43 protein-coding genes and 5 tRNA genes (1 of these 48 running past the window's edge) are annotated in these 45952 nt (G+C 54.9%); 12 read left to right on the top strand and 36 right to left on the bottom strand.

Going from position 1 to position 45952, the window contains the following annotated elements; translation table 11 throughout:
• The 5 genes from ACOTX7_RS10050 to ACOTX7_RS10030 form a co-directional block, all read right to left on the bottom strand.
• Positions 1 to 776, bottom strand: a 776-nt coding sequence (locus ACOTX7_RS10050; protein ID WP_421626074.1) for an elongation factor Tu, incomplete at its 3' end; no start/stop codon positions are given.
• A gap of 118 nt (positions 777 to 894) precedes the next feature.
• Positions 895 to 970 (bottom strand) — tRNA-Thr (locus ACOTX7_RS10045).
• Between the two features lie 6 nt (positions 971 to 976).
• A tRNA-Gly gene (locus ACOTX7_RS10040) sits at positions 977 to 1051 on the bottom strand.
• A 116-nt stretch (positions 1052 to 1167) separates the two neighbouring features.
• Positions 1168 to 1252 (bottom strand) — tRNA-Tyr (locus ACOTX7_RS10035).
• An 8-nt stretch (positions 1253 to 1260) separates the two neighbouring features.
• Positions 1261 to 1336 (bottom strand) — tRNA-Thr (locus tag ACOTX7_RS10030).
• A 317-nt stretch (positions 1337 to 1653) separates the two neighbouring features.
• Between ACOTX7_RS10030 and coaA the strand changes: the two genes are divergently transcribed.
• Positions 1654 to 2604: a type I pantothenate kinase gene (coaA, locus tag ACOTX7_RS10025; protein WP_032673708.1), complete on the top strand. Its 951-nt coding sequence runs from the start codon at positions 1654 to 1656 to the stop codon at positions 2602 to 2604.
• Between the two features lie 41 nt (positions 2605 to 2645).
• On the opposite strand, the gene dppF is transcribed toward coaA, so the two are convergent.
• The 14 genes from dppF to ACOTX7_RS09955 all read right to left on the bottom strand — a co-directional run bounded on the left by dppF (position 2646) and on the right by ACOTX7_RS09955 (position 18906).
• Positions 2646 to 3659 carry a dipeptide ABC transporter ATP-binding subunit DppF gene (gene dppF, locus ACOTX7_RS10020; protein ID WP_221256769.1) on the bottom strand — a complete coding sequence of 338 codons (1014 nt, stop codon included), beginning with the start codon at positions 3657 to 3659 and terminating at the stop codon, positions 2646 to 2648.
• On the bottom strand, positions 3656 to 4639 hold the full coding sequence (dppD, locus tag ACOTX7_RS10015) for a dipeptide ABC transporter ATP-binding protein (protein ID WP_221256768.1): 984 nt from the start codon (positions 4637 to 4639) through the stop codon (positions 3656 to 3658). The genes dppF and dppD overlap by 4 nt, the downstream gene beginning before the upstream one ends.
• 10 nt (positions 4640 to 4649) lie before the next feature.
• Positions 4650 to 5552 carry a dipeptide ABC transporter permease DppC gene (gene dppC / locus ACOTX7_RS10010; protein WP_006810535.1) on the bottom strand — a complete coding sequence of 301 codons (903 nt, stop codon included), beginning with the start codon at positions 5550 to 5552 and terminating at the stop codon, positions 4650 to 4652.
• Between the two features lie 9 nt (positions 5553 to 5561).
• Complete coding sequence (gene dppB, locus ACOTX7_RS10005; protein WP_006810536.1) at positions 5562 to 6581, bottom strand: dipeptide ABC transporter permease DppB; 1020 nt, start codon at positions 6579 to 6581, stop codon at positions 5562 to 5564.
• A gap of 177 nt (positions 6582 to 6758) precedes the next feature.
• Positions 6759 to 8366 (bottom strand): dipeptide ABC transporter periplasmic-binding protein DppA, encoded by a 1608-nt coding sequence (gene dppA / locus ACOTX7_RS10000; RefSeq protein ID WP_006177809.1) that lies wholly within the window; start codon positions 8364 to 8366, stop codon positions 6759 to 6761.
• Positions 8367 to 8987: 621 nt separating this feature from the next.
• Positions 8988 to 9064 (bottom strand) — tRNA-Pro (locus ACOTX7_RS09995).
• Between the two features lie 91 nt (positions 9065 to 9155).
• Positions 9156 to 10850, bottom strand: coding sequence for a kdo(2)-lipid A phosphoethanolamine 7''-transferase (gene eptB / locus ACOTX7_RS09990; RefSeq protein ID WP_221256767.1), 1695 nt, complete (start codon positions 10848 to 10850; stop codon positions 9156 to 9158).
• Between the two features lie 253 nt (positions 10851 to 11103).
• The gene (lpfE, locus tag ACOTX7_RS09985) at positions 11104 to 11631 is read right to left on the bottom strand and encodes a long polar fimbrial protein LpfE (RefSeq protein WP_221813417.1); all 528 of its coding nucleotides are present in this window, start codon (positions 11629 to 11631) and stop codon (positions 11104 to 11106) included.
• A 5-nt stretch (positions 11632 to 11636) separates the two neighbouring features.
• The gene (gene lpfD, locus ACOTX7_RS09980) at positions 11637 to 12704 is read right to left on the bottom strand and encodes a long polar fimbrial protein LpfD (protein WP_047355030.1); all 1068 of its coding nucleotides are present in this window, start codon (positions 12702 to 12704) and stop codon (positions 11637 to 11639) included.
• A 17-nt stretch (positions 12705 to 12721) separates the two neighbouring features.
• Positions 12722 to 15250: an outer membrane usher protein LpfC gene (gene lpfC / locus ACOTX7_RS09975; protein ID WP_006812323.1), complete on the bottom strand. Its 2529-nt coding sequence runs from the start codon at positions 15248 to 15250 to the stop codon at positions 12722 to 12724.
• 22 nt (positions 15251 to 15272) lie between these two features.
• Positions 15273 to 15971 (bottom strand): long polar fimbrial biogenesis chaperone LpfB, encoded by a 699-nt coding sequence (lpfB, locus tag ACOTX7_RS09970; RefSeq protein WP_221813415.1) that lies wholly within the window; start codon positions 15969 to 15971, stop codon positions 15273 to 15275.
• Positions 15972 to 16055: 84 nt separating this feature from the next.
• Positions 16056 to 16580, bottom strand: a complete 525-nt coding sequence (gene lpfA / locus ACOTX7_RS09965; protein ID WP_205915152.1) for a long polar fimbrial major subunit LpfA — start codon at positions 16578 to 16580, stop codon at positions 16056 to 16058.
• 344 nt (positions 16581 to 16924) lie between these two features.
• Complete coding sequence (locus ACOTX7_RS09960) at positions 16925 to 18127, bottom strand: L-lactate MFS transporter (RefSeq protein ID WP_006812326.1); 1203 nt, start codon at positions 18125 to 18127, stop codon at positions 16925 to 16927.
• Between the two features lie 236 nt (positions 18128 to 18363).
• The gene (locus tag ACOTX7_RS09955; protein WP_221813413.1) at positions 18364 to 18906 is read right to left on the bottom strand and encodes a lipase; all 543 of its coding nucleotides are present in this window, start codon (positions 18904 to 18906) and stop codon (positions 18364 to 18366) included.
• Between the two features lie 160 nt (positions 18907 to 19066).
• Here ACOTX7_RS09955 and tag point away from each other — a divergent pair, with 160 nt between their 5' ends.
• Both tag and ACOTX7_RS09945 read left to right on the top strand, forming a co-directional pair.
• Positions 19067 to 19648, top strand: coding sequence for a DNA-3-methyladenine glycosylase I (gene tag, locus ACOTX7_RS09950; RefSeq protein WP_047355026.1), 582 nt, complete (start codon positions 19067 to 19069; stop codon positions 19646 to 19648).
• The gene (locus tag ACOTX7_RS09945; protein WP_221256766.1) at positions 19626 to 20072 is read left to right on the top strand and encodes an N-acetyltransferase; all 447 of its coding nucleotides are present in this window, start codon (positions 19626 to 19628) and stop codon (positions 20070 to 20072) included. The genes tag and ACOTX7_RS09945 overlap by 23 nt, the downstream gene beginning before the upstream one ends.
• On the opposite strand, the gene ACOTX7_RS09940 is transcribed toward ACOTX7_RS09945, so the two are convergent.
• A complete protein-coding gene (locus tag ACOTX7_RS09940) occupies positions 20035 to 22362 on the bottom strand; it encodes a molybdopterin guanine dinucleotide-containing S/N-oxide reductase (RefSeq protein ID WP_221813411.1) in 2328 nt (775 codons plus the stop codon). The genes ACOTX7_RS09945 and ACOTX7_RS09940 overlap by 38 nt on opposite strands.
• Before the next feature lie 163 nt (positions 22363 to 22525).
• Between ACOTX7_RS09940 and ACOTX7_RS09935 the strand changes: the two genes are divergently transcribed.
• The 6 genes from ACOTX7_RS09935 to ghrB all read left to right on the top strand — a co-directional run bounded on the left by ACOTX7_RS09935 (position 22526) and on the right by ghrB (position 28575).
• Entirely contained in the window at positions 22526 to 23188 is a 663-nt protein-coding gene (locus ACOTX7_RS09935; protein WP_032674158.1) for an OmpA family lipoprotein, read from the top strand.
• A gap of 179 nt (positions 23189 to 23367) precedes the next feature.
• Positions 23368 to 24384: a LacI family DNA-binding transcriptional regulator gene (locus ACOTX7_RS09930; protein WP_221256764.1), complete on the top strand. Its 1017-nt coding sequence runs from the start codon at positions 23368 to 23370 to the stop codon at positions 24382 to 24384.
• 102 nt (positions 24385 to 24486) lie between these two features.
• Entirely contained in the window at positions 24487 to 25236 is a 750-nt protein-coding gene (locus ACOTX7_RS09925) for a sugar phosphate isomerase/epimerase family protein (RefSeq protein ID WP_221256763.1), read from the top strand.
• Positions 25237 to 25239: 3 nt separating this feature from the next.
• The gene (locus ACOTX7_RS09920) at positions 25240 to 26178 is read left to right on the top strand and encodes a sugar kinase (RefSeq protein ID WP_221813410.1); all 939 of its coding nucleotides are present in this window, start codon (positions 25240 to 25242) and stop codon (positions 26176 to 26178) included.
• A 114-nt stretch (positions 26179 to 26292) separates the two neighbouring features.
• Complete coding sequence (locus ACOTX7_RS09915) at positions 26293 to 27573, top strand: MFS transporter (protein ID WP_001089079.1); 1281 nt, start codon at positions 26293 to 26295, stop codon at positions 27571 to 27573.
• 27 nt (positions 27574 to 27600) lie between these two features.
• On the top strand, positions 27601 to 28575 hold the full coding sequence (ghrB, locus tag ACOTX7_RS09910; protein ID WP_221256761.1) for a glyoxylate/hydroxypyruvate reductase GhrB: 975 nt from the start codon (positions 27601 to 27603) through the stop codon (positions 28573 to 28575).
• A gap of 58 nt (positions 28576 to 28633) precedes the next feature.
• Here the strand turns inward: ghrB and cspE are convergent, their stop codons facing one another.
• Positions 28634 to 28846, bottom strand: a complete 213-nt coding sequence (gene cspE, locus ACOTX7_RS09905; RefSeq protein WP_003860775.1) for a transcription antiterminator/RNA stability regulator CspE — start codon at positions 28844 to 28846, stop codon at positions 28634 to 28636.
• A gap of 240 nt (positions 28847 to 29086) precedes the next feature.
• Positions 29087 to 29797, bottom strand: coding sequence for a DUF3053 domain-containing protein (locus ACOTX7_RS09900; RefSeq protein WP_006812337.1), 711 nt, complete (start codon positions 29795 to 29797; stop codon positions 29087 to 29089).
• A 331-nt stretch (positions 29798 to 30128) separates the two neighbouring features.
• Here ACOTX7_RS09900 and ACOTX7_RS09895 point away from each other — a divergent pair, with 331 nt between their 5' ends.
• Positions 30129 to 30416: an HTH-type transcriptional regulator gene (locus ACOTX7_RS09895; protein WP_003860776.1), complete on the top strand. Its 288-nt coding sequence runs from the start codon at positions 30129 to 30131 to the stop codon at positions 30414 to 30416.
• A 38-nt stretch (positions 30417 to 30454) separates the two neighbouring features.
• Here ACOTX7_RS09895 and ACOTX7_RS09890 read toward each other — a convergent pair whose 3' ends face one another.
• From ACOTX7_RS09890 to ubiD, 3 genes are all read right to left on the bottom strand, one after another.
• Positions 30455 to 32074: an ABC-F family ATP-binding cassette domain-containing protein gene (locus ACOTX7_RS09890; protein WP_221256760.1), complete on the bottom strand. Its 1620-nt coding sequence runs from the start codon at positions 32072 to 32074 to the stop codon at positions 30455 to 30457.
• A 217-nt stretch (positions 32075 to 32291) separates the two neighbouring features.
• Complete coding sequence (gene fre / locus ACOTX7_RS09885) at positions 32292 to 32993, bottom strand: NAD(P)H-flavin reductase (RefSeq protein ID WP_006812340.1); 702 nt, start codon at positions 32991 to 32993, stop codon at positions 32292 to 32294.
• Between the two features lie 39 nt (positions 32994 to 33032).
• Complete coding sequence (ubiD, locus tag ACOTX7_RS09880; protein WP_221256759.1) at positions 33033 to 34529, bottom strand: 4-hydroxy-3-polyprenylbenzoate decarboxylase; 1497 nt, start codon at positions 34527 to 34529, stop codon at positions 33033 to 33035.
• A gap of 169 nt (positions 34530 to 34698) precedes the next feature.
• Here ubiD and rfaH point away from each other — a divergent pair, with 169 nt between their 5' ends.
• On the top strand, positions 34699 to 35190 hold the full coding sequence (gene rfaH, locus ACOTX7_RS09875; RefSeq protein ID WP_001149538.1) for a transcription/translation regulatory transformer protein RfaH: 492 nt from the start codon (positions 34699 to 34701) through the stop codon (positions 35188 to 35190).
• On the opposite strand, the gene tatD is transcribed toward rfaH, so the two are convergent.
• The 9 genes from tatD to udp all read right to left on the bottom strand — a co-directional run bounded on the left by tatD (position 35187) and on the right by udp (position 43088).
• Positions 35187 to 35969, bottom strand: coding sequence for a 3'-5' ssDNA/RNA exonuclease TatD (tatD, locus tag ACOTX7_RS09870; protein WP_221256758.1), 783 nt, complete (start codon positions 35967 to 35969; stop codon positions 35187 to 35189). The two genes, rfaH and tatD, sit on opposite strands and share 4 nt — an antisense overlap.
• 41 nt (positions 35970 to 36010) lie before the next feature.
• Complete coding sequence (gene tatC, locus ACOTX7_RS09865) at positions 36011 to 36781, bottom strand: Sec-independent protein translocase subunit TatC (RefSeq protein ID WP_006812344.1); 771 nt, start codon at positions 36779 to 36781, stop codon at positions 36011 to 36013.
• A 2-nt stretch (positions 36782 to 36783) separates the two neighbouring features.
• Positions 36784 to 37317, bottom strand: a complete 534-nt coding sequence (tatB, locus tag ACOTX7_RS09860) for a Sec-independent protein translocase protein TatB (RefSeq protein ID WP_221813406.1) — start codon at positions 37315 to 37317, stop codon at positions 36784 to 36786.
• A 3-nt stretch (positions 37318 to 37320) separates the two neighbouring features.
• On the bottom strand, positions 37321 to 37575 hold the full coding sequence (gene tatA, locus ACOTX7_RS09855; RefSeq protein WP_006812346.1) for a Sec-independent protein translocase subunit TatA: 255 nt from the start codon (positions 37573 to 37575) through the stop codon (positions 37321 to 37323).
• Positions 37576 to 37651: 76 nt separating this feature from the next.
• Positions 37652 to 39292 carry a ubiquinone biosynthesis regulatory protein kinase UbiB gene (gene ubiB / locus ACOTX7_RS09850; protein ID WP_047355017.1) on the bottom strand — a complete coding sequence of 547 codons (1641 nt, stop codon included), beginning with the start codon at positions 39290 to 39292 and terminating at the stop codon, positions 37652 to 37654.
• Positions 39289 to 39894, bottom strand: coding sequence for a ubiquinone biosynthesis protein UbiJ (ubiJ, locus tag ACOTX7_RS09845; protein ID WP_221256757.1), 606 nt, complete (start codon positions 39892 to 39894; stop codon positions 39289 to 39291). Before ubiJ ends, ubiB begins: the two co-directional genes overlap by 4 nt.
• Before the next feature lie 13 nt (positions 39895 to 39907).
• Positions 39908 to 40663, bottom strand: coding sequence for a bifunctional demethylmenaquinone methyltransferase/2-methoxy-6-polyprenyl-1,4-benzoquinol methylase UbiE (gene ubiE / locus ACOTX7_RS09840; protein WP_003860790.1), 756 nt, complete (start codon positions 40661 to 40663; stop codon positions 39908 to 39910).
• A gap of 66 nt (positions 40664 to 40729) precedes the next feature.
• On the bottom strand, positions 40730 to 42187 hold the full coding sequence (rmuC, locus tag ACOTX7_RS09835) for a DNA recombination protein RmuC (RefSeq protein WP_032674161.1): 1458 nt from the start codon (positions 42185 to 42187) through the stop codon (positions 40730 to 40732).
• Positions 42188 to 42326: 139 nt separating this feature from the next.
• Positions 42327 to 43088: a uridine phosphorylase gene (gene udp, locus ACOTX7_RS09830; RefSeq protein WP_112012606.1), complete on the bottom strand. Its 762-nt coding sequence runs from the start codon at positions 43086 to 43088 to the stop codon at positions 42327 to 42329.
• 255 nt (positions 43089 to 43343) lie between these two features.
• Between udp and ACOTX7_RS09825 the strand changes: the two genes are divergently transcribed.
• Positions 43344 to 44147 carry a dienelactone hydrolase family protein gene (locus ACOTX7_RS09825; protein ID WP_006812349.1) on the top strand — a complete coding sequence of 268 codons (804 nt, stop codon included), beginning with the start codon at positions 43344 to 43346 and terminating at the stop codon, positions 44145 to 44147.
• A 41-nt stretch (positions 44148 to 44188) separates the two neighbouring features.
• Here the strand turns inward: ACOTX7_RS09825 and ACOTX7_RS09820 are convergent, their stop codons facing one another.
• Together ACOTX7_RS09820 and ACOTX7_RS09815 are read right to left on the bottom strand one after the other, a co-directional pair.
• Positions 44189 to 45247 carry a glycoside hydrolase family 130 protein gene (locus ACOTX7_RS09820; protein WP_047355013.1) on the bottom strand — a complete coding sequence of 353 codons (1059 nt, stop codon included), beginning with the start codon at positions 45245 to 45247 and terminating at the stop codon, positions 44189 to 44191.
• Positions 45231 to 45952: the 3' end of an alpha-glucosidase gene (locus tag ACOTX7_RS09815; RefSeq protein WP_221813404.1), read on the bottom strand. 862 nt of this gene lie beyond the right edge of the window; only the last 722 of its 1584 coding nucleotides appear in the window; the start codon falls outside the window, past its right edge; it ends in the stop codon at positions 45231 to 45233. The genes ACOTX7_RS09820 and ACOTX7_RS09815 overlap by 17 nt, the downstream gene beginning before the upstream one ends.

Genomic DNA, 45952 nt, shown 5'->3' with positions numbered 1-45952 from the left:
ACGCCAGTACAGGTAGACTTCGCAGTCTCTTTGATACCAACGATTTCAACTTCTTCACCCACTTTGATGATACCGCGCTCTACACGACCGGTAACAACGGTACCACGACCGGAGATGGAGAATACGTCTTCGATTGGCAGCAGGAATGGCTTGTCAATCGCACGCTCTGGTTCTGGGATGTAAGAATCCAGGAAGCCAGCCAGTTCGATGATTTTCGCTTCCCACTCTGCGTCGCCTTCCAGCGCTTTCAGCGCGGAACCACGAACGATTGGGGTGTCGTCGCCTGGGAAATCGTACTGAGACAGCAGTTCACGAACTTCCATCTCTACCAGTTCCAGCAGCTCTTCGTCATCAACCATGTCGCATTTGTTCAGGAACACGATGATGTAAGGAACGCCTACCTGACGACCCAGCAGGATGTGCTCACGGGTCTGAGGCATTGGGCCGTCAGTCGCAGCAACAACCAGGATCGCGCCGTCCATCTGCGCAGCACCGGTGATCATGTTTTTAACATAGTCGGCGTGGCCTGGGCAGTCTACGTGTGCGTAGTGGCGAGTCGGGGTGTCATACTCAACGTGAGAGGTGTTGATGGTGATACCACGAGCTTTTTCTTCTGGTGCGTTATCGATCTGGTCGAAAGCACGAGCAGCACCGCCGTAGGTTTTAGCCAGTACGGTAGTGATTGCAGCGGTCAGCGTTGTTTTACCATGGTCAACGTGGCCGATAGTACCGACGTTAACGTGCGGTTTTGTACGTTCAAACTTTTCTTTAGACATCGATTGTCCCTCTAAGACACGGATAAATCGGTGATATCACCACATCAACCAGGCGAAAATGCCTGAACTGTTGAATACATTTACATTGAAACAGAGAGAAAGGGAGGGAGAAGTGAAGTGGTGCTGATACCCAGAGTCGAACTGGGGACCTCACCCTTACCAAGGGTGCGCTCTACCAACTGAGCCATATCAGCACGTATTGGAGCGGGCAGCGGGAATCGAACCCGCATCATCAGCTTGGAAGGCTGAGGTAATAGCCATTATACGATGCCCGCATCCTGAAACTCGGCTACCCAGTTCTTTCTGCAACAAAAAAAGAGATTTCTCTCTTTTCTGTTCGAGCTGGTCAATTTTTCCAACCAGCTCCGGCGGCGTTGACGCTGCCAGAAAGTGGTGGTGGGGGAAGGATTCGAACCTTCGAAGTCTGTGACGGCAGATTTACAGTCTGCTCCCTTTGGCCGCTCGGGAACCCCACCGGACTTGATGGTGCCGACTACCGGAATCGAACTGGTGACCTACTGATTACAAGTCAGTTGCTCTACCTACTGAGCTAAGTCGGCATCAAGTAGCGCGCATTCTATGGAGACCTGCGCAGTCATGCAACTAAAAAATTGCATAAAACGTTCTTTCGCTCACATTTTATTCGAAACCAGGGCTAACCGCTGTAAATTCATCCGCTCGCGATTAAAAATTCAACATGAACGCCTGATTTCGGCACGCTATAGCCCCAGGTGATGCCTGCCCGGTTAAGCATCGCTTTCCCATATTTTTTCTTATTATTCCTCTCATCTGGTGTTAACCTCCTGCCCATTGTCCAAAATTAACTATGTGATGAGCCCGCACCCGCCGTTTCGTGATGGTTCACAGAAGCATGCTTATGAGCAAAAAAGAGCAAACGTTAATGACGCCCTATCTTCAGTTTAACCGTAGCCAGTGGGCAGCCCTGCGTGACTCCGTCCCTATGACACTGACGGAAGGTGAAATCGCAAGGCTAAAAGGGATAAACGAAGATCTCTCCCTGGAAGAGGTGGCAGAAATCTATCTCCCCCTCTCTCGCTTGCTTAACTTCTATATCAGCTCCAATTTGCGTCGTCAGGCCGTACTGGAACAGTTCCTCGGCACGAACGGTCAACGTATTCCTTATATCATTAGTATTGCGGGTAGCGTGGCAGTGGGTAAAAGCACCACCGCGCGCGTACTACAGGCGCTGCTGAGCCGCTGGCCGGAACACCGCAGCGTGGAGTTGATCACCACCGACGGCTTCCTGCATCCCAACGAGGTGTTAAAAGAACGCGGCCTGATGAAAAAGAAGGGCTTCCCGCTCTCTTATGATATGCACCGCCTGGTAAAGTTTGTCTCTGATTTAAAATCAGGCGTGCCGCACGTTACCGCGCCGGTCTACTCGCATCTGATCTACGACCGCATCCCGGATGGCGACAAAACGGTTGTGCAGCCCGACATCCTGATTCTGGAAGGGTTAAACGTCCTGCAAAGCGGGATGGATTACCCTCACGACCCGCATCATGTGTTTGTCTCTGACTTTGTCGATTTCTCAATTTATGTCGATGCGCCGGAAGATCTGCTGCAACGCTGGTATATCAACCGCTTCCTGAAGTTCCGCGAAGGCGCGTTCACCGACCCGGATTCCTACTTCCACAACTACGCCCAGCTCTCTGAAGAAGAGGCTATTAACGTGGCGACCGGGCTGTGGAATGAGATCAACTACGTCAACCTCAAAGAGAACATCCTGCCGACGCGCGAACGCGCAAGCCTGATCCTCACCAAGAGTGAGAAACACGCCGTCGACCAGATTCGTTTACGGAAGTAGACCTCAGACGTAAAAAAACCGGCTTATCGCCGGTTTTTTCTTTATGCATGCGGCTTTTCGCCGTTTTCATCCTGATCGACTGCGAAGCAGGCCACCAGCTGTCCATTATAATCCTTCAGCTGTGGCTGCAACTGCGTACACGGGCCGAAGCGCCGACGGCAGCGGGCGTTGAACGCACATCCCGGCGGCGGGTTAAGCGGGCTTGGCAACTCGCCGGTCAGCTTAATGCGCTCACGACGGTCATCCGGGTTAAGCCGCGGCGTCGCAGACAGCAGCGCCTGCGTATACGGATGACGCGGGTTAGTAAAGATCTGATCTTTCGTCCCCTTCTCCACGCAGCGTCCCAGATACATCACCATCACCTCATCGGCAATGTGCTCGACCACGGACAGATCGTGGGAGATGAAAACGTACGACAGCCCAAGATCCTGCTGTAAATCCATCATCAGGTTGAGCACCTGCGCGCGAACGGACACATCGAGCGCTGAGACCGGCTCATCGGCAATCACCACGTCCGGGTCAAGCATCAGCCCACGGGCGATGGCAATACGCTGACGCTGACCGCCAGAGAACATATGCGGGTAGCGATCGTAATGCTCGGTTTTAAGCCCCACCTTCGCCATCATCGCCAGCGCTTTTTCACGACGCTGCTCTTTGCTCAGATTACTGTTAATCAGCAGCGGCTCTTCCAGAATTTGTCCGACTTTCTTCCGCGGATTCAGAGAGCCGTACGGATTCTGAAACACGATCTGGATTTTCTGACGACGCAGTTTCTGCGCCTGCGGATCGTGCTTGAGCAGATCCTGGCCCTGATAGTAAAGCTCGCCGCCGGTTGGCGTTTCAATCATCGTCAGCAGACGGCCCAGCGTGGATTTTCCACAGCCCGACTCCCCGACGACTGCCAGCGTTTTACCGCGTTCAAGGCTGAAGGAGACGCCGTCCAGTGCTTTCACCAGGCGCTCAGGGGCAAAGATCCCCTTCTTCACCGGGTAATGTTTTTTCAGGTCGATAGCCTGCAACAGCGGTTGTTGCGTGGTGGCCTGGTGCGTACTCATAGTGTTGGCCTCCCGGCATCATCGAGTGGGTAGTGGCATTTAGACTGACGACCGTCAGCAAGCTGGTTCAGCTCTGGCTCTTCTGCGCGGCACTTATCCGTGGCATACGGACAGCGCGGATTGAGCAGACAGCCCTGCGGACGGTCGTATTTACCCGGAACCACGCCCGGCAGTGATGCCAGACGCGCTTTGTCCTGAGCAAACTCCGGCAGTGCACGCAGCAACGCCTGCGTATATGGATGACGCGGTGCACGGAAGATATCGTGCGAGCTTCCGGTTTCCACCACCTGGCCCGCGTACATCACAATGATTTTGTGTGCCGCTTCCGCCACCAGCGCCAGGTCATGCGTAATCAGCACCAGCGCCATATTCTCTTTCTGCTGCAATTCCAGCAGCAGCTCGATGATTTGCGCCTGGATGGTCACGTCCAGCGCGGTTGTTGGTTCATCCGCAATCAGCAGTTTTGGTCGACAGGCAATCGCCATGGCGATCATCACGCGCTGGCTCATCCCGCCGGAAAGCTGATGCGGGTAAACTTCCAGACGCGACGCCGGATCGGGAATACCCACCTGCGTCAGCAGATCGATAGCACGCTGGCGACGGGTTTTCTTGTTACCGCCCTGATGCACCTTAATGGCTTCCATAATCTGGAAACCGACGGTGTAGCACGGGTTCAGGCTGGTCATAGGGTCCTGGAAGATCATCGCCACTTCCGCGCCCACCAGCTGGCGGCGCTGTTTTTCGGAAATGCGCTTCAGATCCTGGCCGTTAAACTCCAGATTTTCCGCCATCACGCGGCCCGGGTAGTCAATCAGCCCCATAATCGCCAGCGAACTCACTGACTTACCGGAGCCAGACTCGCCTACAATCCCGACCACTTCACCCTGATTTACGCTGTAGCTAATGCGGTCCACGGCGCGAAACTCAGTGCCAACGTCACCGAAGTGCACGGATAATTTATCTACATTTAATAACGCCATCTCGTGCCTCTTACTGCTTCAGTTTGGGATCAAGTGCATCACGCAGACCATCACCCATCAGGTTAAATGCCAGCACCGTCAGCAGAATCGCCAGACCCGGGAAGGTGACGACCCACCAGGCGCTTTGTGCGAACTGCAACACGTCGGAGAGCATGGTGCCCCACTCCGGTGTTGGCGGCTGCGCACCCATGCCAAGGAAGCCAAGAGCGGCCATATCGAGAATGGCGTTAGAGAAACCGAGCGACGCCTGAACAATCAGCGGCGCAAGGCAGTTTGGGAAGATATTGATAAACATCTGACGCATCGCACCGGCACCCGCCACGCGCGAGGCGGTAACGTAATCGCGGTTAACTTCCACCAGCACCGCCGCACGAGTCAGACGCACGTAGTGCGGTAGCGCAACAAACGTCAGCGCAAGCGCGGCGTTACCAATCGACGGGCCAAAGATCGCCACCAGCACCAGTGCCAGCAGCAGGCTTGGCAATGCCAGCATAATGTCGACAACGCGCATGATGATGTTATCAACGATGCCGCCGAAGTAGCCCGCCACGAGGCCGAGTACGATCCCCATGATCAGCGACAGAACGACAACGAGGCAGCCAACCAGCAGCGACAGGCGTGCGCCATACATCAGGCGCGACAGCACATCGCGGCCCACGTCATCGGTGCCCAGCAGATGCGTCAGGCTTCCGCCATCCTGCCATGCAGGAGGTGCCAGCAGCGCATCGCGGAACTGATCCGCCGGGTTATACGGCGCGAGAACGTTCGCAAACACCGCAATCAGGATCATGATGGAAACATACACCAGCCCGACGACCGCGCCTTTGTTGCGCTTGAAGTAGTGCCAGAACTCCTGCATCGGCGTCATTGGCACCGGTGCGGTAACCACTTTATTTTGAGTAACTTGTGACATGATGGCCCCTTACTTCTTATGACGAATACGCGGGTTCACCACGCCGTACAGCAAATCGACCAGCAGGTTGACGAGGATAATCATCGTCGCGACCAGCAGTACACCACCCTGCACCACCGGATAGTCACGGCGTTGCAGCGCATCAATCAGCCAGCGTCCAAGCCCCGGCCAGGAGAAGATGGTTTCGGTCAGGATCGCCCCCGCCAGCAGCGTACCTACCTGCAAACCGATAACGGTCACCACCGGCAGCATGGCGTTACGCAGGGCATGAATGATGATGACGCGCATACGGGTCAGGCCTTTGGCCCGGGCAGTACGAATATAATCTTCGCCCAGCACTTCCAGCATGGAAGAACGGGTCATACGCACGATCACCGCCAGAGGGATGGTGCCCAGCACCATTGCAGGCAGGATCATGTGCGCAACCGCATCAATGAAGTTACCCTCTTCGCCCCAGATCGCCGTATCAATCAGCATAAAGCCGGTTAACGGGTTGGTGTCGTCAAGGAAGACCATATCGCTGACGCGACCGGAAACCGGCGTCAGGTTCCATTGCACCGAGACCAGCATGATCAGCATCATGCCCCACCAGAAGATAGGCATGGAGTAGCCGGTCAGTGCCAGGCCAACGGCGGTGTGGTCGAAAATAGAGCCACGCTTAACGGCAGCCAGTACGCCAACGGGAATACCCACCGCAGTCGCGAAGATCATGGCGCAGATACCGAGTTCCAGCGTCGCTTTAAAACGCGGTACAAACTCGTCCCACACCGGAAGACGGCTTTTCAATGAAATCCCTAAATCGCCGTGTAACACGCCCCAGATATAGTGGAGGTACTGCTGCCACATCGGCTTATCAAGGCCGAGTTCAGCCAGCAGTTGCGCATGACGTTCAGGGGAGATACCACGCTCGCCCGCCATAATCATCACCGGGTCACCCGGGATCATATGGACGAAGGCAAAAGTGAGAAGGGTGATACCGATAAACGTCGGGATAACCAGTCCCAGACGTCGGAGGATGAACTGCAACATAACCCGGATTCTCTCTGATGACGCACGCCTTGTAGCGTGACGTCTGTATTGCTCACAAATCTTATTCCCTCCCCTTTCAGAGTGGGAATAAAGCACTGCTGCCGGGTGGCGCGACGCTTACCCGGCCTACATACCGTAGGCCAGTGCAAGCGCAGCGCCGCCTGGCGTTGCTTTTAATTATTCAACAGACACGTTTTCGAAGTGGTGTTTGCCCAGTGGATCAACCACGTAGCCCTTCACTTCTTTACGCACTGGCTCGTACACGGTGGAGTGAGCAACAATCAATGCCGGAGCCTGATCGTGCATAACTACCTGCGCTTGCTTGTACAGTTCGATACGTTTGTTGTGATCGTCGGTCGCACGCGCCGGCTGGATCAGGTCTTCAAACGGTTTGTAGCACCAGCGAGAGTAGTTGGAACCGTCTTTCGCTGCCGCACAGCTGAACAGGGTTGCGAAGAAGTTGTCCGGATCCCCGTTGTCGCCGGTCCAGCCCATCATGACAGCCTGGTGTTCACCCGCTTTGGCGCGCTTCAGGTACTCGCCCCACTCGTAGGTCACAATCTTGGCCTGTACGCCAATCTTCGCCCAGTCAGCCTGAACCATTTCCGCCATACGACGTGCGTTCGGGTTGTAAGGACGCTGTACCGGCATCGCCCACAGCTCAACGGTGAAGCCTTTATCCTGACCGGCTTCTTTCAGCAGCGCTTTCGCTTTCTCAGGATCGTAGGTGTAGTCCTTGATGTCGTCGTTATAGCCCCACATGGTTGGTGGGATCAGGTTCTTGGCCGCAACGCCTGCGCCCTGGTAAACGGCTTTGATGATCGCTTCTTTGTTCACCGCGTAGGTCAGCGCCTGACGCACTTTCACGTCATCGAACGGTTTCTTCTCAGTGTTGAAGGAGAGATAACCCACGTTCAGGCCCGCCTGCTCCAGCAGGTTGATATTTTTGTCCTGCTTCATGCGCGCGATGTCAGCCGGGTTTGGATACGGCATCACCTGACATTCGTTTTTCTGCAATTTTGCGTAACGCACGGAGGCGTCAGGCGTGATGGAGAAGACCAGGCGGTCAATCTGCGGCTTGGTGCCCCAGTAGCCCGGGAAGGCTTTATACAGAATACGGGAATCTTTCTGGTACTGAAGCAGCTGGAACGGGCCGGTACCGATTGGGTTCAGGTCCACTTTTTCCGGCGTGCCGGCTTTCAGCATGTTGTCCGCGTACTCTTTCGAGAGAATAGAGGCAAAGTCCATCGCCAGGTCAGCCAGGAATGGCGCTTCCGGACGCGTCAGCACGAACTGAACGGTTTTATCGTCCACTTTTTTCACTTCAGCGATCAGGTCTGGCAGACCCATCCCTTCGAAGTATTCATAGCTGCCGCCAGACACTTTATGGTACGGGTTCTGGGCATTTTTCTGACGGTCGAAGGAGAACACGACGTCGTCGGCATTAAAGTCGCGCGTAGGTTTAAATTCTTTGCTGTCCTGCCACTTCACGCCCTGGCGCAGGTGGAAAGTATAGGTTTTACCGTCTTCGCTGACGTCCCACTTCTCAGCCAGGCCAGGAATCACTTCCGTGGTGCCGGTTTTAAATTCAACCAGACGGTTATAGATCGGTACAGAGCTTGCATCGTAAGTCGTACCAGAGGTAAAGAGCTGTGGGTTAAAGCCTTCCGGAGAGCCTTCAGAACAGTAAACCAGGGTTTTTGCCTGTACGCTTGCTGCGACGGTCATGGCCACCAGGCTCAGACCAAGCTTCAGCATCCCTGACTTCTTCAAGGAAATACTCATTATTGTGCTCCAATGTGATGTTTTGCTTTGTTGTGTTACGCCGCCTGACCTTTATTTATTTTTTACCCGGTCCGGTCGGTGATGCCCGAAGGCGTTAAAAGGGATAGAGAATCCTTTCAGAAGAGCGTTTGAGTTGCAGCGCAGATCCTCCCTGAAATGCCCCTCGTGCCCTACAATCTGTCAACAGAATGTGAAAACGTCAATACAGGTGGCGGGGATTTACGTGGAGTGTGAGAAACCGCAAACAAAGATTAAAAAAACCCTGACAGTAAGTTTTCAGCAGAGAAATTTATGCTACTCGCCATGATGCAGCACAATTATCTTCATATTTCGCAACACTCAGTGATTAAGTTTTATTCAGAATGGGTAAACTTTCTTACAGAATGGTGATTATCTGAGCACTAAATACCGCGAACGTTAAAACGCACAGCGAAAAATGCTGAGGTTATCCATAAGCAACGCGAAAAAAGATCAAACTATATATAAAAAAATACAATGGATTATGTCACAAAACCGCAAGCAGGCAGGGGGAAGCAGGGCTAAGGGGTATTTTGAGGACTCGTGCGGGGTAACGCGTTAATGCAAAAAGGGCTAACCTTGCGGTTAGCCCTTTTCAGAATGTGGTCGGCGAGAGAGGATTCGAACCTCCGACCCACTGGTCCCAAACCAGTTGCGCTACCAAGCTGCGCTACTCGCCGAATGCGGAGCGCATCTTACTGCTGAGGTGCGCCCCCGTCAATCCCTTATTTTCAAAAAGCCATTCAACTGGCGATATTCTCGCCAGACCAGCTATTGCGCGGCTTTTGTGGTGTTATCAGGGAGTTTACACCAGTTGTTATTTTCGTTAATGCCACCGTTCGGTGAGGTATAGCCGAGACAGCCCATAATGGTGTCATACAGCTCAACGTGACGGCGCGGAACCTTGATCTCTGCCTGCTGCTTCAGATGGGCAAACATTTTGGCTTTGCCCGGGTTTTCAAGGTACTTATCCGACATCCACATGATCATCGGCACGCGGAACTGCTCCGGCGGGGCCAGCTTACGCGGCGTGCCGTGCAGATGCTCTTTCTCGTTGATGGACTCGCCGTGATCGGCCGCGTAGATCACAATCGCTTTCTTATCGCGAAGCTGGTCGATCACCCGGCTGAGGAAGGTATCCACATACAGAATCGAGTTATCATAGGCATTGATCAGCTCCTGCTTGCTACAGTTCTTGTTAATGCCGACACACTCAGGCGTCCATTTGGCGAAATCGCGCGTATAACGCTGATAGTAGCTGTAGTGTGACCCTTTGGTATGCAGAACAATAAGGTGCTTACCCTTCGGATGGTTTTTCAGCGACTGTTCCATCTCAGAGAGCAGCAGCATGTCATCAACGTTCTTTCCGCGGTTACGCGGCTCGGCGCCAATCTGCTCACGATAGGCGATGTTATCCGCCATGGTGTTGGTGTAGAACCACATCTCACTTTGCATGGCGAACAGATCGGAGCTAAATCCAAGCTGCTTCAGAACAGCAAACACGTTTTGCTCTTTTAGCGTGCGTTGTGGGTTATCACTCGCACCGCCCTCACGCACAAACATACAGCGCAACGAGAGCTTCGTGGCGGTATCGCAGGAGTAGCCGCGGTAAGCCACCAGATTTTTTTCCTGCGCCAGTTTTGGGGTGGTATCGCGGTCATAACCGAGAAGCCCCATATGATCCCAGCGCGTCGTTTCGCCGATAACAAAGACCACGTAAGTATCATCCAGCCCATCCGCCGGAGCCTGGTAGGTGAACTTTTTGGTCGGGTTAATCAGCGATTTTACATCGCTGGACTCGTCCGCCTGTGCCCAGGCATACAGCCCTAACGCGGACAGCCAGTTAGACGGCAGATACGAGTTAGCCACCACGCCGCCGTAGCTTGGCATATCCACACCCGTCGCTTTTTCGATACGTTTTTGCTGTTTTTCCATCAGGCGAATCGGCGCCCACACCAGCAGACCCGCCAGGAGAACGACGGCGACGTTGCGAATGCGCTGCCCACGAGTGCGCAGCTGGCGTAACAGGGTATAGCGGCAGGTATTACTCCAGATAAAGAAGAGCGGAACCAGGCAGGTCAAAATCGTCCACATGATAAACCCTTGTCCCACCACCTCTTTCGAGAGGTCGATGTCCGTGGTCATCACCGAAGCAACAATACCGTAGCCAATGACCACGTTCATGAACGTCATGTAATAGCTGGCGGCGGCGGAGATAATCACCACCAGCGAGGCCAGAATTTGCCATGTGCGACGGCCAAAGAGAGAAAGCAGGCGTAACAGGAAGAAAGTGGCCAGAATTGAGCCAAACACTTCAATCGCGGCGAAAATCCCGTTTCTTACGGTGAGGTGTTCAAAATAACCTTCCACTCTTCTGAACAGCACCGCGCCATTCAGAAACAAACCGATATAGACAGCCAGCATCAGACACAATCTTTGCTGGGTAAGAGATCTAATATATTTCATGCAAACAACCCTGGGGGAAGGGGTATAAAGACCCGCCGAATCTCGTTGAGAAAGCTGACAGAGTAAGTAGGTGCGAGAGAAACCGTTATCAGAAACGTCTACAAGCGCGATAAGTAGACCACAGTGGGGAAGAAAAGTGGCAGCAGAGAGTGTGATCGATGAAGATTTTTACAAAAAATCAGCGTCTGGAGAAGCAGCGCGCTGATGCAACCCCGCAAAATGGGCAAAGGGCCAGCGAACCGGCCCTCCTGGATTACTCATATTCGACGCTAAAATTCACTGTCGCATTTGCCGCGCCCACGGTGGCATCCGGTTTAACAGGCACATAGCTGGCGATGTAATTCAGCTTGTTCGTACCATCAAACCAGACGACATGCTCCACGGGTGTAGAATCGGTACTGGAGGGGGACTGCTGCACCCCGCCCGACGTTTTGATTTTTAACGCCACGCCCGTCGCCCCCCCGCTGTCCAGCGCAAAGAGTGAGGAGTTAGTCACATCTGGCGTACCGTCCATCTTGACGTAGGCCTTCGTGGCATACGCGCAGTCTTTTAAGCCGATACTAAAGCTTTTCTGATTCAACTCCTTACCCACTTTTATCGGGCGCTGAAGCACCACGGTATCCATATCGACGTCAATACTGTCCCTTTCCAGCTCACAGGTGGCCGCCTTAATGATAATAGAAAAGTGAATATCGCCTGCGGAACCGATATTCGTCGGTGCCGCCATCGCTGAGGTGGTAAGCAGCAAACACGCTGGCAAAAACCTATTAAGGGTATTCATCCGGCTTACTCCACATCGATACGCATGGTGGCGATCCCTTCGAACTCCCCGGCGGCCGGCAATTTGCCGGTGGTGCTAATAGGGTAAGCCGAAATGGTCGTCGAGGCGGTGCGGTGCGTATCATCATCCAGCGCAGATACGCTCAGTTCCTGATTAACACTGGTGTCATTTGGCACCAAAATCTTACCGTTCGCGCCCTCAATGACAGCGCCGATATCCGGATTGCCCATGTCAATGGCATTCGAATCATTGGCGTTTGGCATTCCCTCAATACGCAGGAAGATCTTAACGCCATCGGCAATATTGGTGCATTTAAACTGTAGCTCTTTGGTTAATTTCTTGCCGTTCTTTGCAATTTGCCCTTTGCGATCTTTAAAATCACTGGCCTTAAATTCGCCAAAGGGGATTTCCAGCGTGCTACCGCTGGAGAGTTCGCATCCCTGAGGCACAATTATATGGCCACTAAAAAATACGCTAGTCAATGGAACCGCACTGTAGACTCCCGCTGTAGTGGTTCCAAAAATATCCAATAGCCTTGTACTGGGTATAGTCATCTCACCAACGAAAGGATGATTAATATAAAGGGAGAGCTTTCCTCTACTTCCGGTCCCCCAGCCTCCATCCTTCCCATCCACATCGCAACCCACTCGGCTCATAGTCAGATTATCGATATTCTCAAATGGTACTGAGAAGTATTTCTCCACGTTACCTTCTATCCAGACATCGGCAGAAATCTGGATATTATCATTGATAATATAGTATTCCCTTTCTCCTTCGCTGTGACCTACGGGGAGAGGTGAGCTAGCCTTGAACAGGACGGTGGTGGGAGCCTTGCCAGGCGGGCATTCACATGTCGCTTTATACGACCCACCTAAATCCCATGACCAAAAGTCGCGGAATACCGTCCCTGAAGCATTCTTTGACGTATCGGTGATGGTTTTCTCCAGCACTGCTGAATAAGTGTGGGGAGTGTCTGGGGTACACGGTCCCCAATCCGCTGCCGCCAGCGCCTGTCCTGAAACCAGCGCAGTTCCGCCCAGCAGGCCCGCAAACATCATTATTTTTTTCAACATACTCGTATCCTTCCCTGTTACCGGCAGACGGCATTCGCCATCACCACGCCGGTATTCTCCTGTTGTTCCGGCAGCGTAAACGCCACGCGACATTGCTGTGCCTGGTCTTTACCCCAGTTAACCTGAAGTGCACCTTTCTCCGGCATCCCGCTGATATAAAGCTGTCCGTCTTCACCCACGATACTGCTGGACTCTTTTTTGGTATCCAGCAACGTGGCGGTCGCACCAAACGGCACCGCTTTGCCATTGGCCTGCGTCAGGGTCATTAGCACGCGATAGCCCACGCGGGTGTCGAAGCGTGCCCGGACGATGGCACCGCGCGTTGGCACCACATTGACGGAGGCGGTGTCCAGATCAACCTGATTGTTCAGGCTGTCGCTTCGCAGTGAGACTTCCGTTTCACGGTACGGTGTGAGGTACGGCACCACCGCGTTACCCATCCAGTCCACTTCCACGCCGCCGTTGTTGATGACGTGCGCACCGCGCGCGCCCGGCGCAGAGATAATGGCCATTGACTCGCCCAGCGGTTGAGAAAGCGTAATGCCTTCACTGTGGGCAATCACGCCGCCGCGCAGACCGTAGTTCACCTGCTGGCCGTCGCGGTTGTAGTTGTAACCCAGGCTGGCATTCCCGACGCCGCCCTGGTAATCCAGGTTCACGCTGCCGCTGTTACCCTCGCCGTTGCTGCCGTAGCCTTCCTGCACGCTATAGTTCAGGTTGCGGTCTTCCAGCGCGGCACCGCTGACGCCCAGTTGCTGGTTGGTACGGCCATGCTGATCGGTGGTGAGATGGTAGTTACTCCACATACGTCCCAGCGGAATCGACATGGAGAATGACAGCAGACGATCGCTCTCATCCCACTCCGGGCTTTTCGTCCAGGTGTAGGCGATGCTGTAGTTCACGCGCCCAATACGGCCGTTGTAGCCAGCGTTCAGCGAGCGTTGTTTACCTTCATCATTCCAGTAGTCCTGCTGCGTGACGTTAAAATAGACCGAGCCCCAGGTACCCAGTTGCTGCGTCACGTTGCCCTGAATCTGGCTACGCTTGTGGTACTGGCTATACGAGCTGTCCGCATCGCTGCGTACATCCGTCGCTTCCTGGAAGGTGTAGTAGCCGCTGGTCGAATATTTGTAACCCAGCAGACGGAAATCGGTACCGCTGTTGAAGCTCTTGGAGTAGAGGAAGCGGTAAGACTGACCTTCCGACTTTTCGTCATTTGCCAGATTGCTTTTCGCCTGAGTCACGTCGATGGAGACCGCACCGATGTAACCGAAGTTTTTACCTAAGCCACCCGCCAGCGAGTAATAGTCGTCGGAAAAGATCGACCCGCCGTAAACGGTAAAGCCGTACGGCAGACCGTACATGGCATCCAGCTGCCAGAACTTCGGCTCGGCGCTGTCATAGTTCCCGGCACGGTATTCCCCTGCGGAGAGGCTGTACTTCAGATGGCCTTCACGCTGGAGGATCGCCACCGCGGAGAACGGTTGAACGAACTTCTGCTCGCTGCCGTCCGCCTCTTTGATGGTAACCGTCAGGTCGCCGCTGTTTGAGGTGGGGTACAGGTCATTAATTTCAAACGCACCCGGCTGAACAAACGTGCGGTAAATAACGTAGTTGTTCTGCTCAACGGTCACTTCGGCGCTACTTTTGGCAATACCGCGGATCACCGGCGCAAACCCGCGCTGGCTGTCAGGCAGCATCTCTTCGTCGGAGGTTAGCTGTGCGCCGCGCATCTGAATGCTGTCAAAAATATCACCGGACGTTGAGGTGTCCCCCAGCGTCAACTGTGATTTCAACGGCACAATGGCACGGCTTAACGAGGTGCCGATGTTATCCCATCGGTTATCGCCATCGTTTCGCGTCCAGGTACTGTAGTTACGTAACCGCCACGCCCCCAGGTTCACGCCGCTGCGCAGGTTCAGGTAGTAGCTGTCGCTGCTATAGCTGGAATCGCTGTCATGTGCGTCATAGCTGGCATTGCTACCGGTGAAGTTATAATCCACCAGCAGGGCGTTCACCCCTTCGTCCCACTGCGATTCTGGCACCGTACCGCGCGCGGTCTGTCTCATCGCGGCCTGTGGGAAACTCATGATCAATGTCTGGTCCGCAAAATCGAAATGGCTGGCAGCCTGAGGAATAATGTCGTCAAAAGCAACGCAGGCTTCCGGCGGCGCCATTTTCAGCGCCGGAAAGCTCTCAATACGCACGCCCATATCCTCAAGCTGCACACGACTCAAGCACGGCACGAGGGACTCACCCATTTTTGTGCGCTGCGCCTCTGTCGCGGCCTTAAACTCCAGGGTGCGAGACTCCATTTTTTTATCGTTGACCACCACCGACACGCGGTATTTACCCGGTAGCTGTTCGGCTTTACTGGATTCATACATTGAAAGGTCAACGTGCTGCTCAATACCCGGCACATCCTCCAGAAAGCGCGGATTAAATTTTCCTGCATATACGGGGAGCGTACCCGCAATCATCAGCGCAAGCGCAGACAGCGGGAAACGCGGGGTCTTATTGACCAGAGGAAGATGCGTCCATGGCATAGTAATAAACCTTTAAAACGTGTTAATTAACGCGCTGTGTAAGCATGTCGCCAGCGGTACCGAAGTCATTAATAATGTTGTATTTAACTTCGCTTACCTTACCGGTGCCGGCTGGCAGTTCGATATTCAAAGAGCCTTTTGCCGGAACCATTCCCGTTTTTTCAATATTGCGACCGTTGGCGTAAAATTTATTAAACGTCAGGTTAAAGGCGGATGGGTTTTCCACTTTGATCTGGTTAGCCCCTGCGCTTGTAAACTTCAGTTTGCTCCAGCCGTCCATGCTATTGCCTTTCAGGCCCGCCGGGCGATAGAACAGTTTTAAGCGGGTACGCACGGCAATTTGCAGCACGTTTTTATCCTCTGCGTTTTCACTTTTGGCAGGAATCGCTTTCACGTTAACCCAGTAAACAGATTCACGATCCTGCGGTAACGCATTAGACGTATTCACAATACGTAAGACGTTATTTTTCGTCGGATTTAATTTAAATAACGGTGGGGTGATGATAAATGGCGTTTTTTTATTACCGTTAGCATCATCAATCCAGGACTGGATAAGAAATTCGTCCGTGGTGCTTTTATTGTTGACCGTCAGAGAAGCTTTCTTTCTGCTGCCGTCATAAATAACGCGTGTGCTGCTTAATGCCACGCCGCCTGCAAAACTGTTTTGAGCAATCAGCGCCAGCGCCAGTGCTGCGCAAGATATCAAACGTGAGCGGTTCATGATTCTCTCCCTGAGTCTCCGCTGGAAAAAATGGCAACGGGGTTTCCGTTGCCATTGTGATTGTCTGTACTAATGACAATTCGATTATTCGTAAGACAGGTTGAAGTCTACTTCTGCGTTACCGTAACCGGTGGTGACAGCCGCTTTGGTTGCAACATAGTTAGCGGTGTAGTACAGCACGGTCTGGCCAGCAGACAGCGTGGTGGTGGATTTACCGCTGTTCATATCAACCAGCTTGTTTGCGTTGTCGTAGATACCAATACCCACACCAGATGCCGCGCCAGCTTCAGTGCTAACAGAAACCAGTTTTGCGTCGTCTGCATCCGCTACGCCAGTGAAGTTGACGTTAACTTTGGTTTTGCTGGAGATATCGCAGTCTTCCAGTTTGATCTGGAATGGTTTGGAAACAGATTTGTCGCCAACCGCTTTGAAGACAGTTTTCTTAACCTGACCCAGCACAACTTCCTGGTTCTGAGAGTCAGTAGAAACGACGCATGGTGCGTCAACGATTTCACCGGTGAATTTAACGGTGCCGTCACCAGAATCAGCCGCGAAAGCGGAAGTGGAAACTACAGCGAGAGCAGACAGTGCAAAAACAACCTTTTTCATTAAAAACTCCATTTATGTCGAAAGATGACAGAATACATCCTTAGGAATAACCTGCATTCCGTGAGGGAATGGAGCATATAGAGAGAGGGTCAGATTTTAAAATTAGATTAAGTAAAACTACCTTTCAGCAGGACTTAAAGTAATAAAAATCATAAAGCTATGAGGTAGCGCACATCCACAAAAGTTATATTCGGAATAAATCAATATAATTAATATATTGTTTTTTCTAATTCATAAAGTATTGGAATGTTTTCCCTTATTTATCGGGCGGCTGGTAGATTATAATTTATTATGTCTTTATGCTAAAAAAAGCGCCCGATGGGCGCTTTTTTACAACAGATTTATCATGCATGTGCTTCGCTTAACACTTCACGCTGCGGCTGACGAATCGTGGTAGACAGCGCCAGCGAAATAATCAGCAGGGCAAATATCACACAGAAGGTCACATAGAAGCCGCCGAACAGCGAGGCAATCAGCGAACCGCAAATACTGCCGATGCCGAAGCCGAGATAAATCACGCCGTAGTTTTTCGCCAGGTTATTCAGGCCAAAGAACTCGCTCACCAGTGACGGGAAGACGGTAATGGTGCCGCCAAAGTTAAAGGCTACGCAGGCAATCGCCGCAAAGAATGTCGCCTCATTCAGCGGAGCGAACAGCAGCGCCGCCATCCCCACCAGCGAGATGACCTGCCCCAGCGTAATCACGCGGATCCGGGCGATTTTGTCAGACAGAATACCCAGCACCAGGCGACCCGAGAGGTTTGCGATGGAAATGACCGTTACCGCGTTCGCCGCCGTCGCCGCGTCCAGTTTCACCATGCCCTGCGCGATATCCTTCGCCACGCCGATGACATACAGACCGCTCATGCAGGCCGTCAGGAACATCACCGCCAGCATCCAGTACTGCGGTTTACGCATGGACTGTGCGAGAGTGAAATCATTCTCCACCACGCCGTTAACGGTTTTCACTTCCTGCTGAGGGGCATCTTTCATCAGCGTTGCGCCGAAGAGGATCATCACCAGCACAATCACGCCCCAGATCATAAAGGTTTTCTCAAGCCCCACCGAGGCCAGCAGATGCGCATCGATGAATTTGAACCCGAGGCTGCCCAGGCCATACGAACCAATGGCAAATGCGGAGATAAGTCCTTTACGCTCCGGGAACCACTTCACGCAGTTAGACAGCGTCAGCAGGTAGCCTGCGCCGTCCGCCAGCCCCACCAGCACTCCGGCGCTCAGCCACAGCATCATCAGGTTGTCAGAATGTGCCGTCAGGAAGAAACCCACGCCCAGCAGGATCCCGGAGGCCATGGTCACACGCTTCACGCCGAAGCGCTCCTGAAGTTTGCCCGCCACGGAAGAGGAAATGGCCAGCCCAAGACTCAACAAGCCGAAGGAGAACGCCACCTGGCTTATTGGCGCGCCGAGCTTATCAGACAGGGCGCTGTTAAACAGGCTCCAGGTATAGACCGAGCCCAGTGCGAACTGGGTAACGATGGTGCCAAATAGCGTAAGCCAACGCGTGCGGTTATAAGTTGATTCGTTCATGGCAGTGTCCTGCAAGATAAATTAAGGAAATTCGCTAAGGACACGATAAACAAAACCCCAATACGCCAGGGATAAAACGGCATGAAATGCAGGAGAAACGGAATGAAATGCCTGGAAGCGGGAATGAATGACCTTGCCGGGAAAGAAAACGCTGAAAGGTGAGTGAGTACTATCGCTGCAACCCTCACCGTTATTGTATTAAATATGTTACCGCAGCGTTTAAAAAAGTAACAACCCTAAAATTTGGCGCTTAAGCCCAGGGTATACAAATATTCTTCCTCCGACTGCTGGTTGTAGCTGATCTTCGCCCAGGGGTGTAAATCACCATACTGCGTATCGACACGCCACCCCAACGAGTTCACGCTGGCATGCCAGAGGGGATCGGTAAGCGACTGCGTGGTGGTGGTATCACCAAACGCATTCACCGGTGCGGGGGGCGTGCCATCTGTGCGCCACGCCATTACGGGTCCGGTTGTGAAATGTCCCGCCACGGGAAAATTCCAGCCAACGCTCAGAACGGTTTCCGCATCCGAACCGGAGGGATCGTTCAGGGCAAACCCCGCCGCATTCTGCGAGCGGTTTATACGCTCCGCGAGAATATCTTCATAACGCGGTTGGTGATCGGCGTCCCATGTATAGCGTTCCATCGTATTATTTTGTGCATCTGAAACGATATATTCCTGTTGCCACGCAAAAGCGGTGTTACAAAGAAGCAGGCAGGCTGAGACACCCACCAGGCCAGAAGCAGCATGGCGACCACTGATTTTTTTTAACATCATCAAAGCGACTCCAGAAAGAGCCGAATTCGGCGATATATGTCATTGTTCGAAGAGGTATTAGGGCGTATAGCCCTGTATTAACTATTGTCTCTTTAGCAGACACGTCAAGCCGGGCAGATTGAAATTTTTGCGTTTACCGTATCAGGAAGGGAGATGACCTATGCAACGTTGCGGCTGGGTAAGCCAGGATCAGCTTTATATCGATTATCACGACAAGGAATGGGGCGTACCGGAAACCGACGGTAAAAAACTGTTTGAAATGATTTGCCTCGAAGGCCAGCAGGCCGGACTGTCGTGGATCACCGTTCTGAAAAAGCGTGAGAACTACCGCAAAGCCTTCCACCAGTTCGATCCGGTCGCGGTTGCCGCCATGACCGATGACGATGTGGAAAGGCTGGTTCTTGATACCGGTATTATCCGCCATCGCGGTAAAATTCAGGCCATTATTGGTAACGCACGTGCTTATCTGGCGATGGCGCAAAACGGTGAACCGTTCTCAGCCTTTGTCTGGTCGTTTGTGGATAACGAGCCGAAGGTAACGCAGGCCGCCACGCTTGCAGAGATCCCAACCTCGACCCCCGCCTCAGATGCCCTGTCGAAAGCGCTGAAAAAACGCGGCTTCAAGTTTGTGGGCACCACCATCTGTTACTCCTTTATGCAGGCCTGCGGGCTGGTCAATGACCACATTACGGGCTGCTTCTGCCATCCGGAGGGCCACCATGATCCGCAAATGGCAAAGTGAGAACACCGCGCCGCTTTTGCGTCTGTGGCTGGAAAGCACCACCGAGGCGCATCCGTTTATCGACGCAAGCTACTGGCAAGCGAATGAAGCGGTAGTGCGGGATGATTACCTTCCCGCTGCCGAGACCTGGGTCTGGGAGGAAAACGGTACCCTGTGCGGTTTTATCAGCGTCATGCAGTTCCAGTTCGTGGGAGCCTTGTTTGTCGCCCCGGCGTTCATCGGAAAGGGGATCGGGCGTGCGCTGCTGAAGCACGTTCAGCAGCGCTACCCGTATTTAACCCTGGAGGTATATCAGAAAAACGTGCGGGCGGTGAATTTCTACCATGCCCAGGGTTTTCGCATTGAAGACAGCGCCTGGCAGGATGATACCCAACACCCGACGTGGATCATGAGCTGGCAGGCGGATCAAACGCCGTCAGCGTAAGCGCTGGCCCCTGATATTTTTCCACCCATGCCAGCGCCGTATTCCCCGCGCAGCCATTCCCCAGCTTCGAGCTGGGGAGATCTTTGGTCAGCACGTTTACGGCGCCGTTCTTACAAATACCGCCCTCCTCCAGCGCCAGATCCGGCCATGCGCCCTGATGAATGCAGAAAACGCCAGGGCGGATCCCGTCACTCACCACGGCACCTGCCAGCACCTGCCCGCGCGCGTTCCAGACCCGAACGAGATCGCCGTGGTTAATCCCCCGCGCTTTTGCGTCATCGCTGTTCAGCGCAATCGGCTCACGATCGGCCACCGCATACTGCTCACGCAGAGCCGAATAGTTAAGCTGGCTGTGCAGACGATGGGCTGGATGGGCAGACAGCAGCTGAAGCTGTCCCGGCTGCGCATTGCCATGCCATTCATCCGGCTCCAGCCATGCCGGATGCGGGGGACAGTCCGCGTAGCCATAGCTGGCGATGCGTTCGCTGTAGATCACAATCTTCCCGCTTTCTGTTTTTAACGGGTGATTCTCAGGGTCGCGACGAAAATCAGCGAAGCGCACAAACCGCGCGTTCTGCTCGCTTTCCGGCATTTCGAAGAGTTGGTTTGCCTCCCAGAATTCAGCAAATGGCGGCAGCGTCACGCCCTGCGCAGCCCCGCGCTGGCTGGCAACCTGGTAAAACGTTTCCAGCCATTGCAGATCCGTTTTGCCCTCGGTGAAACGCTCGCGCCCGCCCGCTTCCCACATTTCACTCAGGTCGGCAAAGACGTCAAAATCATCCCGCGCTTCATCCCGGGGAGCCACGACGCGCTTCATCGGCACCATATGCTGGTTGCTGTAATCCCCGGTCATGGTGAGATCGTTACGCTCGAACGAGGTCGTGGCGGGCAACACGATATCGGCATGTTTGGCTGACGCGGTCCAGAAGCACTCCGAGATCACCACCAGCTCCGGTTTCTGCCAGGCACGGATCAGGCGGTTGGTATCCTGGTGATGGGTGAAGTTGGCCCCACCCGCCCACCAGACAAACTTTATATCCGGGAAATGGCGATCCTGGCCGTTATGCTGATAAAACCCGCCAGGGTTCTCCAGCGCTTCAACAATGCGTGCTACCGGAATTTTATCCACAGCGTCCACGCCACCCTGCACCGAGCCCTGCATGGAAGCCAGCACCGCGGCTTTACGCGTCGGGTTGCCGCCGTTAGCAAAGTGATAGGAAAGGCCAAAACCGCCGCCGGGGGTGCCAATCTGCCCGAGCATCGCGGCGAGCGTCACCAGCATCCAGTGTTTTTGCTCGCCAAACTGCTGGCGCTGCATCCCCCAGCCTGACATGAGCATCGTGACATGACTATGGAATAACGCCGCCAGTTCGCGGATTTTATCGGCATCAACACCGCAAATCGCCTCGGCCCACTCTGCGGTTTTCGCAATACCATCGGTTTGCCCCGTCAGATAGTCGGCAAATTTATCGAAGCCCGTGGTGCAACGCGCCAGAAATTCCGCGTCGTGCCAGCCGTTCTCCACCAGGGTGTGGGCGACGCCCAGCATCATCGCCACGTCGGTGCCCATATGCGGCGCGATCCACTCGGCGCTGTCACCGAAGAAATCCAGCGTTTCAGAACGCATCGGGTCGATACAGATGATGCGCTTGCCGCTTTTACGCAGCGCATCGAAGTAGGACACGCCCTGCTCGTCGGAGGCATTCCAGGCAATTTTCAACGTATTGAGCGGGTTGGCGCTCCACAGCACCACCACCTCCGTATGCTCCAGCACCAGCGGCCAGCTGGTCTGCTGCTGATAGACCTCATTTCCGCCTACGACATACGGCATGATCGCCTGCGCCGCACCGGTCGAGTAATCACCCAGATGGCCGGTATAGCCCCCGGCCAGGCTCATGTAGCGTTGCAGCAGGGTTGCGGCCTTATGCAGCACGCCGTTCGAGCGCCAGCCATAGGAGCCGGCAAAAATGGACGACGGGCCATAGCTGTCGCGAATGCGTTTATGCTGCGTATGGATCAACGCCAGCGCGTCATCCCAGCTCACGCGAACGAACTCATCCTGTCCGCGAATGCCCTGCGGTTTATCCGGTGACGCCAGAAAGCCTTTACGCACCATCGGCCAGCGTACACGGGTTTTGCTGTGTACCTGATCGCGAACGACGGTCTGTAAAGAGTTGTGATGGCGCGAAGGCAAAGCTCCGCGAGACGACAGCACAGTGTCGCCATCGGTTTCGACCAGCATCGGCCCCCAGTGGGCGGCGGTCAGAATGGTTTTTGTTGAGGTGCTCAAAGCGTGCGCTCCTGGTTGCGTGCAGGTGTTACGGCCTTCATTGGGGCAGTTTATGGTTTGTGACAAATTTCAGAGTTATCTATGGAATTTTCTCCGTATCCGGACGTCATAATCCACTGCCACGCCCGTCGTGGCAAAGAATAAAAAGGATTAAGGAAATAAGATGAAAAAACGCGTACTCGTTATTGCTGCTCTGGTGAGCGGCGCACTGGCTGTTTCAGGCTGCACAACCAACCCTTACACCGGCGAACGCGAAGCGGGTAAATCCGGCATTGGCGCGGGTATTGGTTCCCTGGTTGGCGCAGGCGTTGGCGCACTCTCCTCCTCCAAGAAAGATCGCGGCAAAGGCGCGCTGATTGGCGCAGCGGCAGGCGCAGCCCTAGGCGGCGGCGTGGGTTATTACATGGACGTGCAGGAAGCGAAACTGCGTGACAAAATGAAAGGTACAGGCGTGAGCGTGACGCGCAGCGGTGACAACATCATCCTGAACATGCCAAACAATGTGACCTTTGACAGCAGCAGCGCGACGCTGAAACCCGCGGGCGCGAACACCCTGACCGGCGTGGCCATGGTGCTGAAAGAGTACAACAAAACTGCCGTGAACGTGATTGGCTACACCGACAGCACCGGCAGCCACGATCTGAACATGCGTCTGTCGCAGCAGCGCGCAGATTCCGTAGCCAGCTCGCTGATCACCCAGGGCGTAGAAGCAAACCGCATCCGCACCAGCGGCATGGGTCCGGCTAACCCGATCGCCAGCAACAGCACGGCGGAAGGCAAAGCGCAGAACCGCCGCGTTGAGATTACGTTGAGTCCTGTGCAGTAGGTAAAAGCAAAACGGCAACCCCGTTGCCGTTTTTAGTTTTTGCGCCCTCTCCCGTGGGAGAGGGTTGGGGTGAGGACATCAGACCGCAACCTCCGGTAAGCGCAGCGCCACCCGGCAAATAGCTTGATTCGCCAGATTTTCCCGCTAAGGTATTCTCACTAAATTCAGAGAAATCAGCGATGAGCAAACCAACCCGGGCCACCATCAGCGATGTGGCGAAAGCCGCCAAAACCGGTAAAACCAGCATTTCACGCTACCTCAACGGCGAGAAACACCTGCTTTCCGATGCGCTGCTGGCGCGAATCGAACAGGCCATTGCCGATCTCGACTACCGTCCCAGCCTGATGGCGCGCGGCCTGAAGCGTGGTCGTACCCGCCTGATTGGCCTTATCATCGCCGATATTACCAACCCTTACTCCGTCAACGTCCTCAGCGGCATCGAAGCGGCGTGCCGTGAGAAAGGCTTTACCCCTCTGGTCTGTAACACCAATAACGAAGTTGATCAGGAGCTGCACTACCTCGATCTGCTGCGCAGTTATCAGGTCGAAGGGATTGTGGTGAATGCCGTCGGGATGCGCGAAGAAGGGCTAAATCGTCTGCAACAATCGTCTCTGCCGATGGTGCTTATTGATCGTAAAATCCCGGAATTTGCCTGCGATGTGGTCGGGCTGGATAACACCCAGGCGGCCACTACCGCCACCGAGCACCTGATTGAACAGGGTTTCGAAGCCATTCTGTTCCTGAGCGAACCGCTGGGTATGGTTAACACCCGCCGCGACCGCCTGGCTGCATTTCGTGCCACGCTGGCGCGTTATCCCGGCGTGATCGCCGAGAATGCTGAAATCCCCCTCCATGAAGCCGAACAGCTGGATAATACCCTGCGCCAGTTCCACACCCGCCATCGGGGTATGCGCAAAGCGGTGATCTCCGCGAACGGGGCGCTGACGCTTCAGGTTGCCCGCTCGCTGAAACGCATTGGCCTGCACTGGGGCAGCGACATCGGCTTACTCGGTTTTGATGAACTGGAGTGGGCAGCACTTGCGGGCGTAGGCATTACCACCCTCAAACAACCGACCTGGCAGATCGGCTATGCTGCTGTTGAACAAGTGGTTCGCCGGATTGAAGGCACCCGCGACGCCGTACGCGAGCAGGTTTTTTCCGGCGAGCTTATCGTTCGCGGCTCTACCGCCCGTTAATTCCCCCTTCGTGACAGCGATCATAAATTCAACATCCCAAACTTTTCATTGGAACCGGTTCCAACTAGCGTAATACCATCGATTACGCCCTGGAGTCAGGAAATGAGCAGGAAAATAATGGTGGTCACCGCCGCGTATGGCGCGGATCAGGTGCGACAGGCAGGCGGTCAACGGGCGATGCTTCCCGTTATTGCTGGCGCAGGCGCTGATGGCGTTGAAATCCGCCGCGAGCTTTTCAACAGCGACGAGTTGATGGCGCTGCCAGCGCTCGGCGAATCCATTGAACTGCTGGGTTTACTGGCCTGCTACTCTGCCCCGGCTCCCCTGTTTATGCCCGACGGTGCCCTCAACCCGGATCTCCCGCGCTACCTTAGCGAAGCCAGCGCCCTGAACGCGCTGTGGCTTAAAGTCTCGCTGGGTCATTTCAGCGACAAACAGCCGCCTGAAGCCCTGCGCGCACTGCTGGATGAAAGCGGTATGACGCTGGTGGTGGAAAACGACCAGACCGACTGCGGTCAGCTCGCTCCGATGCAGCGCTTTAAAGCCGCCTGCCGGGTAATGGCGCTGCCGGTCACGCTGACGTTCGATATGGGTAACTGGCTGTGGGTCGGCGACTCCCCGGAAGAGGCCGCACGTCAGCTGGCTCCCGCCATAAGCTATATTCATGTGAAAGCAGCGGTCCCGCATAAGGCGCAGTTCCGCGCCGTCGCGCCGGATCAGGCCGATTCTCGCTGGCGGGATCTGCTTAATCAACTCCCTGCCGATGCGCCACGCGGGATCGAATTTCCGCTTGAAGGGACGGACTTAACCGCCGTCACCCGCCATTACGTCAACCTGCTGCGCGAGGAGTAAAACATGCACAAGACGCTGGATGTCATCACCATCGGCGAGGCCATGGCGATGTTTGTCGCCACCGAAACGGGCGAGCTGAGCACCGTGGAGCACTTCATTAAACGTGTGGCAGGCGCCGAGCTGAATGTCGCGACCGGCCTTGCGCGGCTGGGGCTGAATGTCGGCTGGGTAAGCCGCGTGGGAAATGACAGCTTTGGTCATTTCGTTCTCGACTCGTTAAAAAAAGAGGGCATTGATGCCGAAGGCGTCACGCTCGACGGACGCTTCCCGACGGGCTTTCAGCTGAAATCTAAAGTTGAAAATGGAACCGATCCCATCGTGGAATATTTCCGCAAAGGCTCAGCGGCAAGCCATCTCTCCGTGGATGATTATCACGCCGCGTACTTCTCCTCCGCACGCCACCTGCACCTGAGCGGCGTGGCGGCGGCGCTCTCGGCCAGCTCGTACGATTTACTGGATCACGCCGCTTCGGCAATGAAAGCGCAGGGCAAAACGATCTCTTTCGATCCCAACCTGCGTCCGGTGCTGTGGAAAAGCGAAGCGGAGATGATTGAGAAACTCAACCGACTGGCGTTCCAGGCGGACTGGGTTCTGCCGGGCGTGAAAGAGGGAATGATCCTCACTGGCGAAAGTACGCCGGAGGGCATTGCTGATTTTTACCTCAACAGAGGGGTAAAAGCCGTGGTGCTGAAAACCGGTGCCGACGGCGCATGGTTTAAAACTGCCGACGGCGAGCAAGGCGCCGTCGCTGCGGTAAAAGTCGACAACGTGGTCGATACCGTAGGCGCGGGCGATGGGTTTGCCGTCGGGGTCATTAGCGCCCTGCTGGAGGGCAAACCGCTGTCACAGGCCGTGGCGCGAGGCAACAAAATTGGTTCGCTGGCAATTCAGGTGCAGGGCGACAGCGAAGGCCTGCCAACCCGCGCGCAGCTTAACGACTAAATCCCCTCACCCCGGCCCTCTCCCCAAAGGGGAGAGGGTGCAAGTCATCCCCTCGCCCCTTTGGGGAGAGGGTTAGGGTGAGGGGTTAACAACCTCAACAACAGAGGCAAGCCTATGAACAGTTCGACCAATGCAGTAAAACGCTGGTGGTACATCATGCCAATCGTGTTTATCACGTACAGCCTGGCGTACCTGGATCGTGCCAACTTTAGTTTTGCATCCGCCGCAGGGATCAACGAAGACCTGGGGATCACCAAAGGGGTTTCCTCCCTGCTGGGCGCCCTCTTCTTCCTGGGTTATTTCTTCTTCCAGATCCCCGGCGCGATTTACGCCGAACGCCGCAGCGTGCGAAAACTCATTTTCATCTGCCTGATCTTATGGGGTGCCTGTGCGTCGCTCACTGGCGTGGTGAATAACATCCCTGCTCTGGCGGCCATTCGCTTTATTCTCGGCGTGGTTGAGGCGGCCGTCATGCCAGCAATGCTGATTTACATCAGCAACTGGTTTACTAAATCTGAGCGTTCACGCGCCAATACTTTCCTGATACTTGGTAACCCGGTCACCGTGCTGTGGATGTCGGTGGTTTCCGGCTATCTGATCCAGTCCTTCGGCTGGCGCGAGATGTTCATCATTGAAGGGGTTCCCGCGATTATCTGGGCTTTCTGCTGGTGGGTGCTGGTGAAAGATAAGCCAGCCCAGGCAAAATGGCTTTCTGAGGACGAAAAAGCCGCACTCCAGGCGCAGCTGGATAAAGAGCAGCAGGGGCTTAAAGCGGTGCGTAACTACGGCGAAGCCTTCCGCTCCCGGAACGTCATCCTGCTGTGCGCACAGTATTTTACCTGGAGTATTGGCGTGTACGGCTTTGTGCTGTGGCTGCCGTCGATCATCCGCAGCGGCGGTGAAAACCTTGGCATGGTGGAAGTAGGCTGGCTGTCATCGGTGCCTTACCTGGCTGCGACCATCGCAATGATTATTGTCTCCTGGGCATCGGACAAGCTGCAAAACCGTAAGCTGTTCGTCTGGCCACTGCTGCTGATCGCTGCTTTTGCCTTCATTGGCTCCTGGGCCGTGGGCGCGAATCACTTCTGGGCCTCCTATACGCTGCTGGTGATTGCGGGTGCGGCTATGTATGCCCCGTATGGTCCGTTCTTTGCCATCATCCCGGAAATGCTGCCGCGTAACGTCGCAGGGGGCGCAATGGCGCTGATCAACAGTATGGGTGCGCTGGGTTCGTTCTTTGGCTCGTGGTTTGTGGGCTATCTGAACGGCGCCACCGGCAGCCCGTCGGCCTCTTACATCTTTATGGGGGTGGCGCTTTTTGCCTCGGTATGGCTTACTCTGATCGTTAAGCCTGCTAATAATCAACAGCTACCCGTCGGCGCACGCCACGCCTGAATCCTTTTAAAATCAACGGAGATTAGCATGAAGCCGTCCGTCATTTTGTACAAAGCACTGCCTGATGATCTGCAAAAACGCCTGGAGGAACACTTTACCGTTACCCGGGTAAAGAACCTCAGCCCGGAAACCGTGGCACAGCACGCCGACGCGTTTGCCAGCGCCGAGGGCCTGCTGGGTTCAAGCGAAAAGGTGGATGCGGCGCTGCTGGAGAAAATGCCGAAGCTTCGTGCCACCTCAACCGTTTCTGTGGGATACGACAATTTCGACGTGGATGCGCTTAACGCGCGCAACATCCTGCTGATGCACACGCCACATGCCCTGACGGAGACCGTCGCCGACACGCTAATGGCGCTGGTGCTCAGCACCGCCCGCCGCGTGGTGGATGTGGCCGAGCGCGTGAAAGCGGGCGAATGGACGAAAAGCATTGGTCCGGACTGGTTCGGCGTGGACGTTCATGGCAAAACGCTGGGCATCGTAGGGATGGGCCGTATCGGGCTGGCGCTGGCACAGCGCGCGCATTTTGGCTTCAACATGCCGATCCTGTACAACGCGCGCCGCCACCACAGTGAAGCTGAAGAACGTTTTAACGCCCGCTACTGCGAGCTTGATACGCTGTTGCAGGAAGCCGACTTTGTCTGCCTGATCCTGCCGCTGACGGATGAAACGCGTCATCTGATCGGCAAAGCGGCGTTTGAAAAGATGAAGAAATCGGCCATTTTCATCAATGCGGGTCGCGGCCCGGTGGTCGATGAGAAGGCGCTGATTGAGGCACTGCAAAACGGTGAGATCCACGCCGCCGGTCTGGACGTGTTTGAACAGGAGCCGCTGCCGGTGGACTCTCCGCTGCTGACCATGCCGAACGTCGTCGCCCTGCCCCACATCGGCTCTGCGACTCACGAAACACGCTACAACATGGCGGCGACTGCGGTAGATAACCTGATTGCCGCGCTCGGCGGTAAAGTGGATAAGAACTGCGTTAACCCGCAGATACAACATTAGAAACGAAAAAACCCGCCAGAAGGCGGGTTTTTGAATTTTGTGCTACTGGGTTGGAAGCTTACAGGCTTACAACGTTACCAGCTGCTGGGCCTTTAGCGCCGCTTTCGATGGTGAAGGAAACTTTCTGACCTTCATCCAGAGATTTGTAGCCATCGTTCTGGATAGCAGAGAAGTGTACGAACACGTCTTTAGAGCCATCGTCAGGAGTGATGAAGCCGAAACCTTTATCAGCGTTGAACCATTTTACCAGACCAGTCATTTTAGCAGACATAGAAATTACCTTATTAAAAATATATTGTGCCTTCCGGCTTGATGGATTGCGTTACAGATTTTTAAGCGATGAAGGAAGGGTCACTACGAAGGGTATCTATGGATAACAATCTGGACTGCTTTACTAAACTGCTTTAGGTCTGTGTAACAAACCGACGAACATAGTTATACCGATATGGTAGATGAATGACAAGCGTTATTTTCATCAAGCATAAAAAACCCCGCCGAAGCGGGGGGTTTCTTATTCCGTTGCAGCGACCGCTGCGCTCCAGGCCTGGCTAAAGGCCTGATGCTGGGATGCGAGCGGCCCAATCAGCGCGTTGTACTGGCTCGCCTGCTGGGAGGTCGGGAACTGGATACCATTAGAGACGAAGCTCACCTGCGTACCTTGTTCACTAATAAAGTCGCCCACCTGAACCAGCTGCTGAGTAAACACCTGCGCCGCCGGGATCAGCGGTTGCAAAGCGTTTGACGGTTTGGTCACCACTTTCTCATACACCTGGTCATAGACCGGTTTGAGATCCTCGCCCTGTTTCAACGCGGAACGCGAAGCATCAGCCTGCATTTTTGCATTTTGTAGCTGCTGGCTCAGTACCCCAAGCGCGCCATTTGACTGGCGAAGCGGTTCACGCTGGGTCAGATAATCCTGTGGAACGCGGATGGCATTCACGCTATCCACGACCGGGCGAATACCGGAATCCATCGCCTGGCTGACCTGCTGTGAATAGCCATACAGAATGGCGTAATCCGACACGAATGGACCAAACTGTTTTTTCTGATCCGCAGTCAGCGTTGGTAAACGCTCGCCGCTACGCATCACTGTATTCTGTAGAAAATCGATAAACGCTTTGCGCTGATCGCCTTCTTTATCGAAACACCCACTCAGGCTAACCACCATCAACAACGCCGCAATAGGCGCAAACCAGCGAGAGCAGGACTTTCCTGTCGCCATTTTATTACTCCTTTCACCCAAAAAAGCGCACACCGGCACACGCGTGCCCAACGCTGACAAGAATAGTCCAGGTCAGCCTTGCAAGATAGAGTTTTCATGCAAAACGGGTATTCCCGTTTTTGTACTGACTATTTACAAAAAAATACCTGTGCATCTCTACATATGATTAATCAGGTAATTAGCATAACTATCCATATAGCTGAAACGCGTAAAGCGATCGTTATCGCACAATTAATCACAGCCGTGACGATCCTGTGTTTGGTTTAGGGACTATTCTTAACAGGCTCTCTGATGTTCATGATCCCGATGTGTGATTTATGAGGAGTTCTCAATGGAATTAAAAGATCCTGAGTTTGAGCTGCTGAGCAGCCTGGAACAAATTATTTTTAAAGATGTACCGCCGACAGTAACCCTGAATCAAAAGTCCAATCCTTTTAGTGAATTTGAGCGTTTACGTAAAGGATCGGGCCTGAAAACAGATGAATTCGCAAGAGCGATGGGTGTCAGCGTAGCGATGGTACTGGAGTGGGAGTCAAAACGTGAAAAACCTACCCCAGCCGAGCTAAAGCTGATGCGCCTGATCCAGGCAAACCCTGACCTTCGCAAGCAGTTAGCCTGATAAAGTTTGTTTGCCCCCGCCCTTGCGGGGGCTTGTGTTTACAGGCTTTCACATCGCCATCCCGACTCTTCCCATATCAATTCATGCGTCAGCTTTAACCCTGCCAGAAAGGCTTCATCGTGCGTCACCACCAGCAGCGCGCCGGGGAAATCGGCTAAGGCCGCTTCAATGGCCTGAACAGAGGCCAGATCAAGATGGTTGGTCGGCTCATCCAGAAGCAACAGCTGCGTTGCCGCTTCACGCCACAATACGCAGGCCAGCGCGGCCTTCAGCCGCTCCCCGCCACTCAGTTCGGCCAGGGGAAGGGTTACTTTCTCCGCACCCAGATGGAGCTGCGCTAAACGGGTACGCAGTGCCCCCTCTTCGAGCGGGGTATTGCAAAGGCTAAGGTGCGTCATCACCGACTGCGACAGATCCAGCCGGGAAAGATGCTGATCGAGATAAGCACGCCTGACGGAAACCTTACAACTTCCCGTAACTGGCGCGGTTTCGCCCAAAATCACCTTCAACAGCGTGGATTTCCCACAGCCGTTCGGCCCGCGTAGCGCCACGCGCATCGGGCCATCCATTCGCCAGTTTATCGGGGGGACAGGCACGTGCGGAAGCACCAGTTCTTCCAGTACCAGCACCTGTTTCCCTTCCGGGATTTGACTGCCCGGCAGGGTAAACATCACCGCGTTATCCTCTTCAACCCGCTCGCGTGCCTGGTTAACCGCAGCGTTCAGAGCATGATTTTGATCGCTATGCTGCTTTTTCCAGGAACCAATACGCTCTTTCGCCGCCCCTTTATATTTGACCCGTTCAAACGAGGCGATGTTAAGGCTGTCGACGGTGCGAAGCGTTTTGGCTGAACGCCGCTGGCTGTCGTCATGCTCTTTATGCATACGGGCGCGGGTACGCTTGCGCTCGGTGGCAGCATGCTCCAGCGCGGCGCGGGCAGCCTGTTGCTCAGCATCACGCTGGGTTCGATAGTCAGCATAATTCCCGCCGTAGCTGTGCAAGCCCAACGCGCTCAGTTCAAGGATACGCGGTACCTGGGCTAGCAACTCACGGTCGTGAGAGGCCACCAGCACCCCGCCCTGATACCGGGAAAGCTGCTCGTAGAACCACATGCGGCCTTGCCTGTCGAGGTGGTTGGTCGGCTCGTCCAGCAGCAGGTAATCAGCATCCGCGGTGAATGCGCCGCACAGCAAGGCACGAATACGCTCGCCGCCGCTCAGCTCTGCCGCAAGCTTATTCGGGTCAAATGGGGGAAGTTTTGCAGCGATAAAAGCATGGCTCAGCCGTTCAGCCAGATCCCAGTAACCGTCGAGCGTGTCGAGATCGTCGGGTTCATAATGACCGCTGTCGATGCGCGTGCGCGCCGCAAAGATCGCGTCGTATCCGAGCAGTTCGGCGAGAGTGGTATCCGCAGAAATATCCTGCTGCTGCGCCACGTAGACGTGTTTACCAAAGCGCTCAATATGACCGCTGGCGGGTTCATCAACCCCAGCCAGCAGCCGCAGCAGGCGTGTTTTACCGCTGCCGTTGCGGCCAACCAGCGCGCACACTGACGCATCCAGAGAAAGATTCAGTGGACCGAAAAGGATATCGCCCGTCGCAAACTGACAGGTGACCTGATGCAAAATAAAAGAGGGGGACTGCGCAAAATGAGCCATAAGCACTCCTGAATGAAATCAAAACATCCCCTGCCGACGCGGTGCGTTGAGCAAGGATCGAAATTCATCAGTCGTGTTTGTTCATTTTTGGGGGGCGCTCCTGAGGGCAAAATTTAACGGGAACAAGGATAACGGCAATGCGCCGTCCATTTCAAGGTTAAATTTTCACCAGCGCTAATGCCCGAGCGTAAAAAACCCGCCGAAGCGGGTCTCTCGATCAGATAAACGCAAACGCATCGCCGAACAGACGATCTTCCCGCGCGTCACGCTCGTTGCAGAACAGGTCGCGGGCAATTTTCGCCATTTCGAAGCGACCGGCGATGTAGATATCGTGCCCGGCCAGCGTCCCGTGATCCTGCAATACCGCAGTCAGCACCGTACCGCTACGCCCGCGCCAGCCCTCTTCCGGCTGCTCGACAACCGGCTCAATGCGCAGGTTAGGATGATTTACGCTCAGCGCTTCCAGCTCAGACAGATCGTAAAGGTGCTTCTCTTCGCGGCCACCCCAGTAGATGGTGATATCGCGATTTGGGTTGCGCGCCAGCGCAGTCAGCAAAATAGAGCGGACATAAGAGAAGCCCGTGCCACCGGCAATCAGGATCAGCGGACGGTCTTCATCTTCACGCAGCCAGGCCTCGCCATGAGGAATATCGACCACAATTTCACGCTCTTTCAGGATGCGGTCCATCACGGCCATCGCGTACAGGTTAAGCTCAGACGCACCAATATGCAGCTCAATAAATTCCTGCTCTGCTGGCGTTGAGGCCATAGAGAAAGGACGCTTATCACGCTCGTCCATCACGACCATCAGGTACTGACCGGCACGGAATGAAAATGCCGCTTCAGGAACCAAACGGACGCGATATACGGTGTCGGTAATAGCATCTACCGACGTCACTTTACAGCTTAAGGTTGTCATTCGCTCTCTCTGTCGGGAAGTCTATAGGGCTAAACGGTCTTATTCTGCCTTACCGTTATTCATTATGGCCAGCTCGTCCCAGATCGCGTCAATTCGCGCGGTCACGGCAGGATCTTTCTTGATCGGGCGACCCCATTCACGGTCGGTTTCGCCAGGCCATTTGTTCGTGGCATCCAGTCCCATTTTTGAGCCAAGGCCGGAAACCGGCGAGGCAAAGTCCAGATAATCAATCGGTGTGTTTTCCACTATAACCGTATCACGCGCCGGATCCATACGCGTGGTAATGGCCCAGATGACGTCGTTCCAGTCGCGGGCATTGACGTCATCATCGCAGACAATCACAAACTTGGTATACATAAACTGGCGCAGGAAAGACCATACGCCCATCATCACGCGTTTAGCATGACCGGCATACTGCTTCTTCATCGTAACCACCGCCAGGCGATACGAACACCCTTCCGGCGGCAGATAAAAATCAACAATTTCCGGGAACTGCTTTTGCAGGATCGGCACAAACACTTCGTTTAGCGCCACGCCCAGCACCGCCGGTTCATCCGGTGGACGGCCAGTATAGGTGGAGTGATAAATCGCATCTTCACGCTGGGTAATGTGCGTGACGGTGAACACCGGGAAGTTGTCCACTTCGTTGTAATAGCCGGTGTGGTCGCCGTATGGCCCTTCAGGTGCCAGCTCGCCCTGTTCGAGGTAACCTTCCAGCACAATCTCCGCGCTGGCTGGCACTTCCAGGTCATTGGAGATGCACTTCACCACTTCGGTTTTGGTGCCGCGCAGCAGCCCAGCGAAGGCATATTCAGACAGCGTATCAGGAACGGGCGTAACCGCCCCAAGAATGGTGGCCGGATCGGCACCCAGCGCGACCGAAACCGGGAAACGTTCGCCCGGATGGGCCTCGCACCACTCCTGGAAATCCAGCGCCCCACCGCGATGGGACAACCAGCGCATGATGAGCTTGTTTTTGCCAATCAGCTGCTGTCGATAAATGCCGAGGTTTTGACGCTCTTTATGCGGCCCACGCGTAACGGTGAGGCCCCAGGTGATCAGCGGCGCAGCATCTTCAGGCCAGCACTGCATGATGGGAATTTTGGTCAGATCAACCGCATCGCCTTCCAGCACTTTTTGCTGGCATGGCGCACCGCGCAGGCGTTTGGTAGGCATGTTCAACACCTGCTTAAACTGCGGCAGCTTGTCGAACAGATCACGGAACCCTTTTGGCGGCTCCGGCTCTTTCAGAAAGGCCAGCAGTTTGCCCACTTCACGCAACGCCGTGACATCTTCCTGCCCCATTCCCAGCGCCACGCGGCGAGGTGTGCCAAACAGGTTGCACAGCACCGGCATGGTGTAGCCTATTGGGTTTTCAAACAGCAACGCCGGACCGCCCGCGCGCAGGGTACGGTCAGCAATTTCTGTCATTTCCAGATACGGATCAACAGGAAGCGTAATGCGTTTGAGTTCGCCCTGCTTTTCCAGCAGCGCCAGGAAGTCGCGTAGATCGTGGTATTTCATGCAGTTAATCATGGCCTCTCTGTAAGCGCTTCATTATACGGCGTAAGACCGCGTGATGCTGTAATTTTGTTAAATTAGCGTGAACTTCCACGACTTACTCTCTTTTTCGCCATTATAATCACCTTAGCGATCCCGCCAGGGTTTTGGTATGCTTGCGCCCCGAACAATGGGAAGAGTGATTATGCAGGCCTGGTATTTACTGTATTGCAAACGCGGGCAACTTCAGCGCGCGCAGGAACATCTTGAACGTCAGTCTGTTAACTGCCTGACACCGGTGATCACGCTTGAAAAAATGCAGCGTGGCAGACGCACGACCGTCAGTGAGCCTCTGTTCCCGAATTACCTGTTCGTCGAGTTCGACCCTGAAGTGATCCACACCACGACGATCAGCGCCACCCGCGGCGTCAGCCATTTTGTGCGTTTTGGCGCCCATCCGGCAAGAGTACCGTCATCGGTTATTCATCAGCTTTCTGTTTACCAGCAGCCTGACGATATTACCGATCCGGAAACCCCTTATGCTGGCGACAGCGTGGTGATCACCGAAGGCGCCTTTGAAGGTTTACAGGCTATCTTCGCTGAGCCGGACGGTGAAGCGCGCTCCATGCTGCTGCTCAACCTGTTGAATAAAGAGGTGTTGCAGAGCGTTAAAAACACCGATTTCCGCAAAGTTTAGAACTGCACGCCGAACAGACGACGCACGTTATCATCGGTTTGTGCTGCCAGCCACTGCGCATCCTCTCCGCGCCAGTGCGCCACGCTTTCAGCAATGTGTCCCAGGTAGGCCGGTTCATTACGTCGTGATGGCGGTTTGGGCTGCATATCCCGGGGCAACAGGTACGGCGCATCCGTTTCAAGCAGCAAGCGATCGGCCGGGATAACGGGCAACAGCGCGCGAAGTTCCAGCCCACGACGTTCATCACACACCCAGCCGGTAATACCCAGATAAAGCCCGCGGTCCAGGCAATCCAGCGCCTCCTGACGGGAGCCTGTAAAGCAGTGCAACACCGCTCCCGGCAATTTCTCCAGCCAGGGTTCCAGCAGCGCCAGAAAACGTTCATGGGCATCGCGACAGTGCATAAATACCGGCATCTCCCGCTCTGCTGCCAGCGCGAGCTGGGCGGTAAACGCCTTTTCCTGCTCTTCAGGCGTCGAGAAGTTACGGTTGAAATCAAGCCCGCATTCGCCAATGGCAACCACTTCAGGCGTATCCGCCAGGTGATAAAGCGTCTCAGCGCTGACCTGCGTCCACTGGCTGCTGTCATGAGGATGCACGCCTGCGGTAGACCAGCAGTGCTGATAGCGTTGCGCCAGCTGCTGTGCCTGCGCACTCTCGTGCAGACTGGTCCCCGTCAGTAACAGCCCGTTCACACCGGCGGCAAAGGCGCGCGCCACCACCTCATCGCGGTCTTTCGCAAACTGGCTGCTGGTCAGGTTAAGCCCGATATCAAACATACGTTTCCCCATATGACAACCGCCCTGACGGGCGGCTGGTTTTATTCTTTCGTGGTCTCTTCAGACGGCTCGTCTTCTTCGTCCCGGGTACGCCCCTTTCCGACGTAGAAACGTGCGAAGAACACGCCGACTTCAAACAGACAGTACATGGGTATCGCCAGTAAGGTTTGCGAGAAGACGTCCGGTGGCGTTAATAGCATCCCTACGACAAATGCCCCCACCAGGATATACGGGCGCTTCTTACGCAGATCTTCAGGCGTAGTCACGCCGACCCAGCAGAGCAGGACAATCGCTACGGGCACCTCAAAGGCGACACCAAAGGCCATAAACAGCGCCATGACAAAACTGAGGTAGCTGGCGATATCTGTCGACACCTGTACCCCTTCCGGCGCGGTATGCGTCAGGAAGCCAAAGGCCAGCGGAAAGACAACGAAGTAGGCAAACGCCATGCCGATATAAAACAGCAACGAACTGGACACCAGCAGTGGAATAACCAGCTTGCGTTCATGCCTGTACAGGGCAGGCGCCACAAATGCCCAGACCTGATACAAAATGACCGGCGCAGAGGCAATCAACGACACCCAGAAGGTCAGCTTAATAGGGGTAAAGAATGGCGAGGCAACGTCCGTTGCAATCATCGTCGCGCCCAGCGGCATCTGTTTAATCAGCGGTGCAGAAACCACCTGATAAATATCGTTGGCAAAATAGACCAGACATAAAAAAATGAGGAAAACCGCAATGATGCAGTTTAACAGGCGCTTACGCAGCTCAATGAGGTGCGTAATGAGCGGTTGAGTATCATCTACTGCCATGTTTACGCTTTATCACTCGACGAGGGGGATGATTCGGAAACGGGCGCGGCGGGTTTTACCTCAGCCGTTTTGACCACGGGCTCTTCCGGCGGCACCTGTTTTTTCATTTCAGGCTCCTGCGGCGTTTGCTCAGGTGAAGCAGCCTGATGCTCTGCGCTGGAAGGCGTCACACCCTCGCGCTGCTCTTCGCTGCCCTTCACCACCGGATTATGGATGGTGTTAGCTTCATCGCTCGCTTTCTCAGTGCTGTAGGAACGCTTCATGGATTCAGCCGCTTCGCGCAGCTCGTCCATTGAGGCCTTCAGTTCCGGCGTCAGGTTGTCCATGCTCGCCTTTTCAACCTTTTTCAGGCTGTCCTGAAATTCCTGAAGCTTTAGCTCCTGCGCCAGCTCGTTCTGCACGGTAGTTGCCAGCGAGCGAAGCGCACGCACCCAGCCTACGACGGTTTTCACCGCAACGGGTAAACGCTGCGGCCCCAACACGATAAGACCAATCACAAAGACCAGCAGTAACTCACTAAAACCAATGTCGAACACGAATTACACCTGCTCTTTATCGTGACGTTTAGCCTCTTCCTTTTTGGCTTCGTCCTGCTTATCGGCGATGGATTTAGCGGTAAAATCAGCATCCTGACTGGCTTTTTCCTGCTTATTCTCATCATCGCTCATGGCTTTCTTGAAGCCTTTGATTGACGCGCCCAGGTCGGAACCGATTGATCCGAGTTTTTTCGTGCCAAACAGCAGCACAACGATGACGGCAATGATCACTAACTGCCAGATACTGATACCACCCATGCGTGTTCCCCAGTGATAGATGATTAATTAGTCAGATCGCATTATACGTATGCAATCCCTCGATAGCGACGCTAATTCAGCGCGTTTTTCGCCAGCCAGCAAGCCAGACAACCACACCAGCAGCCATAATCCAGGCTGGCATCATTTCCCAGTCCGGACGATTGATCAACAGCAACGTGCCGCTTATCAGCAGCGTCGCGCCAATTCCGAAGAGATAGCGGGACTGCCCCTGACGCACGCGACTGGATTGAAGCTCGTGCGCGATTTTATCCATGCTGTGCTGAAGGTTCTTGCTCTGACGCAAACTGTCGTAAACCAGTTCAGGAATTTCAGGCATTTTTTCAATCCAGAACGGGCCTTTCTCTTTAAGCGAGCGAACCAGCGCAGGAATGCCGACCTGATCCTTAATCCAGGATTCAAGGAACGGTTTCGCGGTTTTCCACAAGTCTAACTGAGGATAGAGCTGGCGGCCTACGCCCTCAACGTAAAGTAGTGTTTTCTGAAGTAAAACTAATTGTGGCTGCACTTCCATATTGAAACGGCGTGCGGTGTTGAACAGGTTGAGCAGAACGTGTCCGAAAGAGATCTCCGAGAGCGGCTTTTCAAAAATCGGCTCACAGACGGTGCGGATCGCAAATTCAAACTCTTCCACGTTGGTATCGGGTGGAACCCAGCCTGAATCTACGTGCAGTTCGGCCACCTTACGGTAGTCGCGGTTGAAGAACGCGATAAAGTTTTCAGCGAGATAACGCTTATCTTCTTTATTCAGCGAGCCGACTATTCCGCAGTCGATGCCGATGTACTTCGGATCTTCCGGGTGCTCATAGCTGACGAAAATATTGCCCGGGTGCATATCAGCATGGAAGAAGCTGTCGCGGAAAACCTGCGTGAAGAAGACCTGCACGCCGCGCTCGGCCAGCAGCTTCATGTTGGTGCCCTGTTTTTCCAGCGCCACCACGTCCGAGACCGGAATACCGTAGATACGTTCCATCACCATCATGTTCTGACTGCAATAGTCAGAATAGACTTCAGGAACATACAGCATCGGGCTGTCTTCAAAGTTACGACGCAGCTGAATGGCGTTCGCCGATTCACGCAGCAGGTTAAGCTCGTCAATCAGCGTTTTTTCATACTCCCGCACCACTTCCAGCGGACGCAGACGGCGGCCATCCGGCAACAGACGCGGCACCCAGCGAGCCAGGCGATAGATCAGCTTCATGTCCGCTCTGATAACCGGCAGGATATCCGGGCGAATCACCTTAATGACCACCTCTTTGCCATTCTCTTTCAGGCGCGCGGTGTGTACCTGCGCAATTGAAGCAGAGGCCAGAGGCTGAATGTCGAAATCATCAAACCAGGTCTCGATGGGGATATTGCCCATCGCTTCTTCGATTTGTTTCTTTGCTCTCTCGCCATCAAACGGGGCGACGCGGTCCTGCAACAGGGCGAGCTGATCGGCAATTTGCGGCGGGAAAAGATCGCGACGTGTTGAGAGCATCTGCCCAAACTTGATCCAGACCGGGCCTAGCTCCTGCAACGCAAGACGCAGCCGTGCGCCCAGTTCCTGATCCTTATGGCGATTCGGCATCCAGAACAGCGTGCGCCGCCAAAGCCGAAGCGGCAGGGTGATACGCATTCTGGGGATAAGCTCGTCTAGCCCGTAGCTCAAAAAGGTGCGAACGATAAAATAGAGGCGCCGAATTTCACCAGGCGTCATTTGCCCTCCAGTTTTTCCAGCCGTTTGGTTAACGCATCAACTGCGCGCTCAACTGCCGCGGTCTCTTCTGCAAACCAGGCGACTTCTAAAGGCCCCGGTGCCATACGCCACTCTTCGGTCAGCACCTCGGCAGCATAGCGCTGTTGACGAAGCAGACCTTTACGCAGGAAAGCGGAACCTGTGCGCAGCGTTTTGCTTATACCTTCAGCCGCGATATCGCCGATATACGGCGCCAGCAGTTCCGCCGGGTCGAATTCAGCCAGATCGCTGAGTGCAACGAAATTCTGAACCACCTGAATATCGCCTTCGACCTCCAGTTCACCGCTGCGAATAAGTGCCGTCATCTGCTGACGGTCACGCAGTTTTGGCAAAACGCTCATGTGCGTAATTACCGAGCAGTCAGCCTCGCCTTCCCACTCCCCCAGAACGTCAAGCTGGCGTTCGCTGAAGACCAGCACAAGCGGCGTCGAGAACTCCTTTAAAACGATACGCAGTACCTTTCCGTTAAGCCGCTGACGTGCGGTTTTCAGCGCAGGTGCGCGATACAGAAAGGCATTCAGTACATTCTCGATGCCTGCGGTGACTAAGGGTTTAATGGGCACGGGAAACCTCCACTCAGAACTTGTAACCACGATGCAGCGCGACGACACCCGCCGTCATATTGAAGTATTCCACGTTTTCAAACTCCGCATCCTGCATCATTGCTTTCAGCGTGTCCTGATCCGGGTGCATTCGGATAGATTCGGCCAGATAACGGTAACTTTCTGCATCGTTCGCCACCAGCTCGCCAATGCGCGGCAGGACGTGGAAGGAATAGGCATCGTAAGCTTTGCTCAGCGGGTCGATAATCGGTTTAGAGAACTCGAGCACCAGCAGGCGTCCACCGGGCTTCAGCACACGGTACATCGAGCGCAGCGCTTTATCTTTATCGGTCACGTTACGCAGACCGAAAGAGATGGTGATGCAGTCGAACGTATTGTCCGGGAACGGCAGCGCTTCGGCGTTCGCCTGAACATATTCAACATTGCCTACCACGCCGATGTTACGCAGCTTTTCGCGCCCCATTTTCAGCATGGAGTCGTTGATATCCGCCAGCACCACACGACCGGTTTCGCCCACCAGACGGGAGAATTTTGCGGTCAGATCGCCTGTTCCCCCGGCTAAATCCAGCACCGTTTGTCCACGGCGCACGCCGCTGCAATCAATGGTGAAGCGCTTCCACAAGCGATGAATGCCGAATGACATCAAATCATTCATCACATCGTACTTCGCCGCCACGGAATGAAATACGTGGGCCACCATGTCAGCTTTCTGCGCTTTGGCGACAGTTTGAAAGCCAAAGTGCGTTGTGTCTTGTGAATCGTCAACCATCTCAGAGCCTGCTAATCAGTCAAATGTTCGTGAAGTGTAACAGATTGGGCGCATTTGCCCTACGTTTCAACTACCGTGAAAGAAACGCGCTGGCTGGGATTCAGGGGATAAACTCGCCGCTAAATCGTTGTCTTCATTGCGGGTCTTTTGTTCAGCGTCGCCTTCGCGAAGACGAAACTCTTCATCCTGAGCGGTAGCCTGCTCCACCAGTTCCGGATTAATCTCGCGTTTCACTTCCACCCCAAGGCTGCGAAACGCCTCCGCCTGCGCCAGCAAATTGCCGCGCCCGGAGGAGAGTTTTTTCATCGCCTGGCGGTAGTTATCCTGCGCGCGATCCAGGCTTTGCCCCACCGAGGACATATCGTCCACAAACAGCCGCATTTTGTCGTACAGCTTGCTGGCGCGATCGGCAATCTGCTGCGCGTTACGGCTTTGGTGCTCATAGCGCCACAGGTTGGCAATGGTACGTAACGCCACCAGCAGCGTGGTGGGGCTGACCAGCATAATGTTATTTTTCAGCGCTTCGGTGATCAGTTCAGGCTGTCTGTCGAGCGCCAGCAGGAAGGCTGGCTCGACCGGAATGAACATCAGCACATAATCCAGCGATCGCAGCCCCGGCAGTTGCTGATAATCTTTCCTGCCCAGCAGACGGATATGGTTACGCACGGAGGCGATGTGCTCCTGCAACGCGGATTCGCGGGTGTAGTCATCCTCCGCGTTGAAGTAGCGCTCATAGGCCACCAGCGTCATTTTGGCGTCGATGACCACATCTTTGCCCTGCGGCAGACGAACAATGACATCCGGCTGCATCCGCGAGCGCGCATCGTTCTCAATGCTGACCTGCGTTTCGTACTCGTATCCTTCGCGCAGGCCAGAGGCCTCCAGCACGCGCGTCATGACCACTTCGCCCCAGTTTCCCTGCGCTTTGTTATCACCTTTGAGCGCGCGCGTCAGGTTAACCGCCTCCTGCGCCATCTGGGCATTCAGCTGCTGGAGGTTACGAATTTCATGCGCCAGCGTGTGGCGTTCCCGGGCTTCCTGACCAAAGCTGTCCTGCACCTGACGGCGAAAGCCGTCCAGCTGTTCTCGCAGCGGCGTGAGCAGGCTGTTCAGGCTCTGGCGATTCTGTTCGTCAACGCGGCGGTTGCTGTGCTCAAAAATGCGGTTGGCGAGGTTCTCAAACTGCTCGCTAAGGCGCTGCTCGCTGTTGATCATCTGGCGGATTTTGTCTTCCGCATGCAGTTGGGTGGATTCAAGGCGGGTGGTCACTTCGCGGAGATCGGCCTCCAGCGAGGTATTGATATCACGCAGGTTGCGCAGCTCGTTATTAAGCAGTTCGCACTCGTCGCGCCAGTGGTCGCTCAGCGCAAGCTGCTGTTTCGTCGCGCTGAGTTCGGCGACGATCTCTTCGCGCTCTGCCAGCTGTTCGGCTTTCTGCTGGGCGTGCTGGTAACTGGCAATGAGCCAGCCCATTCCCACGCTCACCAGCGCAATTACCATATAAATCAGGACTGAGATATCCACAATGCCCCCTGCATCCACGTCTGACCCGCACAAAATAGAATTGTGCTGTATAAACGTCCAGTTTGAAAGGGTTTTCCTGCGAGGCGCTACGCAAAAAATAAAGGCCGAACGTGTCGGCCTTTTATCTCAGAGAGGAGGACTAGATCAGACGACGAGCCGCTTCCACCACGATTTTCACCGCATGGCTTTCGGTCTGCTTCATGGTTTCGGCGTTCGGGATCTCCTGCTGGGTACGGTTGACGATAACGCCCGCCACCATACCGGCACGCAGACCCTGGCTTGCGCACATGGTCAGCAGCGTTGCAGATTCCATCTCGTAGTTCATCACGCCCATGGACTGCCACTCTTCCATAGAGCCTTTGAAGCGGCTCACCACGCGACCAGAGAAGGTGTCGTAACGCTCCTGGCCCGGGTAGAAGGTGTCGGAAGAGGCGGTTACGCCCACGTGAGTGGTTGCGCCTACGGATTTCGCCGCTTCAACCAGCGCGGTGGTGCATGCAAAATCAGCCACTGCCGGGAATTCCATCGGTGCAAAGTGCAGGCTTGCCCCGTCCAGACGCACGGATGCGGTGGTAACCAGCACGTCGCCGACGTTGATGTGCGGCTGAATGGCGCCGGTGGTGCCGATACGCAGGAAAGTACGAATGCCCAGCTGCGCCAGCTCTTCAACGGCAATAGAGGTAGACGGACCACCGATACCGGTAGAGCACACAATCACCGCTTTGCCATCCAGCTCTGCGCGCCAGGTGGTGAATTCACGATGGGCAGCCAGCTTGACCGGCTTATCCATCAGCGCGGCGATCTTTTCCACACGCTCCGGATCGCCAGGGACGATAGCGAGCGTAGCCCCTTGTAAATCGTTTTTAGTGAGGCCGAGATGAAAAACATCAGACTTAGACATAGGTGACTCCTCTGTGGGTCGGTTTGTCAGAAGAAGTAAAACGGTACTTTACAGAAGCGGTAAGCATAATTTCGTGACACACCTCACCATGAATGAAAATGATTGCATTAAATTTCCATCAAAAAGTGATTCACATCACATTAACAAGTTATATCGACAGGTGCTGCACAAAAGATAGACCGTTTAAGGCACTGTGGGTTGTTAACCTGGTGTCTATATTTACCTTTGCGCTAACTCATTGGTACGGAGAATGCCATGACTGAAAAAACCGGATTTGCACCTGCTGCGGCTCCGCATGCTTCAACCATCGTCTCAACCTCAGAAGAGGCCATTACCGCAGGCGAGACCTCCATTCCCTCGCAGGGGGAAAATATGCCTGCTTATCACGCGCGGCCAAAGTCGGCAGACGGCCCGCTGCCCATCGTGATTGTGGTTCAGGAGATTTTCGGCGTTCACGAACATATTCGCGATATCTGCCGCCGTCTGGCGCTGGAAGGGTATCTGGCCGTTGCGCCAGAACTCTATTTTCGTCAGGGCGATCCCAATGACTACAGCGATATCCCAACGCTGTTCAGTAACCTGGTGAGCAAAGTCCCGGATGCGCAGGTGCTGGCCGATCTCGACCACGTTGCCAGCTGGGCGGCGCGCAACGGCGGTGACCCGCATCGCTTAATGGTGACCGGCTTCTGCTGGGGCGGACGCATCAGCTGGCTGTACGCCGCGCATAACCCGCAGCTCAAAGCGGCCGTGGCCTGGTACGGCAAACTGGTGGGCGAAAAGACCCTGAACTCGCCGAAACATCCGGTTGATATCGCAACGGATTTAAATGCCCCGGTGTTAGGGCTTTATGGCGGCCAGGATACCGGCATTCCGCTTGATACCGTCGAGACCATGCGCCACGCGCTACGCGCGGCAAACGCGACGGCGGAGATCGTGGTGTACCCGGATGCCGGGCACGCGTTTAACGCCGATTATCGTCCGAGCTATCACGCGGAGTCGGCGAAAGATGGCTGGCAGAGGATGCTGGCGTGGTTTAGCCAGTACGGCGGGAAGAAATAATTGCTTTGCAGCCCCGGCAAGCGTCGGGGCTGCGTCTGGCCTTAATTCAGGCCGAGATGTTTCCACAGATCGTCCATCGGCAGCGTGGCCAGCGCGATACACTCGTCCGCCGCGCCATACCAGATATGCAGCGTGTCATTACGGACCAGCGCCCCGCAGGTAAAGACGACGTTACCGAAAAAGCCTTCACGCTCATAGGGCGCACTCGGCTCCAGCAGCGGCACAGAGGATTTGGCGATGAGGGTGAGCGGGTCTTCAGGATCCAGAAGCAGAGCGCCCAGGCAGTAACGCTGGCTGGCGTCCACGCCGTGATAAATTTCCAGCCAGCCGCGCGCGGTCTTGATCAGCGGCGCACCGCCGCCAGATTTAAGCGCATCCCATTCGTCTCCCGAGCGTCCCAACAGATGCCGATGGTTTCCCCAGTGCAGCATATCGGGTGACTCGCAGATCCATATTTCCGGGTGGCCGAAATGGCAGGGCGCAGGCCGGGTAAGCGCCCGGTAGGCTCCGCCAACCTTCTCCGGGAAGAAACAGACGTCGCGGTTATCAGGGCAGAAAATCAGCCCTTTCTTCTCGACGGAGACAAAATCTACGGTGGTCGCCAGAGCGGTGGAGATACCCAACGATGACACGGCGGAGTAATTGATGTACCAGACATCGTCAATCAGGGTAATGCGCGCATCTTCACAGCCAAACTCCTCATAGCGGCTGTCGGCAGTGATGAAAGGCTGTTCATCGATGGTGAAATTCACCCCGTCCCGGCTTCGTGCCAGGCGCAGGTGGGACATCGACGTTAGCCAGACCTGAGCCGGGTCGCTTTTCAGCACGATGGTACGCGGGTCGCTAAAATCATAGCGAGGGTCGTTGCGGTCAAACGTTTTTGTCGCTGGCTGCCAGCCACCAGGCTGCTGCACCAGAAGCGGAACGACGATCTTCTGTGGATCATCATTTATCACGCTCTCGGCAACCCGAAGCAGCAGGATAATCTCCCCATGATGCTCCGTTACCCCGGCGTTAAAGACGCACTCCACTTTCCGTCCTGGCAGAGAAGGCACCACGTCGCCTGGGGTGATCAGCGGATTATTACCGTGTCTCTTCATATACACTCCTTTTTATCAGAATTTGATTTTTGTCCAGCTGCGGCGCGTTTTGCCCGTACAGGACATCCGCTTCAATGGCCCACAAGGGGTTTTGTACCGGCTGGCCAAAATTCACGGCCACCCAGACCTGCTCCTGCGGCGTGGTTCGGGTGAACCAGACGCACTCCCTATGGCGTGTCAGTGGGCTGCACTCTCCATGCTGTAGCGCCCCGATGGTGGCACGAAGCGCAATGAAGGTCTGGTACTCACGCCATAACGATCCGGGCGTCGATAACTGATGTTCGGCATTGAGGAAGGGATAGTCCTGGCTGACGGGCATCCACGGCGTGCGGGTGGAAAAACCCGCAAACGGGCCGTCGCGCCAGAGGAACGGGCCGCGAGACCCATCCCGGGAATGTTCAATGGCCTGCGCCAGCGCGTCGGCAGCACTGCAACCCTGCCGCATGGCCGTGTCGTAGTAGGTTTTCCCCTGAATATCAAAAATCTCTTCCACCGTCTGCGGCACGTAGTCAGGCATCCCCAACTCCTCGCCCTGAAAAATAAACGGCACGCCGCGCACGGTCAGCTGTAGCGCCAGGACAGCCAACGCCCGGGCGGTGTCGTGCGGGCCTTCGCCGAAGCGGCTAATCATGCGCGGCATATCGTGGCTGGAAAAGAACAGCGTCGGCAGACCAGACTGCATCGCCAGCGTGGCGTTAATCTCGT

Origin of the sequence: Enterobacter cloacae complex sp. IR5418 (genome assembly GCF_049238105.1) — a bacterium.
GTDB lineage: Bacteria > Pseudomonadota > Gammaproteobacteria > Enterobacterales > Enterobacteriaceae > Enterobacter > Enterobacter hormaechei.
Note: the sequence above shows the minus strand (reverse complement) of the source record. Positions and strands in the feature narration are given on the sequence as shown.

Bases quoted from the DNA above. Each gene is read 5' to 3' on its own strand.
- coaA (WP_032673708.1), top strand. From the start codon at position 1,654: ATGAGCAAAAAAGAGCAAACGTTAATGACGCCCTATCTTCAGTTTAAC.
- dppF (WP_221256769.1), bottom strand. From the start codon at position 3,659: ATGAGTACGCACCAGGCCACCACGCAACAACCGCTGTTGCAGGCTATC.
- dppD (WP_221256768.1), bottom strand. From the start codon at position 4,639: ATGGCGTTATTAAATGTAGATAAATTATCCGTGCACTTCGGTGACGTT.
- dppC (WP_006810535.1), bottom strand. From the start codon at position 5,552: ATGTCACAAGTTACTCAAAATAAAGTGGTTACCGCACCGGTGCCAATG.
- dppB (WP_006810536.1), bottom strand. From the start codon at position 6,581: ATGTTGCAGTTCATCCTCCGACGTCTGGGACTGGTTATCCCGACGTTT.
- dppA (WP_006177809.1), bottom strand. From the start codon at position 8,366: ATGAGTATTTCCTTGAAGAAGTCAGGGATGCTGAAGCTTGGTCTGAGC.
- eptB (WP_221256767.1), bottom strand. From the start codon at position 10,850: ATGAAATATATTAGATCTCTTACCCAGCAAAGATTGTGTCTGATGCTG.
- lpfE (WP_221813417.1), bottom strand. From the start codon at position 11,631: ATGAATACCCTTAATAGGTTTTTGCCAGCGTGTTTGCTGCTTACCACC.
- lpfD (WP_047355030.1), bottom strand. From the start codon at position 12,704: ATGTTGAAAAAAATAATGATGTTTGCGGGCCTGCTGGGCGGAACTGCG.
- lpfC (WP_006812323.1), bottom strand. From the start codon at position 15,250: ATGCCATGGACGCATCTTCCTCTGGTCAATAAGACCCCGCGTTTCCCG.
- lpfB (WP_221813415.1), bottom strand. From the start codon at position 15,971: ATGAACCGCTCACGTTTGATATCTTGCGCAGCACTGGCGCTGGCGCTG.
- lpfA (WP_205915152.1), bottom strand. From the start codon at position 16,580: ATGAAAAAGGTTGTTTTTGCACTGTCTGCTCTCGCTGTAGTTTCCACT.
- ACOTX7_RS09960 (WP_006812326.1), bottom strand. From the start codon at position 18,127: ATGAACGAATCAACTTATAACCGCACGCGTTGGCTTACGCTATTTGGC.
- ACOTX7_RS09955 (WP_221813413.1), bottom strand. From the start codon at position 18,906: ATGATGTTAAAAAAAATCAGTGGTCGCCATGCTGCTTCTGGCCTGGTG.
- tag (WP_047355026.1), top strand. From the start codon at position 19,067: ATGCAACGTTGCGGCTGGGTAAGCCAGGATCAGCTTTATATCGATTAT.
- ACOTX7_RS09945 (WP_221256766.1), top strand. From the start codon at position 19,626: ATGATCCGCAAATGGCAAAGTGAGAACACCGCGCCGCTTTTGCGTCTG.
- ACOTX7_RS09935 (WP_032674158.1), top strand. From the start codon at position 22,526: ATGAAAAAACGCGTACTCGTTATTGCTGCTCTGGTGAGCGGCGCACTG.
- ACOTX7_RS09930 (WP_221256764.1), top strand. From the start codon at position 23,368: ATGAGCAAACCAACCCGGGCCACCATCAGCGATGTGGCGAAAGCCGCC.
- ACOTX7_RS09925 (WP_221256763.1), top strand. From the start codon at position 24,487: ATGAGCAGGAAAATAATGGTGGTCACCGCCGCGTATGGCGCGGATCAG.
- ACOTX7_RS09920 (WP_221813410.1), top strand. From the start codon at position 25,240: ATGCACAAGACGCTGGATGTCATCACCATCGGCGAGGCCATGGCGATG.
- ACOTX7_RS09915 (WP_001089079.1), top strand. From the start codon at position 26,293: ATGAACAGTTCGACCAATGCAGTAAAACGCTGGTGGTACATCATGCCA.
- ghrB (WP_221256761.1), top strand. From the start codon at position 27,601: ATGAAGCCGTCCGTCATTTTGTACAAAGCACTGCCTGATGATCTGCAA.
- cspE (WP_003860775.1), bottom strand. From the start codon at position 28,846: ATGTCTGCTAAAATGACTGGTCTGGTAAAATGGTTCAACGCTGATAAA.
- ACOTX7_RS09900 (WP_006812337.1), bottom strand. From the start codon at position 29,797: ATGGCGACAGGAAAGTCCTGCTCTCGCTGGTTTGCGCCTATTGCGGCG.
- ACOTX7_RS09895 (WP_003860776.1), top strand. From the start codon at position 30,129: ATGGAATTAAAAGATCCTGAGTTTGAGCTGCTGAGCAGCCTGGAACAA.
- ACOTX7_RS09890 (WP_221256760.1), bottom strand. From the start codon at position 32,074: ATGGCTCATTTTGCGCAGTCCCCCTCTTTTATTTTGCATCAGGTCACC.
- fre (WP_006812340.1), bottom strand. From the start codon at position 32,993: ATGACAACCTTAAGCTGTAAAGTGACGTCGGTAGATGCTATTACCGAC.
- ubiD (WP_221256759.1), bottom strand. From the start codon at position 34,529: ATGATTAACTGCATGAAATACCACGATCTACGCGACTTCCTGGCGCTG.
- rfaH (WP_001149538.1), top strand. From the start codon at position 34,699: ATGCAGGCCTGGTATTTACTGTATTGCAAACGCGGGCAACTTCAGCGC.
- tatD (WP_221256758.1), bottom strand. From the start codon at position 35,969: ATGTTTGATATCGGGCTTAACCTGACCAGCAGCCAGTTTGCGAAAGAC.
- tatC (WP_006812344.1), bottom strand. From the start codon at position 36,781: ATGGCAGTAGATGATACTCAACCGCTCATTACGCACCTCATTGAGCTG.
- tatA (WP_006812346.1), bottom strand. From the start codon at position 37,575: ATGGGTGGTATCAGTATCTGGCAGTTAGTGATCATTGCCGTCATCGTT.
- ubiB (WP_047355017.1), bottom strand. From the start codon at position 39,292: ATGACGCCTGGTGAAATTCGGCGCCTCTATTTTATCGTTCGCACCTTT.
- ubiE (WP_003860790.1), bottom strand. From the start codon at position 40,663: ATGGTTGACGATTCACAAGACACAACGCACTTTGGCTTTCAAACTGTC.
- udp (WP_112012606.1), bottom strand. From the start codon at position 43,088: ATGTCTAAGTCTGATGTTTTTCATCTCGGCCTCACTAAAAACGATTTA.
- ACOTX7_RS09825 (WP_006812349.1), top strand. From the start codon at position 43,344: ATGACTGAAAAAACCGGATTTGCACCTGCTGCGGCTCCGCATGCTTCA.
- ACOTX7_RS09820 (WP_047355013.1), bottom strand. From the start codon at position 45,247: ATGAAGAGACACGGTAATAATCCGCTGATCACCCCAGGCGACGTGGTG.